At 68.7% G+C, this 55,494-nt stretch carries 57 protein-coding genes (1 of these 57 only partly in view); 25 read left to right on the top strand and 32 right to left on the bottom strand.

What is annotated here, in order from left to right; all coding sequences use genetic code 11:
- A protein-coding gene (locus G3I17_RS36925; protein WP_164603614.1) for an NPCBM/NEW2 domain-containing protein crosses the window boundary here: on the top strand, positions 1-708 show its 3' portion. It extends 30 nt beyond the left edge of the window; the window shows 708 of its 738 coding nt (coding positions 31-738); its start codon lies beyond the left edge, outside the window; its stop codon occupies positions 706-708.
- Between the two features lie 71 nt (positions 709-779).
- On the opposite strand, the gene G3I17_RS36920 is transcribed toward G3I17_RS36925, so the two are convergent.
- Positions 780-2,744, bottom strand: a complete 1,965-nt coding sequence (locus G3I17_RS36920) for a VWA domain-containing protein (RefSeq protein ID WP_164603612.1) — start codon at positions 2,742-2,744, stop codon at positions 780-782.
- A 1-nt stretch (position 2,745) separates the two neighbouring features.
- Positions 2,746-4,143: an ATP-binding protein gene (locus tag G3I17_RS41395; RefSeq protein ID WP_164603610.1), complete on the bottom strand. Its 1,398-nt coding sequence runs from the start codon at positions 4,141-4,143 to the stop codon at positions 2,746-2,748.
- 178 nt (positions 4,144-4,321) lie between these two features.
- On the opposite strand from G3I17_RS41395, the gene G3I17_RS36910 reads away from it, so the two are divergent.
- The gene (locus tag G3I17_RS36910) at positions 4,322-5,035 is read left to right on the top strand and encodes a hypothetical protein (protein WP_164603607.1); all 714 of its coding nucleotides are present in this window, start codon (positions 4,322-4,324) and stop codon (positions 5,033-5,035) included.
- A 22-nt stretch (positions 5,036-5,057) separates the two neighbouring features.
- Here the strand turns inward: G3I17_RS36910 and G3I17_RS36905 are convergent, their stop codons facing one another.
- Genes G3I17_RS36905 through G3I17_RS36895 form a run of 3 tightly spaced genes read right to left on the bottom strand, consistent with a single transcriptional unit; the run spans position 5,058 to position 7,584 of the window.
- Entirely contained in the window at positions 5,058-5,783 is a 726-nt protein-coding gene (locus G3I17_RS36905) for a Clp protease N-terminal domain-containing protein (RefSeq protein ID WP_164603605.1), read from the bottom strand.
- Positions 5,784-5,831: 48 nt separating this feature from the next.
- The gene (locus G3I17_RS36900) at positions 5,832-7,010 is read right to left on the bottom strand and encodes a serine/threonine protein kinase (RefSeq protein ID WP_164603603.1); all 1,179 of its coding nucleotides are present in this window, start codon (positions 7,008-7,010) and stop codon (positions 5,832-5,834) included.
- A 10-nt stretch (positions 7,011-7,020) separates the two neighbouring features.
- Positions 7,021-7,584: a hypothetical protein gene (locus tag G3I17_RS36895; RefSeq protein ID WP_164603596.1), complete on the bottom strand. Its 564-nt coding sequence runs from the start codon at positions 7,582-7,584 to the stop codon at positions 7,021-7,023.
- Positions 7,585-7,673: 89 nt separating this feature from the next.
- Between G3I17_RS36895 and G3I17_RS36890 the strand changes: the two genes are divergently transcribed.
- The 4 genes from G3I17_RS36890 (at position 7,674) to mug (ending at position 9,729) form a co-directional block, all read left to right on the top strand.
- Complete coding sequence (locus tag G3I17_RS36890) at positions 7,674-8,000, top strand: hypothetical protein (RefSeq protein ID WP_164603594.1); 327 nt, start codon at positions 7,674-7,676, stop codon at positions 7,998-8,000.
- A gap of 58 nt (positions 8,001-8,058) precedes the next feature.
- The gene (locus G3I17_RS36885) at positions 8,059-8,343 is read left to right on the top strand and encodes a hypothetical protein (RefSeq protein ID WP_164603592.1); all 285 of its coding nucleotides are present in this window, start codon (positions 8,059-8,061) and stop codon (positions 8,341-8,343) included.
- 1 nt (position 8,344) lies between these two features.
- Entirely contained in the window at positions 8,345-9,043 is a 699-nt protein-coding gene (locus tag G3I17_RS36880) for a hypothetical protein (RefSeq protein ID WP_164603590.1), read from the top strand.
- Positions 9,044-9,222: 179 nt separating this feature from the next.
- Positions 9,223-9,729, top strand: coding sequence for a G/U mismatch-specific DNA glycosylase (gene mug / locus G3I17_RS36875; protein WP_203591280.1), 507 nt, complete (start codon positions 9,223-9,225; stop codon positions 9,727-9,729).
- Positions 9,730-9,735: 6 nt separating this feature from the next.
- Here mug and G3I17_RS36870 read toward each other — a convergent pair whose 3' ends face one another.
- A complete protein-coding gene (locus G3I17_RS36870; RefSeq protein WP_164603586.1) occupies positions 9,736-10,674 on the bottom strand; it encodes an alpha/beta hydrolase in 939 nt (312 codons plus the stop codon).
- Positions 10,675-10,788: 114 nt separating this feature from the next.
- On the opposite strand from G3I17_RS36870, the gene G3I17_RS36865 reads away from it, so the two are divergent.
- From G3I17_RS36865 to G3I17_RS36855, 3 genes are all read left to right on the top strand, one after another.
- Positions 10,789-11,361, top strand: coding sequence for a TetR/AcrR family transcriptional regulator (locus G3I17_RS36865; protein WP_164603584.1), 573 nt, complete (start codon positions 10,789-10,791; stop codon positions 11,359-11,361).
- 25 nt (positions 11,362-11,386) lie between these two features.
- Positions 11,387-14,695, top strand: a complete 3,309-nt coding sequence (locus G3I17_RS36860) for a hypothetical protein (protein WP_164603581.1) — start codon at positions 11,387-11,389, stop codon at positions 14,693-14,695.
- A gap of 61 nt (positions 14,696-14,756) precedes the next feature.
- Positions 14,757-15,287 carry a hypothetical protein gene (locus tag G3I17_RS36855; protein ID WP_164603579.1) on the top strand — a complete coding sequence of 177 codons (531 nt, stop codon included), beginning with the start codon at positions 14,757-14,759 and terminating at the stop codon, positions 15,285-15,287.
- Here the strand turns inward: G3I17_RS36855 and ligD are convergent.
- From ligD to G3I17_RS36830, 5 genes are read right to left on the bottom strand one after another with little or no spacing between them, the layout of a single operon-like run.
- Positions 15,284-16,258 (bottom strand): non-homologous end-joining DNA ligase, encoded by a 975-nt coding sequence (gene ligD / locus G3I17_RS36850; RefSeq protein ID WP_164603577.1) that lies wholly within the window; start codon positions 16,256-16,258, stop codon positions 15,284-15,286. The genes G3I17_RS36855 and ligD overlap by 4 nt on opposite strands.
- Positions 16,259-16,283: 25 nt before the next feature.
- Positions 16,284-17,405: a tRNA dihydrouridine synthase DusB gene (gene dusB, locus G3I17_RS36845; RefSeq protein WP_164603575.1), complete on the bottom strand. Its 1,122-nt coding sequence runs from the start codon at positions 17,403-17,405 to the stop codon at positions 16,284-16,286.
- A gap of 2 nt (positions 17,406-17,407) precedes the next feature.
- A complete protein-coding gene (locus tag G3I17_RS36840) occupies positions 17,408-18,133 on the bottom strand; it encodes a hypothetical protein (protein ID WP_203591274.1) in 726 nt (241 codons plus the stop codon).
- A gap of 2 nt (positions 18,134-18,135) precedes the next feature.
- Positions 18,136-19,521, bottom strand: coding sequence for a glycine--tRNA ligase (locus G3I17_RS36835; RefSeq protein ID WP_164603573.1), 1,386 nt, complete (start codon positions 19,519-19,521; stop codon positions 18,136-18,138).
- Positions 19,522-19,567: 46 nt separating this feature from the next.
- Positions 19,568-19,864, bottom strand: coding sequence for an antibiotic biosynthesis monooxygenase (locus G3I17_RS36830; protein ID WP_164603571.1), 297 nt, complete (start codon positions 19,862-19,864; stop codon positions 19,568-19,570).
- A 111-nt stretch (positions 19,865-19,975) separates the two neighbouring features.
- On the opposite strand from G3I17_RS36830, the gene G3I17_RS36825 reads away from it, so the two are divergent.
- Positions 19,976-20,287 carry a DUF6703 family protein gene (locus G3I17_RS36825; RefSeq protein ID WP_164603569.1) on the top strand — a complete coding sequence of 104 codons (312 nt, stop codon included), beginning with the start codon at positions 19,976-19,978 and terminating at the stop codon, positions 20,285-20,287.
- A gap of 53 nt (positions 20,288-20,340) precedes the next feature.
- Here the strand turns inward: G3I17_RS36825 and manD are convergent, their stop codons facing one another.
- The 4 genes from manD to G3I17_RS36805 form a co-directional block, all read right to left on the bottom strand.
- On the bottom strand, positions 20,341-21,546 hold the full coding sequence (gene manD / locus G3I17_RS36820; protein WP_164603661.1) for a D-mannonate dehydratase ManD: 1,206 nt from the start codon (positions 21,544-21,546) through the stop codon (positions 20,341-20,343).
- 33 nt (positions 21,547-21,579) lie between these two features.
- A complete protein-coding gene (locus tag G3I17_RS36815) occupies positions 21,580-22,179 on the bottom strand; it encodes a DUF305 domain-containing protein (protein WP_164603567.1) in 600 nt (199 codons plus the stop codon).
- A gap of 151 nt (positions 22,180-22,330) precedes the next feature.
- Positions 22,331-23,605, bottom strand: a complete 1,275-nt coding sequence (locus G3I17_RS36810; RefSeq protein WP_164603565.1) for a DUF1996 domain-containing protein — start codon at positions 23,603-23,605, stop codon at positions 22,331-22,333.
- 8 nt (positions 23,606-23,613) lie between these two features.
- Positions 23,614-25,386, bottom strand: a complete 1,773-nt coding sequence (locus G3I17_RS36805; protein ID WP_164603563.1) for a discoidin domain-containing protein — start codon at positions 25,384-25,386, stop codon at positions 23,614-23,616.
- Between the two features lie 222 nt (positions 25,387-25,608).
- Here G3I17_RS36805 and G3I17_RS36800 point away from each other — a divergent pair, with 222 nt between their 5' ends.
- A complete protein-coding gene (locus G3I17_RS36800) occupies positions 25,609-26,604 on the top strand; it encodes a LacI family DNA-binding transcriptional regulator (protein WP_343238544.1) in 996 nt (331 codons plus the stop codon).
- Between the two features lie 18 nt (positions 26,605-26,622).
- Here G3I17_RS36800 and G3I17_RS36795 read toward each other — a convergent pair whose 3' ends face one another.
- From G3I17_RS36795 to G3I17_RS36760, 8 genes are all read right to left on the bottom strand, one after another.
- The gene (locus tag G3I17_RS36795) at positions 26,623-27,996 is read right to left on the bottom strand and encodes a nucleotide pyrophosphatase/phosphodiesterase family protein (RefSeq protein ID WP_164603559.1); all 1,374 of its coding nucleotides are present in this window, start codon (positions 27,994-27,996) and stop codon (positions 26,623-26,625) included.
- Complete coding sequence (eboE, locus tag G3I17_RS36790) at positions 27,993-29,141, bottom strand: metabolite traffic protein EboE (protein ID WP_164603556.1); 1,149 nt, start codon at positions 29,139-29,141, stop codon at positions 27,993-27,995. The genes G3I17_RS36795 and eboE overlap by 4 nt, the downstream gene beginning before the upstream one ends.
- The gene (locus tag G3I17_RS36785; protein ID WP_164603547.1) at positions 29,138-29,989 is read right to left on the bottom strand and encodes a TatD family hydrolase; all 852 of its coding nucleotides are present in this window, start codon (positions 29,987-29,989) and stop codon (positions 29,138-29,140) included. Before G3I17_RS36785 ends, eboE begins: the two co-directional genes overlap by 4 nt.
- Before the next feature lie 14 nt (positions 29,990-30,003).
- Entirely contained in the window at positions 30,004-30,573 is a 570-nt protein-coding gene (locus G3I17_RS36780; protein ID WP_164603545.1) for an EboA domain-containing protein, read from the bottom strand.
- On the bottom strand, positions 30,570-31,394 hold the full coding sequence (locus G3I17_RS36775; RefSeq protein WP_164603543.1) for a sugar phosphate isomerase/epimerase family protein: 825 nt from the start codon (positions 31,392-31,394) through the stop codon (positions 30,570-30,572). The genes G3I17_RS36780 and G3I17_RS36775 overlap by 4 nt, the downstream gene beginning before the upstream one ends.
- Positions 31,391-32,254 carry an SCO3242 family prenyltransferase gene (locus tag G3I17_RS36770; RefSeq protein WP_203591272.1) on the bottom strand — a complete coding sequence of 288 codons (864 nt, stop codon included), beginning with the start codon at positions 32,252-32,254 and terminating at the stop codon, positions 31,391-31,393. The genes G3I17_RS36775 and G3I17_RS36770 overlap by 4 nt, the downstream gene beginning before the upstream one ends.
- The gene (locus G3I17_RS36765; RefSeq protein WP_164603541.1) at positions 32,248-33,432 is read right to left on the bottom strand and encodes an inositol-3-phosphate synthase; all 1,185 of its coding nucleotides are present in this window, start codon (positions 33,430-33,432) and stop codon (positions 32,248-32,250) included. Before G3I17_RS36765 ends, G3I17_RS36770 begins: the two co-directional genes overlap by 7 nt.
- A gap of 140 nt (positions 33,433-33,572) precedes the next feature.
- Entirely contained in the window at positions 33,573-34,889 is a 1,317-nt protein-coding gene (locus tag G3I17_RS36760; protein ID WP_164603539.1) for a YibE/F family protein, read from the bottom strand.
- Positions 34,890-34,941: 52 nt separating this feature from the next.
- Here G3I17_RS36760 and G3I17_RS36755 point away from each other — a divergent pair, with 52 nt between their 5' ends.
- The 6 genes from G3I17_RS36755 to G3I17_RS36730 all read left to right on the top strand — a co-directional run bounded on the left by G3I17_RS36755 (position 34,942) and on the right by G3I17_RS36730 (position 39,779).
- Positions 34,942-35,928, top strand: a complete 987-nt coding sequence (locus G3I17_RS36755) for a metal ABC transporter substrate-binding protein (protein WP_239063286.1) — start codon at positions 34,942-34,944, stop codon at positions 35,926-35,928.
- Positions 35,929-35,954: 26 nt separating this feature from the next.
- The gene (locus G3I17_RS36750) at positions 35,955-36,719 is read left to right on the top strand and encodes a metal ABC transporter ATP-binding protein (protein ID WP_164603658.1); all 765 of its coding nucleotides are present in this window, start codon (positions 35,955-35,957) and stop codon (positions 36,717-36,719) included.
- Positions 36,716-37,720 carry a metal ABC transporter permease gene (locus tag G3I17_RS36745; protein ID WP_164603535.1) on the top strand — a complete coding sequence of 335 codons (1,005 nt, stop codon included), beginning with the start codon at positions 36,716-36,718 and terminating at the stop codon, positions 37,718-37,720. The genes G3I17_RS36750 and G3I17_RS36745 overlap by 4 nt, the downstream gene beginning before the upstream one ends.
- 75 nt (positions 37,721-37,795) lie before the next feature.
- Positions 37,796-38,185, top strand: a complete 390-nt coding sequence (locus G3I17_RS36740; RefSeq protein WP_343238545.1) for a Fur family transcriptional regulator — start codon at positions 37,796-37,798, stop codon at positions 38,183-38,185.
- Positions 38,186-38,232: 47 nt separating this feature from the next.
- Positions 38,233-38,721: a MerR family transcriptional regulator gene (locus G3I17_RS36735; protein ID WP_164603531.1), complete on the top strand. Its 489-nt coding sequence runs from the start codon at positions 38,233-38,235 to the stop codon at positions 38,719-38,721.
- A gap of 80 nt (positions 38,722-38,801) precedes the next feature.
- On the top strand, positions 38,802-39,779 hold the full coding sequence (locus G3I17_RS36730; RefSeq protein WP_164603529.1) for an aldo/keto reductase: 978 nt from the start codon (positions 38,802-38,804) through the stop codon (positions 39,777-39,779).
- A gap of 19 nt (positions 39,780-39,798) precedes the next feature.
- Here G3I17_RS36730 and G3I17_RS36725 read toward each other — a convergent pair whose 3' ends face one another.
- Positions 39,799-40,404: an MBL fold metallo-hydrolase gene (locus tag G3I17_RS36725; protein ID WP_164603527.1), complete on the bottom strand. Its 606-nt coding sequence runs from the start codon at positions 40,402-40,404 to the stop codon at positions 39,799-39,801.
- Positions 40,404-41,498 (bottom strand): S-(hydroxymethyl)mycothiol dehydrogenase, encoded by a 1,095-nt coding sequence (locus tag G3I17_RS36720; RefSeq protein ID WP_164603525.1) that lies wholly within the window; start codon positions 41,496-41,498, stop codon positions 40,404-40,406. The genes G3I17_RS36725 and G3I17_RS36720 overlap by 1 nt, the downstream gene beginning before the upstream one ends.
- A 117-nt stretch (positions 41,499-41,615) precedes the next feature.
- Here G3I17_RS36720 and G3I17_RS36715 point away from each other — a divergent pair, with 117 nt between their 5' ends.
- From G3I17_RS36715 to G3I17_RS36700, 4 genes are all read left to right on the top strand, one after another.
- A complete protein-coding gene (locus tag G3I17_RS36715; RefSeq protein WP_164603523.1) occupies positions 41,616-42,500 on the top strand; it encodes an ABC transporter ATP-binding protein in 885 nt (294 codons plus the stop codon).
- A complete protein-coding gene (locus G3I17_RS36710) occupies positions 42,500-43,330 on the top strand; it encodes an ABC transporter permease (RefSeq protein ID WP_164603521.1) in 831 nt (276 codons plus the stop codon). The genes G3I17_RS36715 and G3I17_RS36710 overlap by 1 nt, the downstream gene beginning before the upstream one ends.
- Positions 43,331-43,407: 77 nt before the next feature.
- A complete protein-coding gene (locus G3I17_RS36705; protein WP_203591270.1) occupies positions 43,408-44,628 on the top strand; it encodes a sensor histidine kinase in 1,221 nt (406 codons plus the stop codon).
- The gene (locus G3I17_RS36700; RefSeq protein WP_275402649.1) at positions 44,625-45,269 is read left to right on the top strand and encodes a response regulator transcription factor; all 645 of its coding nucleotides are present in this window, start codon (positions 44,625-44,627) and stop codon (positions 45,267-45,269) included. The genes G3I17_RS36705 and G3I17_RS36700 overlap by 4 nt, the downstream gene beginning before the upstream one ends.
- 79 nt (positions 45,270-45,348) lie before the next feature.
- Here the strand turns inward: G3I17_RS36700 and G3I17_RS36695 are convergent, their stop codons facing one another.
- The 4 genes from G3I17_RS36695 to G3I17_RS36680 are packed head-to-tail and all read right to left on the bottom strand — an operon-like array spanning position 45,349 to position 48,825.
- The gene (locus G3I17_RS36695; protein ID WP_164603517.1) at positions 45,349-46,197 is read right to left on the bottom strand and encodes an isoprenyl transferase; all 849 of its coding nucleotides are present in this window, start codon (positions 46,195-46,197) and stop codon (positions 45,349-45,351) included.
- A gap of 28 nt (positions 46,198-46,225) precedes the next feature.
- Positions 46,226-46,999: a DNA repair protein RecO gene (gene recO, locus G3I17_RS36690; RefSeq protein ID WP_164603515.1), complete on the bottom strand. Its 774-nt coding sequence runs from the start codon at positions 46,997-46,999 to the stop codon at positions 46,226-46,228.
- 12 nt (positions 47,000-47,011) lie between these two features.
- Positions 47,012-47,839, bottom strand: a complete 828-nt coding sequence (locus tag G3I17_RS36685; RefSeq protein ID WP_164603513.1) for an SDR family oxidoreductase — start codon at positions 47,837-47,839, stop codon at positions 47,012-47,014.
- On the bottom strand, positions 47,836-48,825 hold the full coding sequence (locus tag G3I17_RS36680; protein ID WP_343238543.1) for an aldo/keto reductase: 990 nt from the start codon (positions 48,823-48,825) through the stop codon (positions 47,836-47,838). Before G3I17_RS36680 ends, G3I17_RS36685 begins: the two co-directional genes overlap by 4 nt.
- 117 nt (positions 48,826-48,942) lie before the next feature.
- On the opposite strand from G3I17_RS36680, the gene G3I17_RS36675 reads away from it, so the two are divergent.
- From G3I17_RS36675 to G3I17_RS36660, 4 genes are read left to right on the top strand one after another with little or no spacing between them, the layout of a single operon-like run.
- On the top strand, positions 48,943-52,047 hold the full coding sequence (locus G3I17_RS36675; RefSeq protein WP_164603511.1) for an FtsX-like permease family protein: 3,105 nt from the start codon (positions 48,943-48,945) through the stop codon (positions 52,045-52,047).
- Entirely contained in the window at positions 52,044-52,883 is an 840-nt protein-coding gene (locus tag G3I17_RS36670; protein ID WP_164603509.1) for an ATP-binding cassette domain-containing protein, read from the top strand. The genes G3I17_RS36675 and G3I17_RS36670 overlap by 4 nt, the downstream gene beginning before the upstream one ends.
- A complete protein-coding gene (locus G3I17_RS36665; RefSeq protein ID WP_164603502.1) occupies positions 52,880-53,557 on the top strand; it encodes an ATP-binding cassette domain-containing protein in 678 nt (225 codons plus the stop codon). The genes G3I17_RS36670 and G3I17_RS36665 overlap by 4 nt, the downstream gene beginning before the upstream one ends.
- A 29-nt stretch (positions 53,558-53,586) precedes the next feature.
- Positions 53,587-54,150: a hypothetical protein gene (locus G3I17_RS36660; protein ID WP_203591269.1), complete on the top strand. Its 564-nt coding sequence runs from the start codon at positions 53,587-53,589 to the stop codon at positions 54,148-54,150.
- Here the strand turns inward: G3I17_RS36660 and G3I17_RS41900 are convergent, their stop codons facing one another.
- The 3 genes from G3I17_RS41900 to G3I17_RS36650 form a co-directional block, all read right to left on the bottom strand.
- Positions 54,151-54,282 carry a hypothetical protein gene (locus G3I17_RS41900; RefSeq protein WP_275402648.1) on the bottom strand — a complete coding sequence of 44 codons (132 nt, stop codon included), beginning with the start codon at positions 54,280-54,282 and terminating at the stop codon, positions 54,151-54,153. It abuts the gene before it with no gap.
- Positions 54,272-54,550 carry an SAV_915 family protein gene (locus G3I17_RS36655; protein WP_164603494.1) on the bottom strand — a complete coding sequence of 93 codons (279 nt, stop codon included), beginning with the start codon at positions 54,548-54,550 and terminating at the stop codon, positions 54,272-54,274. Before G3I17_RS36655 ends, G3I17_RS41900 begins: the two co-directional genes overlap by 11 nt.
- 156 nt (positions 54,551-54,706) lie before the next feature.
- Positions 54,707-55,494 (bottom strand): HNH endonuclease signature motif containing protein (locus G3I17_RS36650; protein ID WP_203591268.1); only part of this gene is annotated, 788 nt, incomplete at its 5' end.

Genomic DNA, 55,494 nt, shown 5'->3' with positions numbered 1-55,494 from the left:
CCTGCGCCACAGGAGGAGAAGGCTGCTCGCGGATGGCTTCGCCATCCTGCTCTGGTGGCGGGAGTAGGGCCGTTGGTGACGGTGATTGCCAGCGCACTGGTCACCATCATGCTCGGCCAGTCTGGCCAACTGCCGGAGTCGTTGAACCCGGCGCCGCCCACGATGACGGTGACAGCAACGAGCACGGCGTCCGTGACGACCACTGCCCTCGGGCCGACCATCACCGAGACGGTCGGTCCCAGCGGTGGTCCGTCGTCGAGTGGGCCGCCGCCGAGTGGGCCGCCGGCGGCGGGGCAAACAGCAAACATCAACGACATCGAGGCCGGAGGGAGCTTCTTCCAGCAGGAGGTGGCCGAAGTGAACGGCGTGACCTACGCGGACAGCGCGACGACCAGCGCCGGCCGCTGCTACGGCAAGAAGGCACAGCGCTATCAGCTGTCCAGACACTACAACCGCTTCGTGGCGACCATCGGCATCAGTGATCCGTCAGCTCCGGATCTCAAGGTGCAGTTCCGGATCTACCTCGACAACAAGGAGGTTCAGGCGCCGATCACCCTTGGCAAGGGCACCAGCCGCAAGGTCGACCTGCAGCTGAACAAAGCCTTGGAGATGCGCCTGGAGGTGATCCCGGTCGCCGGCAACAGCAACTGCGATCAGGTGAGCCGGGCTGTCTGGGGTGAACCTGTCGTCTACCTGATTCCGGCCTAGTCGTCTCAGTTGGCTGCCGACGCGAGACCTCGATCTCCAGAGGCCCACGCCGTACTGCTTGAGCTCCGCGATCAGAGCCGGCGGCGGGTTCTCAGGTAGTCGCCGACGACGGCTGCGCCTAGGCCGTCTGCGTCGGGGGCCAGTACTCGGCCGCCGCTGCGGCGGGCCAGCAGGTCGACGAACTGGTTCAGGCGGGGGTCGTCGCCGAGGCGGAAGATCGAGACCGTCGCGCCGAGCTTGGCCAGGCGGTCGACCTCGAAGATCGTTTTGCGTAGCGTCGCTGGTCGGGGTGGGTAGTCGAACTCGGCCGTGCCGTCCGGTTCGAGGTGTGCCGTCGGCTCGCCATCTGTCACCATCAACACCACCGGCTGGGCGTCTGGGTGACGCCGCAGGTGCCGGCCGGCGAGCAGGAGCGCGTGGTGCGCGTTGGTGCCCTGCTCCCAGGTGCCTTCCATCCCGATGAGCTGCGGGAGCTCCACCACCCCGGCGTACCGGCCGAAGGTGATCAGTTGGAGGGCGTCGTTGCGGTAGCGCGTCGAGATCAGCTGGTGTAAGGCGAGTGCCGTCCGCTTCATCGGCAGCCAGCGGCCCTCCTGCACCATCGACCACGACGTGTCGACCAGCAACGCGACGGCGGCCCGGGCTCGATGCTCGGTCTCGGCGATCTCGACATCGGCCACGTCCAGCCGGACCGAGCCATCACGGCCGGCACCGGCAGTCCGCAGTACTGCGTTCCGCACAGTGCGCGAGACGTCCCACGACTGGGTGTCGCCGAATTGCCAGGGCCTTGTCGACCCGCTCAGCTCGCCGGCCGCACCCGCCGACGCCGCATCCCGCTCGCCGGACTGGCCACGGGCAGTTCGCAGTACGTCGGAAAGCGCCGTCTGGCCGAGTTGCCGCAACGCCTTCGGGGACAGTTGCAACGTGCCGTCAGGCGTGCGCTCCAGCAGACCCTGGTTGCGCAGCTCCCGCTCGAGCTCCGACAACCGGCGCGCGTCGACCGTCGCCTCGTCGCCGAGCTGCCGGGTCAGCGCGTCGAGGTCGATGTCCTCCAGCCGCGCCCCCGGATACGACTGGGCCAACTGCTCGGCCAGCGCATCCAGCTCCGCGAGATCGGACATCGCCCGGGCGCCCTCGGCCAACCCGAGCGGATCGTCACCGCTCATCCGCTCGGAGCCGGACCAGTCCTCGCCCGGCCTGAGCGCCTGCAACTGAACATCGAGATTCGCCAGCTGCTGGGACAGCTGCGGATTGCCGAACGCCTGCTGCGAGAGCTGGGCGAGCTCGGCCCGCTGCTCCGGCGTCATCGAGTTGAGCATCCGCTGCGCGGCGGCCGCACGAGCAGCCAGTACGTCGATCAGCTCGTCGACATTGCGCGGATTCTCCGGGAAGAACTCGCCGTGCTTGGCCATGAACTCGCTGAAGAGCTGATCGATCTGCGGATGCCCCTGCGCGTGGGCGGCGAGCAGCGCGTTGAGATCGGACAGCATCTCGTTGATCCGCTCGACGTCCTCGGGCGTCGTGTTCTGCATCGCCTCCTTCATGCCCTCGAAGCGCGACCCGAGCAGCTCGCGACCAAGTAACTCGCGAATCTCCTCGTACTTCTGCCTGGCCTCACTCGACTGCCAGTCGTAGTTCGCCAACTCCCGGACCGCCGACGCCGTCCCGGACGGAAGCGCATCGAGCTGCATCTCACGGAACCGAGCATCGTCGGACGGGTTGGGGAACAGGTCATGCCGCTCGGCCTCGAGCGCTTCGTCCAGCAACCGCTGCACGTCACGCAAGGTGCCGTCGAGGTTGTGCCGCTGCTGGATCTCGCGGCGCCGCTCCCACAACCTGCGGGTCAGATCATCGAGCCCTTGGGTGTTGCGAGTCCCACGCCGGAGCAACTCCTCCAGCGCGGACCTCGGGGACGAGCCGCCCATCACGTCGCGGCCGAGCTCGTCCAGCGCGTCCCGCAGATCCACCGGCGGGGCGAGCGGGTCAGGACCGTCGTGCCACGGCCCGTACGACCAGCCTTCCGGTAGTACGGACATATCAGACTCCGTAGACCGTGGTGTCGTCGTCCGCGTCCTTGGCCAATCGCTTGGATAAGTAGAGGGCTTCCAACGCGAGCTCCACCGCGGCGGCGATTCGGCCGGGTGAGTCGTCGGGGTTGACGCCTGCTCTTGCCGCTACGTCGTGAAGTACGGGCAGCTCGGGGAGAGCCGACAGTACGTCGCGGCCGGGGATCCGCTCGCCCGTGGTCACAAGGTGGCCTTGGGCAACGGCATCCGCGAGCGGGGTCAGGTCGAGCCCGGCGAACCGCTCGCGGGCGGTGTCCGCAACGGACCTGCGCAGGAGGTACTCGAGCAGCTCGGTCTCGCGCCCTTCCTCACCCGGCTCGAACTCCAGCTTTCCCCGCAGTACGGCGGGAACAGCCTCGAGGTCGATCGGGCGGGCGACGGCCGGCTCCTCGCCGGTGATCGCCGACCGGCGCAGCGCTGCCGCCGCAACCGTCTCGGCCGCAGCGACCGCGAAGCGCGCGGAGACACCCGAGCGCTGGTCGATCGCGGTCGACTCGCGCAGGTGCCGCACGAAGCGCGCGAGCACCTCCAGCAGCGGCTCGCCCACCTCGGCGGTGAGGTGGCTCTCCTGCCGGACGACGTCCACCTCGGCATCGATGTCGAGCGGGTAGTGGGTCCGGACCTCGGCGCCGAAGCGGTCCTTCAGCGGGGTGATGATCCGGCCCCGGTTGGTGTAGTCCTCGGGGTTGGCCGTTGCCACCAGCAACACATCGAGCGGGAGGCGCAGCGTGTACCCGCGGACCTGGATGTCGCGCTCCTCCATCACGTTGAGCAGCGCGACCTGGATCCGCTCGGCCAGGTCGGGCAGCTCGTTGATCGCGACGATGCCACGATGCGCGCGCGGGACGAGTCCGAAGTGGATCGTCTCGGGGTCACCCAGACTGCGGCCCTCGGCGACCTTGACCGGGTCGACGTCGCCGATCAGGTCACCCACCGAGGTGTCGGGGGTGGCGAGCTTCTCGGCGTACCGGAGGCTGCGGTGCAGCCAGGCGACCGGCAGGTCGTCGCCGAGCTCGGCCGCGCGGCGCTTGGACGCGGGCGTGATCGGGTCGAGCGGGTGCTCGGGCAGCTCGGCGCCTTCGATCACGGGGGTCCACTCGTCGAGCAGACCGATCAGGGTGCGGAGCAGCCGGGTCTTGCCTTGTCCTCGCTCACCGAGGAGTACTACGTCGTGCCCGGCGAGCAGGGCGCGTTCGAGCTGGGGAATCACCGTACGGGAGAAGCCGACGATGCCGGGCCAGGGGTTGCGCCCGGCGCGCAGTTCCTTGAGCAGGTTGTCGCGGATCTCGGCCTTGACCGGACGGGGGACGAATCCGGCGGCGCGCAGCTCGCCGGCCTTACGGGGAAGCTCAACAGGTGCACTGGTCACCCTGAAGACGTTAGCTCGCTCACCCCACAGACCACACGCCTTATCTCGTACTCCGGCTGATCCCGCAGCGAGCACTCTCGGTCACAGCGCGCTCCCAGGCCGCTAGGAGGAACCTCACAAGAACGCGGGGCACGCTCGGAAGTATTAGCCGTCCAACCCAGCAGGAGTGAGTGCCCTCATGAGCAGAAAACGTCAGTGGATCGCCGTCGGCGCGATGGTTGCGGCAGCCGGGCTGGTCGCCGGTTGCTCCACCTCGTCGACCTCGGCAACGGACCCTGCCCCGTCATCGTCGTCGACGGCGGAGCGTCCCGGACCCGGCGGCGGCACGGCCGGTGGTGAGGGAAGCAACGCCCGGTCGGCGGCGGCCGCGGGTGGAGCGATCGGCACGGTCGACAGCGTGACCACCTCGGGCTTCACCATGACGACCTCCGCAGCCCAGAAGGTGACCGTCACCGCGACGTCGTCGACGAAGTACCTGAACGGGACGAGCGCGACCTCCGCGAGCGCCATCACCAACGGGACAACCGTCCTCGCGCTCGGTACGACCAGTGGAACCACGATCACCGCCACGCAGGTCGTCGTGCAGTCGTCCGACGGCGGAGGAGCCGCGGCATCCACGGCCGCAGGGGTGGTGCCCTTCCAGCGTGGTGCGCAGAGCGCGGCGAAGCAGGACGGTCAGATCCCGGCGAACTACACCGAGGGCGAGGGGACCATCGTCAGCGGAACGACGGCGGACAAGGCGACCGAAGCCGCACTGGCCGCCTACCCGGGCGGCGTCGTCGACCGGGTGGTGCAGTTGAGCAGCGGCGAGTACGAGGTTCACTACATCGGCGTCAACTGGCCGCACCACATCTTCGTCGACCAGACCTTCAAGGTCGCCGGCGCCAATTAGCCGAGGGGGGTCACCCGGCCATCTACCTGGCCTTGGTCAGCTCCTCGAGGACAGCCTGGATCGACGTCTTGGCAGCGGATTCGTCCAGCCCGAGACTGGTCAGGACCTCGGTCGCGACGCTAGCCGAGTCGCGGTAGAAGGCGAGTAGCAGGTGCTCGGTACCGACGTAGTTGTGGCCCAGGACGAGCGCTTCGGCGACCGCGCCCTGCAGCACATGCGCCGCCTTGCGCGTGTACGGCGGGTTCTCGGCCGACAGCGCCGCCTCGACGTCCTTCGAAGCACCCTTCGCCGGGCTCAGCGGAGCGACGGCCGCGGCGACCGCTTCCTCGGTGATGCCATGAGCGACGAGGACTCGGGTAGCGAGGGCCTCCGGCTGGCTGAAGATCGCCAGCAGCAGGTGTTCGGTGCCGAGGAACGGGTGGTTCAGGCCGCGCGCGACCTCCTTCGCGGCGGCCAGCACCGCCTTGGTGCGCGGGGTGTACCGCTCGAGAACCGCCGCGGCCGTCCAGGAGTCGGCGAAGCGTTTGTGCGCGGCCTGCTTGCTCACGCCGAGCACGGCGCTGATCTCGACCCACGACTTGCCGGCGCCGCGGGCGCGGTCGACGAAGTACCCGAGGGCGGCGTCGCTGGTGCTGGTCAGTTCGCTGATCGTGCTCGCGGCGGTGCCGAGCTGATCGAGGACGTCGTCGGTGCCGGCGTCTTCGCGGATCGTGTCGATGAGTTGCTGAAGATCGGGTCCAGGAGTCATGTCGTCAACGCTAGGTTGACGATCAGTGAATGTCAACCGCGGGTTGACTTAGCACTGGTGCCGGACGAAGTCGGTCAGCGCCCAGCCGGTCCGGCCGTCCGGGAGCTTGACGTGCACCCAGGAATCGCCGTCGCGCTGGGCGATCGGGGTCACCTCGTCGCCTCGGTAGACCTTCGCGATCACCGTCTTGCTGCGCGGCGCATCCCGCACCGTCGCGTCCTGCGCGCAGACCGTCAGCTTGCCCACCGGCTCCTCATGGCCTTGGGCGAGCACGGTCGCGCCGACCCCACCGGCCGCCACGACCGGCACTGCGATCGCGGCCCACAACGCAACCCGCCGACGGCGTACCCGGCTGACCTTGGCCGGCGCATCCGTGAGGGCAGCCTGGAGAGCCTCACCGAACGCCAATGCACTCGGATACCGCTCCGCCGGTCCCTTGGCCATCGCTCGACGCACCACCTCATCGAAGGCAGCCGGTACGCCGTACAGGCTCGGCATCGGCGGGGGCAGGATCGCGACCGCGTACGCGAGCTCGGGCAAGGTCCTGCGGTTGAAGGGGCGCTCGCCGGTGAGCAGGGTGAAGAGCGTCCCGCCGAGCGCGTAGACGTCGGACGCGGCCGAGGTCGGGTCGCCACGCCATTGCTCAGGCGCCATGTAGGCAACGGTTCCGGCGATCGCCCCGAGCGACGGGCCGGAGGGCGAGCCGCTCTGCAGCCAGCCCACGCCGCCACTGAGGTCCATACCGGTGCTCGTCTCCAGGCTGACCAACTGCCGGGCGACGCCGAAGTCCGCGACCATCGGCCGGTCGCCGTCGAGGATGATGTTGGCCGGCTTCAGGTCCCGATGGATGACGCCCGCGCGATGCAGCGCGTCGACCGCCTCGGCCACCTGCGTCATCACTTCGACCGCTCGATCGGACGACAGCGGACCGTCGTCGTCCAGCAGGCGCTGGAGATCCGGGCCGCTGAGCCTGTCCATCACCAGCCAGGCCCGGTCGCCTTCCCCGCCCACCTCGTGGACCCGGACCACCCCGGGGTGGACGACGGCAGCGGCCAGTCGCGCCTCCCGGCCAAGCCGGTCACGGTACTGCGGGTCGACCAGCTCGGGATGCACCAGTTTGACCGCGACGGCCTGCCCGTCGGCCAGTCGGCTCGCCTCGTACACCACCCCTGTCGCACCCGCACCCAGCGGCTCCGCCAGGCGGTAGCCAGGGACTTCGACGATCACGGCTCGCACACTAACCCGCACTCTCCGGATCCGGAAGGGATTCTGCTGCCATCCTGATCAGGGGTTCCAGGTGTGCCAGCTCGGCGAGCACGAGCTGGCGGAAAGCCAGCAGATCGGCGGGTTCGTCACCAACTTTGCGCAGTGGCGCAAGCAGTTGTTTGACGGCCCGCCCGAGCGGGTCATCGTCGGCCTCGTCGACCAGCGGGATCAGTTCGCGCGCCTCGGCCAGCGCCTGGCTCAGCAGCCGGAGCCGGATCGGCTGCTCGAGGAGCAGGGCGGCGATCCGCAGCATCCGCCGGCCGGCCTTCAGTGCGAACTCGCCGCTGATCGGCTGGGCGGTGGCATCGCGCCGGTCGCGGACCTTGTCGATCCACGGCTCGACGGTCTCGCCACGCCAGATCGGGCCGGACGAGAGCTCGGCGTCCGGCTCCGGGATGCCATGGCTGCGGCGCCGGCGCCAGGCGGTCACCAGCTGCCGGTTCAGGCCGAGCGCCTCGGCGATCTCGGCGATCCCGTAGAAGCCCTTGCGGTACGGATCCGCCTCCTCGCCGCTCGCTGGTCGGATGCTGTTCACCGGGTCAGCGTATCCACTGAGTACACCTATTGCCATCTCTGGCGACACGCCTTACCGTCATTTCAGATTACAACTCCTTGGAGGTTGAGATGACACGCAAGGCTCCCATCGCGCTGGCCGTCACTGCTCTGGCCGCAGCCGGCCTGGCGCTCGGTACCGGTGCGCCGACCGCCACCGCTGTCGAGGTCCCGCGGCACGCGATCAACATCTGCCAGAGCGCGACGATGTACGAGAACTACAACTTCTCGATCCCCGGCCCGGTCACCTACATCCGCACCCTCGGCTACGGCGACAAGATCGGCCACTCGCCGGGCAAGCACCCGGTCTACAACGGCTGGGCCTCGATCCAGGACTTCGGCCCGAACGACTGGGGCTTCATCCGGGTCGAGTGCATCGGCGGCTACGACAGCTGGTGAGTTCCACCCCCTCCCCTTTTTCTCTGAAACCCCGCCCCGCCTTAGAGGAGATACCGCAATGAATCGAGTACTTCGTACCGCTGCCGCCGGCGCCGCGCTGGTCGTCGTCGGGCTGGCCGTCAACACGTCCCAGGCGCAGGCCGCCAACGGGCATCTCGGCGTACGGGAGACCGTCTGCGCCGACGACCTGCAGTTCCGCACCCAGCCGGGTGGCGCCCGGGCCGGCACGCTGCACCGCGGCGAGACCTTCAAGATCGACCAGATCATCCCGGGCTGGGTACACGGGTTCGCCTACGGCACCATCAACCACAACGGCTGGGTCCAAGACGGCTGGTTCTGCTGACATGCGCGCCTCTGCCATCAAGCGAGCGCTCGTCGCTCTGGCCGTCGGTGGGCTGGCCGTCGTCGGGCTGAGCCAGCCCGCGCAGGCGATCAATCAGTACGTGACGATCGGCAACGTGCCGAAGCCCGCGGCCGCCTGCAACAACCACGGGGTGATGCCGGCCGGCGGCTGGCTGGCCAACAAGTCGTGCGGCTACGTGATGGGAACGGCGATCGCCGGTACCCGCTTCGACGTCAGCACCACGACCCCGAACAACTTCCACTTCGGCCGCTGGCGCGCGGGCGACGGCTCGAGCTTCTGCGCCTACCTCGTCCCGGGCGCGCTCAACACCTCACACTCGACGCCGATCGCGGACAGTTGCAGCAGTGCGACGAGCGACCGCCTGGTCCACCGCCGCACCTTCGGCCGCGACTTCGACGTCGCACCCCACACCGGCAACGGCGCGATCGTCGTACGGATCAACCCGTCGGCCTGCACCGGCTACTACAACTACTTCACCGACAGCACCTACACCACCGGCGCCCTCCGCGACCCGGCCGGTTTCGCCCTCCCCACCACGGGCGGCTATCGCTACACCACCGCCGACAACGGAGCCTCGATGATCCGGGTGGACGCCCTGGGCGAAACCATCTGGCTCTTCGTCTCCCGCGCCTGCATCAACGCCCAACTCCCCGCCAACCTCAACAACCAGAACGACTAGCTCCACCCGCGGACGCCCCACCCAGCGCCCGCACGGCTCGCCCACCGCCCCACCGCCCCGGGGTCGGTGGGCGCCGCCACCTTGTGCACCACGTGAGCGTTGCGGACCGCTCAAAACACTCAGGTCGCGCACAAAGTGCTGCCTTGGGTGTCGGGGGTTAGGGTGCGGGGGTGCAGGAGTTGGGGGATGTGGTCGGGGCGGGGTTGCGGGTGTTGTTTTGTGGGATTAATCCGGGGCTGCTTTCGGCGCAGACCGGGTATCACTTCGCCCGGCCGGGGAACAGGTTCTGGCCGGCCCTTCATCAGGCCGGGTTCACGCCTCGGTTGTTTCGGCCGGATGAGCAGCGGGACCTGCTGGGGTTGGGGCTGGGGATCACGAATGTGGTGGACAAGCCGTCGGCCCGGGCTGATGAGTTGAGCAAGGCCGAGTTGGTTGCCGGTGGGGAGAACCTGGTCAAGAAGGTGCTCGAGTACCAGCCTCGCTGGCTTGCCGTCGTCGGGGTTACGGCGTACCGGGATGCTTTTGGCGAGCGGAAGGCCGCCATGGGTGAGCAGGAGCGGCGGATCGGTGAGACTCGCGTCTGGATTCTGCCTAACCCGAGTGGCTTGAACGCGCACTACACGCTGCCCAAGCTCGCGGCCGCCTACGCCGAGCTGGAGAAGGTCAGCTCAGGCGTCGGCGGCTAGCGACCTTCAGGCGAGAGCCTTGCGGAGGGTCGTGACGGCGAGGGTGATCGCGGCCTCGGCTGCGTTCGTGACGCGGAGGGCGTCGACCATCACGAAGTCGTGGATGACTCCGCCGAAGCGAACCGCCGTGACGTCGACGCCGGCCTCGCGGAGCTTGGCGGCATACGCCTCACCCTCGTCGCGCAGCACGTCGGCTTCGGCGTTGATCACGAGCGCGGTCGGCAGGCCCCGGAGCTGCTCGACGCCGGCCCGCAGCGGCGACGCGGTGATCTCGTTCCGCTGCGACTCGTCCTTGGTGTATGCGTCCCAGAACCACTTCATCCCCTCGCGCTGCAGGAAGTAGCCCTCGGCGAACTCGTGGTACGACGCGGTGTCGAAGGACGCGTCGGTGACCGGGTAGAACAACACCTGCTGGTTGAAGCTGACGTCGCCGCGCTCCTTGGCGAGCAGCGTCACCGCGGCCGCCATGTTGCCGCCGACCGAGTCGCCCACGATCGCCAGCCGGCTCGGGTCCAGCTCGTGGTCCTTGCCGGAAGCAACGATCCAGCGGGCCGCGGCGTAGTTCTGCTCCAAAGCGATCGGGTACTGCGCCTCAGGCGACAGGTCGTACTCCGGGAAGACCACGGCCGCGCCCGCGCCGACCGCCAGCTCGCGGACCAGCCGGTCATGGGTGTGCGCGTTGCCGAAGACCCAGCCGGCGCCGTGGATGTAGAGGATCACGGGCAGCGGGCCGGTACTGCCGGCCGGGCGGACGATCCGGACCTTCACGGTGCTGTCACCGTTCGGCACGGTCAGCCACTCGTCGTCGACCGGAAGCTTCGGGTAGTCGGTGGTCTGCACGTCGTCGACGGCCTTGCGACCTTCGTCCGGCGGCAGCTGGAACAGGAACGGGGGGACGCTCGTCGCGTCGGCGAAAGCTTGGGCGGCAGGCTCCAGAACGGTCATCGAAGTACTCCTCCACTGAGATCCAGGATGCGGAGAACGCACGTTCTCCGCCGATATCCAGTACTGTAGGAGAACGATGGTTCTCAGCGCAAGGCCCAGTCCGAGGAAGGCGATATGACGATCGACACAGCGACCGCGCAGCAGCAGGTGCTCGCGGCGGCGGACGCTCTCTTCTACGAACGCGGCGTGCAGTCGGTCGGGATGGACGCGATCCGGACCGCGTCCGGCGTCTCGCTGAAGCGGCTCTACCAGCTCTTCCCGTCCAAGGACCACCTGATCGAGGCCTACCTGCACAAGCGCGACCTGCAGTGGAAGACGATGCTGGCCGAGCACGTCGAGGCCGAGACCGATCCGCGCGAGCGCCTCCTCGCCGTCTTCGACTTCCTGCACGACTGGTTCCTGGAGAAGAGCTTCCGCGGCTGCGCCTTCATCAACTCCTTCGGCGAGCTCGGCACCGTCTCACCCCCGGTCGCCGAGATGGCGCGCAAGCACAAGGCGGGCTTCCGTGACGCGCTCACCGAGCTGGCCGCGGCGGCCGGCGCTCCTGATCCGCAGCGGCTGTCCGACTACTTGATCCTGCTCAGCGAAGGCGCGATCACCACCTCGGTGTTCTCCGAATCGGCTGCCCCGGCGACCCGCGCCCGCGAAGCGGCACAACTCCTGATGGCGGCCAATCTGCCCTCCTGACTCTGCGATTCGGCAGGATGTCGGCATGCGAGCCACCGAACTGCTGAGCGCCCTCGGCGAACTCCCGTACGGCGAACGCGTCCAGCTGATCGCCGAGCACGCGCGCCGACTCCGTGGTACCGCCGAGCTGGCCGCGCTGATCGCCGAGCTCGACATCGGCGAGACCTTCGCCCGAACCGTCGGCCTCGAACTCGCCCAGATCGCCGGCGACGTCGAGCACATCACCAAGCTCCTCACCGACCCACAGCTCCAGGGGCGTGCACTGACCGCCGTCGGCTGCGGCGTACCGGTCTCTGACGACGCGTTACAGGCCCTGTACTCCGATGCGCCTGCAGCCCTACGCGCCCGAATCCTCACCGTCATCCGCCGCACCCGGCGACAGGCGCTGGCCGTCCAGTTGATCGACGAGCAACGCGACCGCTGGGGCGACCACGCCGCCGCCGGCCTACTGAGCAGCGCCGACACAGCCACGGTCAACCGGCTACTGCCCGATCTGGGCTACACGCTCACGTCAGGCGAATGGGCCCGCCTGGCCGCGCGGCATCCCGAGGCAGTACTGGACCACGCCTCTCGAACGATGCCGGAAGGCATCTACCGAACCGAGTGGTGGGACAGCGTCGGCTACGGGGTGGTCGAGGCGATCGACCAGTACCCGGAGCGTGTTGTCGAGCTGATCCGGGTAGCGGCTCCGCAGTACGACCTCCCGCAGCCCGTCGTCAAAGTCATCGGGAAGCTCGCCGATCTCGATCCGGCCGGCCTCCTGCAACTCCTGACCGCGCCAGACCGGGCCTCGGCGCTGCAGCGCGCTTTCACTCCTGCGCTCCGGCGGAGGTTGTACCGGCTCGCCGACGACGACCTGGTCGCCATCGGCCGCAACCTCTGGCCGAACGTCGCCGGCCTGCTGAGCGACCTCCCACCCGCTCGGCGATCGACCGTCTTCGAAGGGGTGACCGCCACGATCGAGCTCGGCCGGACGGCGCTGTCCGACAAGCTGCTGGCCGTCCTCCCCCGGCGGCTCCGGCACGAGTACGCCCGTCGCATGATCGAGCTCTTCCAGGACCGCGATCCACGGCAGCAGTGGGAGTACAGCGCCTATCTGCCTTTCGCCGAAGCCTTCGCCAGGCTCGAGCCGGAGGTCAACCAGCCCGAGGCGGGGGCACGCGCTGTCGTCTACCGTGCCGTCATCACCAGCGCAGGCCATTCGCGCGAACCGGCATCGATCGAGCAGGCGTTGTCCTGGGCCACCAGGGTCCGCAACGATCAGGATCCGGTCCGGGAAGCGGTACTGGACGCGGCCGCCTCGTTGCCACCGTCGCAGCTGACCGACCTCCACGTCGACGCACTGCAGACCCTGCTGACGGATGCCCTCGAAGCCCGCGATCTTTCCTGGCTCAGCGGCGAGGCGCTCAACAGCCTCGCCGAGACCGCCATCCGGCAAGGTGCTCTGGGCAACCACTTGGCGTTGCTCGGCTGGGGCGTCGCAGCGCAGGCCCGGCTGGCCGAGTACCAGGGCGAGGTTGAGCTGTACGGGTTGGTCGACGGACTGCCGCGCGGCCGCGAGGTGGCCGTCTACGAGGCACTTCGGCCGCATGTCGAGGCGGCCGCCGCCCGCAAGGAGTTCGAGCTCGCCTTCGCGGTCGCCGAGGCCTTCGGGCGGCGGGGCTGGACGAACACGCAGCTGCACGACGTACTCGAGCAAGCGGTTTGGTCCAAGGACAAGTCCGTAGTTGAGCGGGCCACCCAGCTCTGGCTGCAACCGACCGCAACGCGGGCCGAGCGGACCGGCCGGATCATCGACTACAAGGTCGGGATGGCCCGGTGGGACTCCGTCTGGGCTGCCGTCACCGAGGGCCGCACCGACCTCGTCGACCGCGTCTTCGCCAAGCCGGACAAGGCCCGCCGCTTCGATCGCAACCGCCCGGCCTGGCGGGTCTCCACGACCGCACTGCGCCGCTGGCTCCCCCACCAGCACAGCCGGTACGCCGAACTGGTGGCAGCCGCCGCCAACGACACCCGCATCCCCGAGTGGACTCGCGCGAAGGCCGTCTCGACCCTGGGCCGCATCCCCGGCGCCGGCCAGAGAGCTGTCGAGCCGTTCCTGAGCAACGACTCGGTGCTCTTGCAAGAGGCGGCCCTTGCTGCTGTGGTGTGGACCGATCAGCCAGAGCTGGCGTTGCCGGTACTGCTGGCTCATGCGGGTGACGACCGCGCCCGAGTCGCCCTGTCCGCAGCTAGCCGGGCAGCTCGCTTCGTCAGGCCGAGCCTCCTGGTTGAGACGTTCCGGCCGGTGCTCGTGGGTGAGGGCGTGAAGGTGACGTCTCGCAAGGAGGCTGCTCGGCTGCTCGGCGTACTTCGTGCCCCCGGCGCCAGCGAAGTACTGGCGGAGGCCTGGGCGGATGCGCATCGGGATGTGCGGGCGGCGATCACCAGTGTGGCGTCGCAGCACCTCCTGCACGAGCCGGCCAGTTGGGCGCTGCTGCAGGAGGCGGTACACGATTCGCCTGCCACTGCGGCGATGCTGATCCAGCGGCCGCCGTTGAGTATGGCCACGCAGTACAGGTCGCGGTACGCGGACCTACTGATCGCGGCGACCAATCGGCCGGAGACACCGACCGTGGGCGCAGCTCTGCGATCGCTGGCGGGGTGGGCGCCCTACAACCCCGCGGTGGCGCCGGTGTGCGCGGGCTTCATCACAGACCTGGCCAATCGAAGCCATAACTGGAGCGACGCGGCCACTGCGCTGGCAGACATCGTCGCTGCCGGCCAGGCTCGGGATGAGCTGATCTCGGTCGTCCGGCTGCTGATCCGCCTGGAGAGCAAGCCCGGCGTACCGAATGCGGAATCCGACCGCGACCATCCCGCCCGTCAGCGGCTCACGCTGGTGATGGCGAAGGTGGGCGGGGCGGTGGACTGGAGCACCAAGCAACCGCTTCTCGACGCGGCCGCTGAACTGGTGGCACCCGAATACCTGGCGCTTCGCGTGCACCCGTTGATCTGGGCACTCGACTGGACGGAGCCGATGGCGGGCCTCACCGCTGTCGCGGACCTCATCGCCGACCGCCCCCTGGTGATCGCAGTCGCCGCCGAGCAACTCCGCTTCCGGCTGCACTCCCCGGCCCATCGGACCGCCACCAAAACCCTCACCCCAGCAACCGAACTGGCCGCCACCGGCCGCGCGGTAGACGGCCACCTCGCCCTGGCAATGGTGGCAGCCGCATCCGACAACACAGCCTGGTCCCCCGCTTGGCGCGACTTGCTGATCAGCCTCCGCAATCACCCGATACCCGACGTCCGCTACGCCGCGCTGGACCTGACAACAGCCAACGAGTACTAGGCGTCGATGTCAGTTGGTGCAACGACCGAGCGCGCCGGGCGGAGATCTGTCATCCTTCGGCATGCGCATCGATCCACTCACCATCAAGCCGTGGCTCGCGGGGCTCGCGGCCGGGCTGTTCTTCGGCGTGTTCTTCGCCGCGATCAGCGTGATCACTTTCCGGGACGAGCTGGATTCCTGGCTCTGGATGATCATCCCCGGGCTCGTCGCCGCGGTGGGAGTAGCACTGGCCGCCGGACTCGGCCTCCTGAGCACGCAGCGCCGACTCCGGCCTGCAGTGGAGGGCCTTTCGCCCGAGGCGGCCAGAGTTGCACTCAAGGCCGCTCGGCGTGGGCCGGTGCCGACCCAGCCCGAAATCCGGGCGGCGGCGCTCGGGATCGCGGAGCGGCAGCTGGCCGGGTTTCTCCGGGTCCGGATCTGGCTCCTGATCGCCGGCGCCTGCGCCATCGTCTCGCAGGTGTTCCTGGCCCTGGACGATGACGGTTTTGACTGGTGGCGTCTTCTGGCCGCGGCCGCGTTCGCGCTGGCCTTCGCCATGCAGTTCTACCAGCCCAAGCTGACTCGGCGGCGGATCGCACAGCTCCGCGGCTAGCTGTCCTCCGCGGCTTTGCGGGCGGCTGCCTTGCGGCGCTTGCCTTCGTGCATCGCGACTACGCGGGCGATCGGGATCTCATGGCCTTCGGCGATCAGGTCGGCCGGGAGGGCTTGCGGGGCTGGGAGTTGGTCGGCCCACGGCACTGCGGCGGCGAGTAGCGCGGGCGCGGTACGGATCGTGAAATCGCGCGGGGAGACCTGTTCGACGTCCGCCCAGCCGACCGGGTACGAGACCGGCGTACCGGGGCGGATGCGCGGGCTGTACGCCGCGACGACGGTGGCGCCGCCGGCTCGGGTGGAGTCGACGAAAACCTTTCCGTGGCGTTCTTCCTTGACGTACGCCGTCGTAGCGAGAGCCGGGTCGATGCGCGCTGCTCGTGCCGCGATCGCGCGCGTCGCGGCGGCGGCGTCTTCGATCGTGGCGGTGTCATCGATCGGCACGTAGACGTGCACGCCCTTGGCGCCGCTCGTCTTCACCGCGCCGTCGAGCCCGAGGTCGGCCAGCGCCTGCCGGACGAGCAAGGCAGCCTGTACGGCGAGCGCGAACGTCTCGTCTCCCTCGGGCGGATCCAGATCCAGTACGAGCTGGGTGACCCGGTCCGGGCGATCGAGCCTCATCAACGTCGGGTGGTACTCAACCGCTCGCTGGTTCGCGAACCACAGCAACGTCCGCCGGTCGTCGCAGACGGCGTACGAAACCTCCCGCTTGGACGCCTCCGCCCAGACCGGCACCGTCCGGACCCATTCCGGCGTGTACTTCGGCACGTTCTTCTGCATGAACGACGGCTGCCCCGGCCGGATCCGGACCACCGACAACGGCCGCTCCCGCAACCCCACCAGCATCTGCTCGTGGACCGCATCGAGATAGTCCACCAGCTCCCGCTTGGTCGCCTCGGCCCCATCGAACAGCGGCTGATCAAGATTGGTCAGCGGTACTCCGTCACGCACCTCATCCGGCTTGCTCGCCATGACAGGAGCGTACGACGTCGAACGGTCAGCCGCCGGAGACCCCGATTTCAGCGTCGGCCATATCCGTGTTGAGGCCGTCGGTGTCGTCGAGCCAGCCGTAGGGCAGTACGACGTGGTCGCGCGGACTGCCTTGGCGGCCTCGGGGTGAGCCGAGCTCCTGGACCGGGAAGGGGGCGCTCGGGTCGAGCTGGGAAAGCAGCTCGTCCAGGCGGGCCAGAGACTCGACCATACCGAGGGCGGCGCGGAGTTCGCCGCCGGCTGGGAAGCCTTTCAGGTACCACGGGACGTGTTTGCGGAAGTCGCGCAGGCCCCGCGACTCCCCCATCAGGCCGGCCAGCAGCTCGCCGTGGCGGCGCATCACCGTGGCGACCTCGCCGAGCGTCGGCAGGTTGAGGGCTTCGCCGCCGGTGAAGGCGACGGCCAGGTCGCGGAACAGCCACGGGCGGCCGAGGCAGCCGCGGCCGACGATGACGCCGGCGCAACCGGTCTCGGCGACCATCCGGAGCGCGTCCGAGGCCTCCCAGATGTCACCGTTGCCGAGGACCGGGATGTTCACGTGCTCGACGAGCTCGGCGATCTTGGTCCAGTCCGCCTGACCGGAGTACGCCTGCGCCGCAGTACGGCCGTGCAGTCCGATCGCGGCCGCACCCGACTCCTCGGCGATCCGGCCCGCGTCGAGGTAGGTCTGGTGCGTGCTGTCGATCCCGATCCGGGTCTTCATCGTGACGGGGATCCCGTATGGCGTCGCGGCCTTCACCGCGGCCTGCAGGATCGCGCCGAGCAGATTCCGCTTCCAGGGCAGGGCCGCGCCACCGCCCTTGCGCGTCACCTTCGGCACCGGGCAGCCGAAGTTGAGGTCGACGTGCGCCACCCCGTACTCCGAACAGAGCAACTCGACCGCGCGCCCGACGTACACCGGATCGACGCCGTACAACTGCACCGAGCGAACCGTCTCCCGCTCGTCGAAGGTGAGCATGTCCAGACTCTTCTGGTCCCCCTCGACGATCCCGCGCGACGTGATCATCTCGCACACGTACAGCCCGGCCCCCTGCTCGGCACACAACCGCCGGTACGCCGCATTGGTGATCCCCGCCATCGGCGCGAGCACCACCGGCGTATCGATCGTCAGGTTACCGAGCTTGAGCATGATCAGGCCTTCGCAACCAGGACTTGGCCGTTGCCGGAGACCTCGGCCTTGTAAGGCTGTACTGCGTTGGCGGTGGTCGTCACGTCACACGCAATACCCGCGGAGCTGTTCTTGACGATAGTGACGTCGTCCATCGTGCAGGTGACCTTGGCGGCGCCGGGCACGGTCCGCAGGACAGCATCGACGACCTTCGGCTTCACGATCGCCACCGAGTCGGAGGTGAACTTGTACGACGCGGTGTACTGCTTGGCGTCGACTGTCAGCGTGCCCGTGTAGGGCTTGCCGGCGTAGGTGACCGTGCACTTCAGCGTGTGCTTGCCCGCAGTTTCCGCCTGGTCGATACCGGGGCAGTTCACCGTCGTCGTCGCCGCGCGGCCCGCGGTGATCTGGGCCTGCTTGGAGATCGCGAAGCGGATCCGCTGCGCCAGCGGGGCGTCCGAGGCCGGCTCACCCTTGACCGAAGGCGTAGGCCACGGCTTCGACGGCTGGGGCAGCGGGGTCAGCGTCTGCGTCGAGGCAGTCGGGATCGGCGCGGTCGACCCGGGCGCCGACGGCCCGGTGGAGCCTGAAGACGTCGGGTTGGACGCCGACGGCTTGTCGGAAGCGTCCGGCGCGGTGTCCGAGCAGCCCGCGACCAGGAACACCAGCAGCGCACTCAGCCCGAAGACGGCCACGCCGAACTTCGTCCGTCCGGGCGTCAAGATCCCCCGCAGCGTCAGGGCAGGCATCGTCAGCAGCCCACCAGACGCTGGGCGAGGTAGCCCGTCACCTCGGTCAGGGCGACGCGCTCCTGCTTCATCGAGTCGCGCTCGCGGATCGTCACCGCCTGGTCCTCGATGGTGTCGAAGTCGACGGTGATGCAGTACGGCGTACCGATCTCGTCCTGGCGGCGGTAGCGGCGGCCGATCGCCCCGGCGTCGTCGAAGTCGACGTTCCAGTTCTTGCGCAGCTCGCCGGCCAGGTCCTTCGCCTTCGGGGACAGGTCGGCGTTGCGCGACAGCGGCAGCACGGCGGCCTTGACCGGCGCGAGGCGCGGGTCGAAGCGCAGTACGGTCCGCTTGTCGACACCGCCCTTGGCGTTCGGCGCCTCGTCCTCGGTGTAGGCGTCGAGCAGGAACGCGAGCACGTTACGGGTCAGGCCGGCGGCCGGCTCGATCACGTACGGCGTCCAGCGCTCGCCCTTCTCCTGGTCGAAGTAGGACAGGTCGACGCCGGAGTGCTTGGAGTGCGTGGACAGGTCGAAGTCGGTCCGGTTCGCGATCCCCTCGAGCTCGTCGAACTCCTTGCCGCCGAAGTGGAACTTGTACTCGATGTCGACGGTGCGCTTGGAGTAGTGGCTCAGCTTCTCCTTCGGGTGCTCGTACAGCCGCATGTTGTCCGGGTTCAGCCCGAGACCCGTGTACCAGTCCCAGCGCGCCTTCAGCCAGTACTCGTGCCACTCCTCGTCCGCGCCCGGCGGGACGAAGAACTCCATCTCCATCTGCTCGAACTCCCGGGTCCGGAAGATGAAGTTGCCCGGGGTGATCTCGTTGCGGAAGCTCTTGCCCACCTGGGCGATGCCGAACGGCGGCTTCTTCCGCGCGGTGCCCATCACGTTCGCGAAGTTGATGAAGATGCCCTGCGCCGTCTCCGGCCGCAGGTAGTGCAGGCCTTCCTCGGACTCGACCGGGCCGAGGTAGGTCTTCAGCAGGCCGTTGAACATCCGCGGCTCGGTGAAGGTGCCCTTGTTACCGCAGTTCGGGCAGGCGATCTCGTCGAGCTTGACCTCGTCGGCGTCCTTGTTCTTGCGCCGGGCGAAGTCCTCGCGCAGGTGGTCGTCGCGGTAGCGCTTGTGGCAGGACTGGCACTCGGTCAGCGGGTCGACGAACTCCTGCAGGTGGCCCGAGGCCTCCCAGACCCTGGTCGGCAGGATGACCGAGGAGTCCAGCCCGACGATGTCGTCGCGGCTCGTCACCATCGAGCGCCACCACTGCGCCCGCACGTTGTTCTTCAGCTCGACGCCGAGCGGTCCGTAGTCCCAGGCCGACTTGGTCCCACCGTAGATCTCGCCGCACGGGTAAACGAAGCCCCTCCGCTTACTGAGGCTGACGACGGCATCGACGGTATCCACGGGCACGTTTCGACTCCAGAGTGGTGGTACGGGAAGGGACCAGGCTATCGGGTCAGCGGTGCGGGGCGAACTCGCTGAGGTCGTCGTACGCGCTCGGTTCGTCGAGCGCCTCCGACAGCAGCGGTACGGCCGCCAGCTTGACCTCGTACGGCGACAGTGCGCGACGGTAGCTGCCGATGTTCACCCACTCCATACTCAGCGCGAGCAACTCGGGATCGTCGGCGTTGCGCCCGGTCCGGGCCGCGACGAAGCCCTTCTGGCGCGACAGCACCTCAACGGCGGTCTCCAGCCGGCCGATAAACCCCGGCTGCGCAGCCTCTTCGACCCGGAACCTGATCACCACGAACACCCGCCACAGCCTACGGCGTCACCCCTGGTCACCGGCCGCTGACCCCGCCCAGACGGCCATCCTGGGGCCCGCTTGGCTAGACCTGCTCCGACAGCCTGGAACAATGGCCGGATGAGCAGCACACCCAGCAGTCAGCCGGTCAGCCCGCTCCGGGCACGGATCACCAAGGCCAGCTACCCGATCATCGCCAGGCTGCACGCCATGCCAAAGCTGGTACTGCCCGGTATCACCCTGGTACTCGCCCTGGTCGGAGTGTTCGCCCCGATCGGCGTCGGCGTCCCGTCGCTCATCCTGCTGGCGCTACTGCTCGCCTGGCTCGGCTTCCTGTCCTGGCCGGTGGTCACCACCGGCGCCCGCTGGATGCGCATCTTCTCGGTCCTGGTCATCCTGCTCTTCGCGGTCTCCCGGATCGCCAACCACTGAGTCGATCAGCCGCTGGCGCCAGTTCACGAACCGATCTGGTCAGGTCGTAAGCGTCACCAGTCGTGGACGGTGCCGTCTGCGAGGCGGTTGACCGGTAGGTAGGCCGGGGCGTACGGGTGGGCGGCGGCGAGTTCCTCGTCGAGCTCCACCCCCAGGCCTGGCGCTTCGCCGGGATGCAGGTGGCCGTCGGTAAAGGTGTACGCGTGCCGGAACACCTCGTCGGTAGCAGCCGTGTAGCCGGCGTACTCCTGGATCCCGAAGTTGTGGATCGCCAGGTCGAGGTGGATCGCGGCGGCCATCCCGACCGGCGAGATGTCCTCCGGCCCATGGATGGCGCTCTTGATCTGCTGCTGGGCCGCGAAGTCGAACAGCTTCCTGATCGGCGAGACGCCGCCGAAGTGCGTGACGGCGGCGCGGACGTAGTCGATGAGCTGCTCGTTCACGAGCGTCCGGAAGTCGTGGATGCTGTTGAAGACCTCACCGATGGCCAGCGGCGTGGTGGTGTGGCTGCGGACCAGGCGTAAACCCTCCTGGTTCTCGGCAGGCGTGCAGTCCTCGAGCCAGAACAGGTCGTAGGGCTCCAGATCCTTGCCCAGCCGGGCTGCCTGCAGCGGCGTGAGCCGGTGGTGGGCGTCGTGCAGCAGCGGTAGCTCCGGGCCGAACTCGTTGCGGACCGCCTCAAAGACGGAAGGCATGTGGCGCAGGTACGCGCCGGTGTCCCAGTCCTCGACGAGCGGCCGCACCCGCCCGTCCGGCAAGGCGTCCGGCTCGCCACCCACTCCGTAGACCCGCTGCAGGCCAGGGATTCCGGTCTGGATCCGGATCGACTGGTAGCCCTGCTCGAGCCGCGCCCGGACCGAGTCGAACAGCTCCGGGGCGTCGCGCCCGCTGGCGTGGCCGTAGGTGCGCACCCGATCGCGGCTCGCGCCGCCGAGGAGTTGGTAGAGCGGCAGGTTCGCGACCTTGGCCTTGATGTCCCACAACGCCACATCCACTGCGGCGATCGCAGCCATCGTGACCGGCCCGCGCCGCCAGTAGGCGCCCCGGTAGAGCGACTGCCAGGTGTCCTCGATCCGGTGCGGATCGAGTCCGATGAGCAGCGGCGCGACGTGATCACGCAGGTACGAGACCACGGCGAGCTCGCGACCGTTGAGCGTCGCGTCCCCGAGGCCGGTCACGCCGTCGTCGGTGGTGATCTTCAGCGTGACGAAGTTGCGCCCCGGACTGGTGACGACGACAGAGGCGTCGACGATCTTCATGGCTGGCACGCCGGAGACGCTACCCCAGGTCGGTCAGAGCCCGGCGAGCTGTTGGAGCTGGGTGGTGCGGGTGGCGATGATCGACGCGGCGAGCTTCTTCGTCGCGGCGTCCTTGCCATCGGTGGTGATACTGCGGGCGAGCACGATCGACTGGTCGAGGTGCTCCTGGAGGTTCTTCTCGAACAGCGGGTCGAACCCCTGGTCTTTCGTTCCGCCCAGGGTGACGATCTCGGGCTCGGTCATCATGCCGGGCATGTCGTGACCCTCGTGCGGGTTCCGGACCGGCAGCCGGGAGCGGGCGCGCAGGGCGACGAACTGGGCCAGCTCGGTCTTGTGCCCGGCGGCCACCTCGGTCGCGAACTTCTTGACCGCGGGATCGGCCGCCTGCTTCTCGGCCAGCCCCAGCACCCGCAGGAGCTGCTCATCCATCGGGATCATCAGCTCGATCCAGGCCAGGTCGGTCGCGTTGAACGACGGGTCGATATCCCATTTGGTGACGCTCGCCGTCGGGGTCGGCGCGCTGGCCGGAGGCGCTGGTGGCGGCGACGACACCGAGGCGGACGAGCCGCAGCCGGTCAGCACGGCGAGCAGAACGGCAGTACAGGGCAGCGCGGCACGAGTTAGGGCCTTCATGAACGAACTCCTCGAAAAGCGGGGGCGGTGGAGAGCTCCTCGAAAGCGACACCACCAGCAAAGCAGAGATCGGTACGGTCCGAACAGCGGCCGGGCGGGTCCTGGGACGGGGACCCGCCCGGCTGTCGAGTGCCTAACTGAATGACACTCCTTAGGGGTGACCGTTGGCCCCGCACTTGATGATCGGGCGGATGCAGTCGTTGACGCGGCGCTCCATCTCGGCCACCGGCCAGGCGTTGAAGAAGTCACCGTGCATGGTGAAGCCAGCACCTGAGGCGAGCCGGAAGCCGGCCGTCGGGCCGTTCACCGGGTACCGCAGGACCTGGCGGAGCTTCGGCACCGGCACCGGGTGGCTGGCCGGGCAGTCGCCGTTGACCGGGTAGGCCATGTGGCTCTTGTGGTCGGGTGAATCCAGGTCGCGTCCGTTCCAGCACTGCGGGAAGTCCAGATAGGACTCGAGCATCGTGCCGGCCGGGCAGGTGATGAAGTCGTGCCCGGAACCGGCGTCACCGGCATGCAGGCAGGACCACCGCGAGATGGTGTTGTCGCTCGGCCCGGTCGCCTTCGCGTTACCGGCCACGATCCGCAGCCCGAACGGCAGCGGCTGGGTCCGTGCGATGACGTCGTCGCGCACGCCTTCACCCAGGTAGTAGAAGGTGGTCCCGGTCGGCTCGACCGGCTGGTTGTTCACGTACAGGGTGGGCACCCAGTACGACGACTTGTCCTCGGCCGGGTTGCACGAGGTCGGCGAGTTGACCAGGTCGTTGACCGTCGTGTTGGCGTTCGTCACGGTCGCACCGAAGAAGCTGTGCATATGCGAGGCGCCCGGCATGTTCGGGAACACGATCGGGTCGTCGGGCAACCGGTGCGTGTACGGGCAGTCGGCCAGGAACTCGGCCACCCGGACGATCGGGCCACCACCCGGCGTCCCGCCGTACACCTGGAACTCGAACAGCGAGGCACCCCATTGGGTGGCGCGCTGGGTGATCAGGATCCGCACGTACCGGCCGTTGCCGTTGACAACGAGACTCTGCTCGCCGCCCGTTCCGTTGGTCGTCGTCTGGATCGTCGCCCAGTCGTTGCCGTTGGCGGAGGTCTGGAGCTGGAAGCCGCGCGCGTACGCCGCCTCCCAGCGCAGGAGCACGCGGTTGACGGCCTGGGACGAACCCAGGTCGACCCGGAGCCACTGGTTGTCGGCGAAGCTGCTCGCCCAGCGGGTGCCGTTGTTGCCGTCGACCGCTGCGGCGGCCGGGAAAGCGGCGCTCTCCACCGAGGAGGCGAGCGTCGGTTTGCCCTGTGACAGCAAGGTTTCCGCTGCCTGAGCCGGGCGGCTCGCGATCACCAGATAGGCAGCCAGGACGGCTAGGAGGGTCAGGAACAAAGTACTGATTCTGAGCACACCGGAGACTTTCAGCTGAGTTTTCATCAGAGCTCCTAGTGGTAGACGCGCACGTAGTCGACGAGCATGCGAGCCGGGAACGGCGTCGCTGCGTTGGGCGGGCCGGGGAAGTCGCCGCCGACGGCCAGGTTGAGGATCAGGTAGAACGGGTGGTCGTAGATCCACGGTCCCCTGGTCGCCTCGAGCTGGGCCTTGTCGACGACGAACACCGTGGTGCCGTCGACCTGGTAGGTGATGCTCGTGCTGTTCCAGAGCATCGTCCAGGTGTGGAATGCGTTCGCGAAGTCGGCGCCACCCGGCAGGCCGTACGTCCCGCCGTACCCGCCCGCGCCGTTGTAGGCCGGGGCGTGCAGCGTCGAGTAGCCCTTGGTGGTCTCGCGGCCGAGGATCTCCATGATGTCGATCTCGCCGTTGTAGGGCCACGGGCGGCCGGTCAGGAAGTCCGAGCCCATCATCCAGAAGGCCGGCCACAGACCGTTGCCCTTCGGCACCTGGATCCGCGCCTCGATCTTGCCGTACGTCGTGTCGAACTTGGTGCCGGTGTTCATCCGGGCGGACGTGTACTGGCAGGTGCCGCTCCCGCTGACCGGGTCGATCGGGCAGGCCGAACCCGGCGTGACCTCGCGACGCGCCTCGAGCACGAGGTGACCGGCGCCGTCCATCTGCGTGTTGTTGTGGTTGGTGTAGACCTGCAGCTCGCCGTTCTGCCCGTTGCCCGGGTCGGCACGCCACTTGTTGGCGTCAGGCTTGGTGCCCGCGGCGCTGTTGAACTCGTCGGACCACACCAGTTGCGGCGGGTTCGCCGGGTCCGCAGGCGGAGTCGGCGGCGTGGTCGGCGCGCCACCGGTGCCATAGACCTGGAACTCCCACAGCGAGTACCCGTACGGCGTATTGCGCTGCGTGCCGTACATCCGGACGTAGCGGCCGGAGCCGGTGATGTTGAGCGTCTCCTTGAACCCCGGACCGGCTGCGGTGGTGTAGATCTGGGTCCAGTTGACGTTGTCGTTGGAAACCTGGATCTGGTACGCCTTCGCCGAGGCCGGATCCCACTGCAGAATCACCTTGTCGATCTGGGCGGTGGCACCGAGGTCGACGGAGATCCAGCCCGGGTCGACCCAGCCGGAGTCGGTCGTGGTCGCCCAGCGGCTGGCCGGGTCGAGGTCGAAGGCGCGAGCCGGGGTGCACTCCCAGCAGTTGCCATCGCTCTGCTGCGATGAGGCAGCGCCGGTCTTGCCGTAGGAGAGCAGCTTGCTGCCCGGGCCGGGGCCAGGGCCGCCTGACGTAGTACCGAAGACTTTGAACTCCCACAGTGAGTAGCCCCACTGGGTGGTGCGCTGGGTGCCGAGCACCCGGACGTACCGGCCGGAGCCGGAGACGGTCAGCGTCTGGTTGCCGCCGGTGCTCGTGGTGGTCGTGTAGACGGAGTTCCAGTTGGTGCCGTTGGCGGAGACCTGGATCTGGAAGGCCTTGGCGGCCGCCGTCTCCCAGCTCAACTGGACCTGGTTGACGGTGGCGGTCAGACCGAGGTCGACCTGGATCCACTGCGGGTCGACGGCATGAGCGCTCGACCAGCGGGTGCCTGGATCGCCGTCGACCGCTGACGCCGCCGTGAAGACGGTGTTCTCGGTGGACGACGCGGTGGCGGTCTTGCCCTGGGAAAGCAGGGTGTCGGCGGCGCCGGCGGGTGGGCTGACCACCAGGGCGAGGACGAAGCTGATGGCTACTGCGATGAGCGCCGCGATCTTGAAGCGCGCTCTGACTTTGGCTCTGACTTTGGCTTTGGGCAGGGGCGGGGAAAGGGACGGCATGGCATCTCCTGGGGCGGACGATGAACTGCGCTGTCGAGAATCGAGCGGGGGAACGTTCCCTAAGCCTGAGAAAACCGTGCTCAGGGAACGGTGTCAAGGCTTCGTGGTCACTCGGTGGCAACCTGTCCGTAACACAGCGGCATCCCTTGACAAGGTTCCGGAACCGCCGGGATGCTCAGTCGTGGGGAGCGCTCCCTGGCAGGCCGATCTGAGGGGGTACGCGTGCGACGACCGACCCTGCATGCCGTGGCGGCCCGGGCCGGGGTGTCGAAGTCGAGCGTCTCCCGGGTGATCAACGGCGAGCCGACGGTCGCGCCCGAGATCCGGCAGATCGTGATGGCCGCGGTGACCGAGCTCGGTTACGTGCCCAACGGCGCGGCCCGCAACCTGGTCACCCAGAAGACGAACACGATCGCGATCATCGTTTCCGACCCGCCGGCCGGGCTGGTCTCCGACGACCCGATGTTCGCGATGGTCGTCCGCGCTGCCTCGCGGGCGCTGGAGGCCGCCGGCAAGCAGGTCTCGCTCGTACTGGCCGGGTCCGACGAGAGCCGGTTGCGCGTCGAGCATTACCTCGCAGCCGGTCACGTGGATGGCGCGATGCTCGTGTCGATGGACGGCTCGGATCCGCTGCCCGCAGTACTGGCTCGAACCGGGTTGCCGGTCGTGTCGCACGGGCGCCTCGCGACACCGGGCCTGATGCCGTCCGTCGACAACGACAACGTCGGGGGTGCGACCAAGGCCGTGCAGCACCTGCTCGACCAGGGGCGGCAGCGGATCGCCACCATCTCCGGACCGTTGGACATGCAGGCTGCGCAGGAGCGGTTGAACGCGTACCGGCAATCGCTGCAAGACACCGACCGCCGGTCGATCGTTGCCCTGGGCGACTTCACCCGGATCTCCGGCGCCGATGCGATGCGCCAACTACTGCAAGATGATCCGCAACTCGACGCGGTCTTCGCCGCCAACGACCTGATGGCGATCGGCGCCCTGCGCACACTGCGCGAGGCCGGCCGCCGCGTCCCCGACGACGTCGCGGTAGTCGGCTTCGACGACATCGAGGCAGCCCTCTACACCGCTCCCCCGCTGACGACCGTCCGCAGCCCGATGGGCGAGCAGGCCGCGCGCACCGTACGCCTCCTACTCGACCTCCTCGCCCACGGCGCTGCCGACTCCGTCATCCTCCCCACCGACCTGATCCTCCGCGAATCAGCCTGACCCCGCTGGGGTGGGGTGCTAGGCGGGGTTGGGGTGGGCTGCTTTGAGGATTAGGTCTCGTACTGCCGTCGCCTCCACCTTTCCTTCGGGTGCCAACTGGGCGTCGGTGCTGAGGAGGACCGGGCCGTCTTCGGGATTGGACGGTAGGCGGCCGTGGGAGCCGCGGACTATGGACGGGTCCAGCGGGACGACCTGCATCGCGTAGCGCAGGCCGACCTTCTTCCGGAGCAGGTACGACGCTGCGCGTGGCTTCACGAAGCGGTCGGACGGGTCGAAGAACAGCTCGGCCGGGTCGTAGCCAGGCTTGCGGTGGATCTCCACTCCCCTGGCGAAGTCAGGTGCTCGCTCGTCGTCGAGCCAGTAGTAATAGGTGAACCAGGAGTCCGGCTCAGCAACTGCGACCAGCTCGCCGGCCCGCTCGTGATCCAGCCCGTACTTACGCTTGCCCTCGGCATCGAGTACTTCGGCGACGCCCGGCAGCCCGCCGAGAAGCTTGCTGACGGCATCGAGGTCGGCCGGGTCCTTCACGTAGACGTGGGCCAACTGATGGTCCGCGACCGCGAACGCCCTGGACGCCCACGGGTCGAGGTACTCCATCCCGTCCTGGGTGTGGACCTCCAGCAGCCCTTCGCTGCGCAGCATCCGGTTGATGTCCACCGGCCGCGAGACGTCGGTGATCCCGTACTCCGACAGCACGATCACCATCGCTCCCCTGGCCTCCGCATCGTCGAGCAACGGCGCCAGTACTGCGTCCAGCTCGATCGCGGCGCGAGTCGCCTCGACCGACGAAGCGCCGTACCGCTGCAGGTCGTAGTCGAGGTGTGGGATGTAGGTGAGCAGCAGGTCGGGGTTGTCCTGGGCAAGGATCTGCCTCGACGCGGCAACGATCCACTTGCTCGACTTGATCGATGCCGTCGGCCCCCAATAGTGGAAGAGCGGGAAGGCACCCAGCTGGTTGGTCAGACGGTCGTGCAGCTCGACCGGCCGGGTGTAGCAGTCGGGTGCCTTGCGGCCGTCGGCGTAGTAGATCGGCCTCGGCGTGACGAGCAGGTCGGTCTCCGCACCCATCGCGTACCACCAGCAGACGTTGGCGACCTTGTACTGCGGGTTCTTGCGCCGGGCAACGTCCCAGACCTTGTCGCCCTGGACGAGCTTGTTGTGCTGACGCCAGAGGAAGACTTCACCGAGGTCGCGGAAGTACCAGCCGTTGCCGACGACACCGTGTTCCGACGGCATCGTGCCGGTGAGGAAGGTCGCCTGGGCAGAGCAGGTGACGGCGGGCAGTACTGTCCCCAGCTCGCGGTTCAACGGCAACTGCCGCAGTCGTGGCATCTTGCGCAGCAGTCGTGGGGTCAGCCCGACGACGTCGATGACGATGACTTGTTTGCTCACTTGATTTCCTCCAGGCCGAGGCCGATCAGGCGGTCGCGGAGCCAACCGAGCTCTCCGGCGATGCCTTCGGCGAGTTCTTGCTGGGACTTGGGGGCGCTGGGAAGTACGGACCAGGTGTAGGTCTCGGACTCCAGATGGTGGGTCAGCGGATGGGAACCGCCGACAAGGTGTTGCAGGCTCTCCTCGAGTACGTCCGTCGTACTGGTCAGCGGAGGTCGTGGCTTGGCATGCACGGGGACGTGGAAGTGCACGCGCCAGGACGCGTGACCGGAGAGCTGGTCGATCAGGTCGAGGTCGTCGATCCCGGGTCCGCCGTACTCGCGGGTCTGGTGCAGGAACTTGGGCTCGGCGAACTCGGCCAGCAACTCGCGAGCTGCTGGGTCCTCCGGGGCGGGGACGTGCAGCGCCGCCGATACCTGGCTCTTGACGATTCCCACGCCGGCTCGTTGCAGGGTGGCGAAGGCCTCGGCGGGTTCCTCGAACTGGACCGCGAGATGGCAGGTGTCGAGACACAGACCGACCAGCGACTGGGCGGAGTACGGGGTGAGCCAGTCGGCTGCTTGCGGGATCATCTCGAGGATGCAGCCGGGTTCGGGCTCGATCGCGACGCGGATCGGGCGACCGGTGGCTTCCTGGGTCCGGGCGAGGCGGAACTCCAGGCGGTTGAAGGCGTCGCGGGCCGCGGCGTCACGGGTCCGGTCCCACGGCGTACGCCAGGCCAGGGGCAGGGTCGAGATCGACCCGTACGACGCGTCGGCGGGCAGCAACTCGTTGAGTACGTCGACCAGGTCGAGGGTGTACTGGAGTCGCGCGGGCTCGGTCCAGTCGGGCGAGTACACCTTCTTGCCGACGACGCGATCGTGGAATCCGGCGTACGGGAAACCGTTGAGCGTGACGACTTCGAGCGAGTTGCGGTCGAGGGCACTGCGCAGCCGGTTGAGCGCCACCGACGAGTTGGCCAGCCGGTCGGCGAGGGTGTTGGCGAGCCAGAGGCCGACGCCTAGAACGGGAACCCCCAGCTCCTTGCGAACGAGCGCGGAGCAGCCGTCGAGCTGGGCGATGACGCCTTCGAGGTCCTCTGCCGGATGGACGTTCGTACAGTAGGCGAGGTGGACGATCGAGCCGTCGGGGTGCCGGAACCTCATGGCCTGACACCTCGCAGGATCGAGTTGCCCTCGAACGTGTCCGCCGGGGCCGTGTCCCCGAGGTCGAGTCGTCCCGACTGGCCGTAGAAGGCGACCGGGTTGCGCCAGAGCACCTGGTCGACGTCGTCCTCGGTGAAGCCGGCGGCAAGCATCGCCTGGCCGGTCGCGTACGTGCGCAGCGGGTCGGACTTGCCCCAGTCCGCGGCCGAGTTGACGAGCACTCGCTCGGTACCGAACTGCTGCAGGATGACGACCATGCGGTCCGGATCCATCTTCGTGTCGGGGTAGATCGAGAAGCCCATCCAGCAGCCCGAGTCGGCGACCTCCTTGACCGTCACCTCGTTGAGGTGATCGACCACCACAGCGTGCGGAGCGAGACCGGACTCCTTGACGACGTCGAGCGTGCGGGTAGTACCGGCGCCTTTGTCGCGATGCGGGGTGTGGACGAGCACGGGCAGCTCGAACTGCTTGGCGAGCTCCAGCTGCGCGGCGAACACCTCGTCCTCCGCGGGCGTCATCGAGTCGTAGCCGACCTCACCGACCGCGACGACGCCGTCCTTGGCCAGGTAGCGCGGCAGGACGTCGAGGACTTCGCGGCAGCGCGGGTCGTTCGCCTCCTTCGGGTTGAGCGCGATCGTGCAGTGATGCTTGATCCCGTACTGCGCGGCGCGGAACGGCTCCCAGCCGATCAGCGCGTCGAAGTAGTCGACGAACGAGCCGACGCTGGTCCGCGGCTGACCCAGCCAGAACGCAGGCTCCACCAGGGCCTGCACTCCGTGGGCCGCCATCGCGGCGTAGTCGTCGGTGGTCCGCGACGTCATATGGATGTGCGGATCGAAGATGCGCATGGCGTGACACCTCTTTAGGGGGGACTGGTGAGGTACGCCTCCAAGTCGGCCGGGATCTCCCGGCCGGCTGCGCTCCGTTCGGTGGCGAAATCGGTCATCATCCGGATCAGTTCCTGATCCACCCGCTTCGGCAGGCCGTCGACCACGGCCAGCGGGATGTTCGCGAACACGCACTTCAGGACGGCCTGCCTGAAGGCGTGCTGGGGTAGGTGCTGCGTCGCGTACGGACCGAGCGCGGCCGCGACCAGGCGCTGGTCGTTGGTGCGGATCGCGTCCTCGACGATGGGGAGAGCCTGGTCCTGGAGTTCGTCCGCCACGTCCGCGAGGGAGAGTGCGTGCAGGACGGCGAGCTTCTCGGCAGCGTCGCCGTACCGGTAGACGTCCAGGATGTCGGTCGGCTCGGCGCCGACCAGGAGGAGTGCGCGGGTGGCCTGGTCGGTGGTCCAGCTCGGACTGAGGCGGTCACGGCCGACCTTGCGGGCCGCCGCGGGGAAGGTCACTGCCAGCGGTTGCCGGCGGGCCTCGGTCAGCCAGGTGCGGGCTGCAGTCGGCAGGAGCTCTTCGAGGATCGTGGCGGGCGTCACGCTGACGCCTTGCGGAGGAAGTCGAGGGACTCGCGCGCGACGGTGGGCGCCGCGTGGGAGTGGCGTGGGAGCTCTACGGCCACCAGGCCTTCGTACCGGATCTCGCGAAGGGCTTGGAAGACAGGTGGGAAGTCGACCTCGCCGGTGCCGAACTCGAGGTGTTCGTGGACGCCACGGCGCATGTCGTCGATCTGGACGTTCACCAGGTACTGCGCCGCGGCGGTGATGCAGGCGGGTGGCGACTGGGGCTCGTTGCAGACCAGGTGGCCGATGTCGAGGGTGAGGCCGAGGGTTTCGCTGCCGACCTCGGCCTGGAGCTTCAAGTAGCCGGCGAGGTCGTCGACGAGCATGCCGGGCTCAGGCTCGAGGCCGAGCTGGACGCCGCGGTCGGCGGCGTACACGACGAGTTGGTTGCAGCTGGCGACAAGACGCTGCCAGCCGACCTCTTGGGTGACATCTGGCGGGAGGGTGCCGGACCAGAACGAGACTGCGTCGGCGCCCAGGTCGGCGGCGACCTCGATGGCGCGTTCGAGCAGGGCCATCCGCCACTCGGCGCCCTTGGTGTGCAGGAGGGTGGGCTCGTGCTTGCGGTAGGGGTCGAGGACGTAGCGGCCGCCGGTCTCGATCACCACGGAAAGGTTGCGCTCGGCAAGCAGTTTGCCCACCTCGGCGGTACGCCGGCGGAGGTCCGGGCCGAACGGGTCGAGGTGGTTGTGATCGAGGGTCAGCGCGACCCCGTCGTACCCGAGGTCCGCGATCACCGCGAGCGCTTCGGGCAGCCGATGGTTGGCGAAGCCGTTGGTGCCGTAGCCGAATCTCATGTGGGCGACACCTTCCTGGCCAGGGCTTTTGCCAGCGGGAGGGCGGCCATCAAACCCGCGCCGACCACCGGCTTACCGCCGCGAGCGCACCAGGCCGCTTGCAGCGGGACGAGTCCGTGGATGCCGGCGCCGACGGCCTTCCTGAGGTTCTGGGCGCTGGGGTCTTTGGCGGCGACCAGCTGAGCCTGCCCGACCGACCGCGCGAAGAGGCCGGCGAACGCGGCGACCACATAGTTGTTGCCGGCGGTTGCCGTGGTGATTGCTGTGGTGGCCGCCAAGGCGGCCCTGGCTGCCGTCGGAGTGCTGCCGTGGACTTCGCCGCGGGAGATGTAGGTGGTGCCGAGGATGTGGGTGCCGATGGTCACGGCGGCGGGTAGCGCGGCGCGACGGTTGTCGCCGGCGCCAACCAGGACGTCGAGGGAGCGCGCGGCTGCCATCACGGCCGGGCCGGCTGGGGTGTTCTTGGCCGACAGGTCGTAGGTCCACGCGGTTGCCGCCAGCACTACCGACGTACGGAAGGAGGCGCGGCCGCCCGCGAGCGCTGAGAGGGCTAGGCCGGTCGCGGTGAGGGCTGAGGCGAGGGTGAACGCAGTACGAGGGGTTACTCGGCCGGAGGGGATGGGGCGTTCTGGGCGTTCGACCGCGTCCAGTGCTCGGTCGGACCAATCGTTGAGGGCCATGCCTGCCCAGTAGATGGCGATCGAGGAGGCCGCCAGGCCTGCGACGCGGGCAGGGCGGAGGTTGCCTGCCGCTACTGCGCCGGCCAGTACGTCGCCTGGGACGGTCAGGGCGGCGGGGGCTCTGACCAGCTCGGCCAGGTCTGCCAGGCGGGTGCGTCCGGCGGTGCCGAGTCTCAGCATGAGCGGGCCCAGCGGACCAGCTCGTCGTACTGGCGGGCTAGTGAGTGCTCCGTCGATTCGATCGGGTCTTTGAAGTAGAAGCCGAGGAACGGCATCGCGCCGACGTGTTCGCGATCGAGGGCCAGGGCGGAGAGGCGCGCGAGGTCTAGTACGAGCGGAGCGGCGAGGGCGGAGTCGCAGCCCTGCCAGGTGAACTGCAGCGTCATACGGACGCCGAGGAAACCCGAGAACAGCACGTGGTCCCAGGCGGTCTTCCAGTCGCCCATCGGGTCGACGTAGTCGATGTGGACCTCGCCCGCGACGTCGCCGAGCAGCTCGGTGAGGCCGCGTTCTTTGGAGATGCTCTTCGACTCGGCCGCGCGCGGGTCGGCGAGGGTGGCGCCGTCACCGCCGCCGAGCAGGTTCGTCCCGGACCAGGCGTGCACCGGGAGCGCCCGCGTCGAGAACATCGGCGCCAGGACGCTTTTCACCAGGGTCTCCCCCGTCTTCGCGTCCTGCCCGCCGTACGGCAGTCCCTTCTCCACCGCCCACTCCCGGACAGCAGCCGGCCTGATCGAGGTCGACGGCGTGAAGTCCACGTAGGCGGCCCCCGCCTCGAACGCCGCCAGCGCACCGAGCGAACTGGCCGGCAACACGTCCGTCCCCGCCATCGCCGCCCGCAACTCGGCCAGCCCGTCAACCTGTACGTCGTACGGCGCCTCGGTCGACGCCACGTTGATCGCCACCACCTGGCTCAGGTCATTGCGCAGCCGAAAGGCGCGAATGTCCTCAGCCATCCTCCGCACAAGCTCGCCGTCACCCCCCTCGTTACGTCCGAAGAAGTGACGAGGACGTCCCTCCGCTTCTTCGGCCGCAAGTGCCAAGGGGCGGGCGGGGAGGAGGGCGATGTTGCGGTCGGCTTCGGCTAGTTCGGCGGCGACCAGGCTTTCCAGGCCGGCCGGGAGGACGCCACCGGCGACCAACTGCTCGACCCGCTTCGCCAGTGGGGTTTCGACGACGTCGTGGCCGCCGAAGACCAAGTGGTCCAGGGGGACCAGGTCCGTGCCGGCGAAGGCGGGGAGTTCTGTCACCACCCCGGCGGGCGGGCTGCCGTGGCTGAGCGCTGCCGCTCCGGCGATAGTCGTCGTGGCGACCGATCCTCTTGCTCCGAACAGCCAGACACCAACGCGTCGACGCATCCGTGGCTCCTCACGAGTCCAGCCACGGAAAGTGATCTTGGTCGGCCAGTCCGTGACAGATCGGAACTCTAGATCGCCTCCCGACCGCTTGGGAAGATGCCGCCACCGACTTTGTTGTGTCAACCGCCAAATTCGCCGAACTAGGCGGAATCCGCGGATTCTCCCGCCGCGGCAACGCGTTCCGGTCCGCCGACCAGCTCGCGGGACCGATCGGCGACAGCCATTGCGGCCAGCGCCGTGGTCAACGGGACGGCCGCGATGATTCCGAGGCTTCCGACCAGTCCTCGGACGACTTCTACCGCCACGGTCTCCGTCGTGATCAGATAACCCGTCGAGACCCCACTGATCGCGAACATCATCAGGGTAGGCAACGCGGCCCCGGCGTACGCCAGTACCAGCGTGTTGACCACCGATGCCACATGCGCGCGCCCGATCCGCAGCCCGGCGCCGATCAGCTGGGACCGGCTCGCGGCCGGGTTCGCCGCCGACAACTCCCAGACCGCGCTCGCCTGGGTCACCGTGACGTCGTCGAGCACGCCGAGCGCCCCGATCACGATGCCCGCCACCAGCAACCCGGCCAGATCGACGCCCGGTACGTACGCCTTGATCACCGAGCCGTCGTTGCCCAGCCCGGAGAAGGCACTGACCTTGACGAAGGCCCACCCCAGGAACGCCGTCAACCCGAGCGCCGCGATCGTCCCGGCGAGCGCGACCGACGACTGCGCGTTGATGCCATGGGTCAGATAGAGCGCGACCACCATGATCACGGACCCGCCGACCACCGCCACCAGCAGCGGGTTCGACCCCTTGAGGATGGCCGGCAAGATGAACTGGGTCAGCGTCAGCGCCGTCACCCCCAGCGCGATCAACGCCGAGACGCCGCGCCAGCGAGACAACGCGATCACCGCGACGGCGAAGATCCCGCACAACAGGGCGAGCGGGATCGACCGGTCGTGGTCGACATACTGATACTTGTCCGCGAGCGGCGCCCCCACCTGTACGCCGAGCAGCAACCGGTCGCCCACCTTGATCGGTACGGCCGCGTTCTTGCCCTTGGGGACCTCGACGCGGACCTCCTTGCCCTTGTCCCCGTCGGGCGCGCCGCGGAGCTTCACCGTTGCCTCGTCGCAGTCGGCGGGCGTCTCCGGACAGGCCTTGAGCCCGACCACCGTGCCGCTGGCGCCGTGCTGCTCGGCCGCCGGGACCCTCAGATCACCCCCTGGCCAGAGCACGATCATGGCGATCACAGCGGCCGCGATCAGCGGGATCAGCACCGCGGCGACCACGATCCGGACGCGCCGGGCGACCACCGCGTCGGCGTCCACGACCGACGTGTCGATCACCTCCGAGCCGTGTCCATGACCGTGACCGTGCCCGTGACCGCGCGGAATTTCGAGCCGGCGCCCGCGGTTCGACTTGGTGTCGGCGCGCCGCCGTCCTACGGTCCGCTTGGCCATTCGTCAACTCCCTGTTTTGACAACCATCCCCACTTAAATGAAAATGATTGTCATGAGATCCAGTACGCGTGCTGTCGTCGCCGGGCTCGCCGCCCTGGCAGTGGTAACTCTGGCAGGCTGCGGCGACACCGCCGCGGGCGGCTCCGACGGCAAGCTCGACGTGGTCGCTTCGTTCTACCCGCTCGAGTTCATCGCCCGCTCGGTGGGGGGCGACGCCGTGAACGTGACCACCCTGACCGCTCCCGGCGTCGAGCCGCACGACCTTGAGCTGACGCCGAAACAGGTCGGCTCCATCGCGGGGGCCAAGCTGGTCGTCTACGAGCAGGGCCTGCAGCCGGCCGTCGACGAGGCCGTCGCGCAGAACGCCAAGGCCGCCGGTTTCGACATCGCGCCCGCGGCCAAGCTCGAGGCCACCGGCGCCGACTTCGAGGAGCACGAGGAGGGCGAGGCAGCCGCCACACCGAGCGGCACCGTCGAGCCCGCCTCCTACGTCGCTCCGGCGGCGCAGACCTCCGACGGGCTCGACCCGCACTTCTGGCTCGACCCGGTCCGGTACGCCGCCGTAGTACAGGCCGTCACGGACAAGCTCATCTCGACCGACCCCGACCACGCGGACGGGTACAAGCAGCGCGCGGCGACGCTGCTCGGCGAGGTCGGCAAGCTCGACACGGAGTACAAGACCGGGCTGGCCGACTGCAAACTGAAAACCTTCGTGACGAGTCACGAGGCGTTCGCCTACCTGGCGAAGCGGTACGGTCTGACGATGGTCGGCATCGCCGGGTTCACCCCCGACGCCGAGCCCACCCCGACGCGGATCAAGGAGGTCCAGGAAATCGTGCGCAGCCAGCAGGTGACCACGATCTTCTACGAGGAGCTCGTCAGCCCGAAGGTGGCCGAGTCGATCGCCCGCGACGTCCACGTCAAGACCGCGGTCCTGAGCCCGATCGAGGGCCTGTCGGACGCGAACTCCCAGGAGACCTACCTCTCGCTGATGCGCGAGAATCTGCAGGAGCTCCGGAAGGCGAACAGCTGCGCGTGACATCTCCTGACATTGCTCCGCCTTCTCTGACCCCACCCCACCACCCCGGTCAGGAACCGGCCGTCCAGGTCACCGATCTCTCGGTGGACCTGGGCGGTCGTCTCGTGCTGCGGGGCGTCGACCTGCAGATCCGCCCGGGCGAGGTCGTCGCCGTGCTCGGCACGAACGGCTCGGGCAAGTCCACTCTGATCCGCACGGTCGTCGGCCTGCTGCCGGCGGCGCGGGGCGAGGTCAAGATCTTCGGTACGCCGGTGCCGCGCTTCCGTCAGTGGAGCCGCATCGGTTACGTGCCGCAGCGGATCACCGCGGCCGGCGGCGTACCGGCGACCGTCGCCGAGGTGGTGTCGTCCGGGCTGCTGTCGAAGCGGCGGCTGTTCCGGCCGTTGAAGGCGGCCGACCGGGCTGCCATCGCCGAGGCGCTGGAGATCGTCGACATGGCCGACCGCCGCACGGACGCCGTCGCCGAACTGTCCGGCGGCCAGCAGCAGCGGGTGCTGATCGCCCGCGCGCTGGTCTCGGATCCCGAGCTGCTCATCCTGGACGAGCCGACCGCCGGGGTCGACCTGGCGAGCCAGGGCATCTTCGCCGACGCGATCCGCGAGCGGGTCGCCCGCGGGACGACGGTGGTGATGGTCAGCCACGACCTCGGCCCGATGGACGCGTTGATCGACCGCTCGGTCGTCCTGCGCCGCGGCCGGATCGTGTACGACGGCCCGCCGCACGCCTCGCAGACGCACGCCCATGTCCACCCGCACGGGTCCATCGAAGACGAGCCGGGGTGGCTGTCATGACGTTGTTCCAGCTCGAGTTCATGCAGCGCGCGCTGATCGCCGGGTTGCTCACCGGGCTGTCGGCCCCTGCGATCGGCACGTACCTGGTGCAGCGCCGCCTGTCCCTGATGGGCGACGGCATCGGGCACATCGCGATCACGGGTGTCGCCCTGGGTCTCCTGACCGGCACTGCGCCGGTGCTTACCGCAGTACTGGTCGCCATAGCCGGCGCCACCGCTATCGAGCTCGTCCGGGCACGCGGCAAGGCCAGTGGTGATGTGGCGCTCGCTCTGCTCTTCTACGGCGGCATAGCGGGCGGCGTGCTGCTCATAGGCCTGGCAGGCCAGGGCGCGGCGACACTGAACACGTACCTGTTCGGCTCCCTGACCACGGTCTCCCCCTCCGACCTGTACATCGTGGTCGGGCTGGCCGTGACCGTGCTGGTCGTGGCGATCGGGCTGGGCCCGCAACTGTTCGCGGTGTGCCAGGACGAGGAGTTCGCGCGCGTCACGGGCCTCCGGGTGCAACTGCTGAACCTGCTGATCGCAGTGATGGCCGCAGTGACCGTCACGGTCGCCATGCGGACCGTTGGGCTGCTCCTGGTCAGCGCGCTGATGGTGGTGCCGGTCGCAACGGCTCAACAGTTCACGCGCTCGTTCCGTAGCACCTTCGTCACTGCCTGTGGCATCGGTGTCGCCGCTTGCCTGGCGGGCATCATCACCTCCTACAACGCCAACGTCGCTCCCGGCGCCACGATCGTCGTCCTGGCCCTCGGCGGCTTCATCGTCGCCGCGGTCGCCGGCACGCTGGTACGGCGCCGCCGTGGCGTCCTCGCCCCGCTGGACGACGAGGAGCCCGAGGGCGGCCTACTGCTCCCGGAACCGCACGTCGTGAGCAGCGCACACCAGCACGCCCACGACCCGAAATGCGGCCACCCGAAGATCGACCACGGCGATCACGTCGACTACGTTCACGACGGACACCTGCACGCGGCACACGGGGACCACTGGGATGAGCACTAAGTTGTTGACTTCTGAGAGAATTGGCGGGTTACCGCGGAAAACGGCGGTGAAGGGATGACAGGAGGCATGGTGGCCATCGGTACACGCTCGACCCGTCAACGCGCGGCGGTTGCTTCCGCGCTCGACAATCTCGACGACTTCCGGACGGCCCAGGAGATCCACCAGGAACTCCGGGGCGCTGGTGAGGCAGTCGGCCTGACAACGGTCTACCGGACCCTGCAGGCACTCGCGGACTCACGCGAGGTCGACGTGCTCCGCACAGCAGACGGCGAAACGGCCTACCGGCGCTGCTCGAAGGGCCACCACCACCACCTCGTCTGCCGCAACTGCGGCCGCACCGTCGAGGTGGAAGGCCCCGCCGTCGAGCGCTGGGCCGACAAGGTCGCCGCCGAAAACGGCTACGCCGACATCAGCCACACCCTCGAAATCTTCGGCACCTGCGCCGACTGCCAAAAACCCGTCTGACCGTCGGGCTTGCGTTAGAGCGCGCTCTAAGCCGTACCGTCGAAGACATGAACACGACGGGTGTCCTCAGCTCCGCTGATCGGCGGCAGGCGTTGGCTGAGCGGCACGAGGCTCCGGATTCATTGCCGATGGATCCTGAGCTGCTGCAGTTGCTCGAACTGCCGGACGGGCTTCCCGAGGTGCTGACCATCGCGGAGGCCGCCGCGGCTACCGGGCTCACCGCCCACACCTTGCGGTACTACGAACGCGTCGGCCTGATCGTCGCCGGGCGCGACGAGGCGGGCCACCGGCAGTACGACCAGGAGGCTCTCGCCCGGGTCGTGTTCATCACCAGGCTGCGGCTGTCGGACATGTCGATCAGCACGATCAGCCATTACATGGATCTGGTGCTCCAAGGCGAGCAGACCGCTCCCGAGCGGCTCGCGTTGATGCAGGAGCACCGGGCCACCATCCAGCGCCGGCTGCGCGAACTGCAGGCGGCCCTCGCGGTCACCGACTACAAGATCATCACGTACGGCGGCGACTGCACTCCCTAACCCCCGTTCCGCCCTCTGACTGGCAACCACGCTTCGCGGCTGTCAGCGGGCGGAGCCATGCCTGAAACCAGGAGAAAATCATGATTCTCGGTACCAACGGACCTGACGTCAGCCGGCTCGGACTCGGCTGCATGGGGATGAGCTTCGGCTACGGCCCCGGCGACGACACCGAGTCGATCGCCACCATCCAGCACGCCCTCGACCTGGGCATCACCTTCCTCGACACCGCCGACTTGTACGCCGCCGGCGCGAACGAGGAGCTCGTCGGCAAGGCCATCGCCGGCCGCCGCGACGAGGTGGTGCTAGCCAGCAAGTTCGGCATCGTGATGGACCCGGCGACGTACAAGCTCATCCGGCTGGACAGCTCACCGGCGTACGTCCGATCGGCCATCGACGCCTCCCTGAGCCGCCTCGGGGTCGATCACCTCGACCTGTACTACCAGCACCGCGCCGACCCGGCGGTGCCGATCGAGGAGAGCGTCGGCGCCATGGCCGAGCTGGTCCAAGCGGGCAAGGTGAAGCATCTCGGCCTGTCCGAGGCGTCGGCCGACACGATCCGCCGGGCGCACGCGGTGCACCCGATCGCCGCGGTGCAGTCGGAGTACTCGCTGTTCAGCCGCGACATCGAGGCCGAGGTGCTCCCGGTCTGCCGCGAGCTCGGGATCGGCGTCGTGCCGTACAGCCCACTCGGCCGCGGCATGCTGACCGGCAAGATCGCCGGCCAGGAAGACCTCGCCGACGGCGACTTCCGCAAGACCCTCCCCCGCTTCGACGCCGACAACCTCGAAGCCAACCTCACTCTGGTCGAGCAGATCCGCGCGGTAGCAGCCCGCAACGACGCGACCCCCGGGCAGATCGCCCTCGCCTGGCTACTTGCCCAGGGCAACGACATCGCACCGATCCCCGGCACCAAGCGCCGCACCTACCTGGAGGAGAACGCCGGTGCCCTCGCCGTCACCCTCTCACCCGAAGACGTCGCCTCCCTCTCCAAACTCACCCCCGTCGGCACCCGCTACCCAGACATGACCTGGGTAGCAGGCGAAACCCCCACAGCCTGAGGCCGGGCGGTCCGGGGGGTCAGCTGATGTTCGTGACCTCGGCCGCGATCGTGGTGGTGTCGCCGTGGCCGGTGTGGACGATCGTGTCGCCGGGCAGGGTGAGGAGTTTGGTGCGGATCGAGTCGAGGATCGTCGGCTTGTCGGAGTACGAGCGGCCGGTCGCGCCCGGGCCGCCGTGGAAGAGGGTGTCGCCGGTGAAGACGGCGTTCAGGTCCTCGGCGTACAGGGACGTACTGCCGGGGCTGTGGCCGGGGGTGTGGATCGCGCGCAACGTCGTCCCCGCTACCTCGAAGGTCGTCCCGTCGGCGAGGTCGTGGTCCGGGGACACCTCGTACTGCGTGTCCCACAGCATCCGGTCGGCCGGGTTGAGCCAGACCGGTGCTTTGACGGCGTCCCGGAAGTCGCCGGCCGCGTTGATGTGGTCGTTGTGGCCGTGCGTGCAGACCAGCGCGACCACCCGGCGATCGCCGACCGCCTCGACGATCGCGGCGGCATCGTGGGCGGCGTCGATGACGAGCACCTCCTCGTCGTCGCCCACCAGCCAGACGTTGTTGTCGACGTCCCACGTACCGCCGTCGAGGCTGAACGTGCCGGACGTGATGACGCGCTCGATCCGGGCCGGCATCAGAACAGCACCACCGATCGCAGCACGTCGCCGTGGTGCATCTTGTCGAACGCAGCCTCGACCCCGTCCAGCGCGATCGTCTCCGACACGAACCGGTCCAGCGGCAACCGGCCCTGCAGATGCAGGTCGATCAGCAGCGGGAAGTCGCGCGACGGCAGGCAGTCGCCGTACCAGCTCGACTTGAGCGAGCCGCCGCGACCGAAGAAGTCGAGCAGCGGCATGTCGAGCGTCATCTCCGGCGTCGGTACGCCGACCAGTACCACCGTGCCGGCCAGGTCGCGCGCGTAGAACGCCTGCTTCCAGGTCTCCGGGCGGCCGACCGCGTCGATCACCACATCCGCACCGAACCCGCCGGTCAACTCCTGGACGGCCTCGACGACACCGTCGTGGTCCAGGCCCTTCGAGTTGATCGTGTGCGTCGCACCGAGCTCCAAAGCGACGTCGAGCTTGCGCTGGTCGATGTCGAGCGCGATCACCCGGGAAGCCCCGGCCAGCCGGGCGCCGACGACGGCCGCAGTACCGACGCCGCCGCACCCGATCACGGCGACGGTGTCACCACGGCCGACGTTGCCGGTATTCACCGCGGCACCGAGGCCGGCCATCACGCCGCAGCCGAGCAGGCCGGCCACCTCGGGCTTCACCGCCGGGTCGACCTTCGTGCACTGACCGGCCGCGACCAGAGTCTTCTCGGCGAACGCGCCGATACCCAGCGCGGGCGACAGCTCAGTACCGTCGGAAAGAGTCATCTTCTGCTTCGCGTTGTGCGTGTTGAAGCAGTACCAAGGACGCCCGCGCAGGCAGGCCCGGCAGTTGCCGCAGACGGCCCGCCAGTTCAGTACGACGAAGTCGCCGGGCGCCACGTCGGTGACACCCTCACCGACCGACTCGACCACTCCGGCGGCCTCATGGCCCAGCAGGAACGGGAACTCGTCGTTGATACCGCCCTCGCGATAGTGCAGGTCTGTGTGGCACACCCCGCAGGCCTGGACCTTGACGACCGCTTCGCCCGGACCCGGGTCGGGAATGGTGATTTCTTCGATGGTTACGGGTGCACCCTTGCGGAGGGCGACGACTCCACGCACGGTCTGACTCATGGGCCGACGCTATCCAAGGAGAGCGAGGGAGTACAGCTCGCTGTCCCCCGGTCGGGGGACAGTCGGTCCGTCGTCCGGTGCTCCTCCGTAGACCCGCTCGGAGGCGAAGGTTGAGTCATGACCGACACAGACATCGCAGTACGGGTCCGAGGACTCGTCAAGCGCTACCCGGACAAGGTCGCCGTCGCGGGCGTCGACCTGGACATCCACCGCGGTGAGGTGTTCGCCCTGCTCGGCCCGAACGGCGCCGGCAAGACCACGACCACGGAGGTGCTGGAGGGGTACCGCCGTGCGGACGAGGGTGAGATCAGTGTGCTCGGCACGGACCCGGCCAAGGCCGACCGCCAGTGGCGCAGCCGGATCGGGATCGTGCTGCAGACCTCGCGCGACGAGGCCGAGTCGACGGTGTCCGAGCTGGTGAACCACTACGCCGGCTACTACCCCGACCCGCGCGACCCCGACGAGGTGATCGCCGCAGTCGGCCTGGAGGACAAGCGCAAGACCCGGCCGCGCAAGCTGTCCGGCGGTCAGCGCCGCCGGCTCGACGTGGCGCTCGGCGTGATCGGCAACCCGGAACTGCTGTTCCTGGACGAGCCCACGACCGGGTTCGACCCCGAGGCGCGCCGGCAGTTCTGGACCCTGATCGAGAACCTGCGCACCGGCGGTACCACCATCCTGCTCACCACCCACTACCTGGACGAGGCCGAGCACCTGGCCGACCGGGTCGGGGTGATCGCCGACGGCCGGATGATCGAGATCGGTACGCCGGAGACGCTCGGCGGGCGGGGGGCCCGGACCGCGCGGGTCTCCTGGTCCGACGCGGACGGCCCGCACGAGCTCCGGACCGACCAGCCGACGGCCGAGGTGGCCGCGCTGATGGCCCGCTTCGGCGGCGAAGTACCGGAGCTCGAAGTACGGCGTCCGAGCCTGGAAGACATCTACCTGGACCTGATCGGCAAGGCCACCGCCGACGCTGAAGCGATCGAAGCTGGAGCACTCTGATGGCTACCACGCACAACTCCACCGCCAAGCCGCTGCCGTCGACGCTGTCAGTCGGCCTGGCCAGGACCAAGCTCGAGGTGCGCGAGTTCTTCCGGGAGCGCGAGGCGCTGATCTTCACCTTCTTCTTCCCGATCATCTTCCTGGCCATCTTCTCGGCCGTCTTCGGCGACACCGACTTCGGCAACGGGGTCAACGCCGCCACCTACTTCACGCCCGGGATGATCGCCTCCGGCATCTTCTTGAGCAGCTTCCAGTCGCTCGCGATCAGCATCGCGCTGGAGCGCGACGAAGGCCTGCTGAAGCGGCTGCGCGGTACGCCGATGCCGCCGCAGGCCTACTTCATCGGCAAGATCGGCCAGGTCCTGGTCACCTCGGTCGCGCAGGTCGCGCTGCTGCTGGCGATCTCCGGCCTGCTGCTCGGCGTCGACCTGCCGACCGAGCCGTCCAAGTGGCTCAACTTCGTCTGGATCTTCGTTCTCGGTACCGCGTCGGGGTCGGTGCTCGGGATCGCGTTCAGCGTCGTACCGAAGTCGGGCAAGGCGGCCTCCGCGGTCGTCACCCCGGTCGTCCTGCTACTGCAGTTCATGTCCGGTGTGTACTTCGTCTACAGCAGCCTGCCGTCGTGGATGCGCGGCTTCGCCTCGGTCTTCCCGCTGAAGTGGCTGGCCTCGGGCATGCGGTCGGTGTTCCTGCCGGACAACTTCGTGCAGACCGAGCCCGGCCAGGACTGGCACCTCGGCCTCGGCGCGATCGTGCTCGTCGTCTGGCTCGTCGTCGGCCTGATCGTCGCTCAGCGGGTGTTCCGCTGGACCAGGCGAGACGCGGGCTGATGTTCGGCACCCCCGCCAGCGCAGCCACCGGAGGCGCCTTGAGCGACCTCCGGTGGTTCTGGAGGAAGATGGTGCGCATGGAGCTCTCCCGCGGTCGGGTCGACGCGCCGGTCTGGGTGCGAACCCTGGTCGGCTGGCACGTGGTCTTCTACGGCCTGCTCGGCGTGACCGCGGTCGCCGCACTGTTCTCGTCCGAGCTGACCAGCCCGCGCCGGATCGTCTACCTGGCTCTGGTCGCGGTGCTGGCCCTGGCCTACCGGTTCCTCGCGATGCCGGCGATGGTCTCGCGCAGCCGGTGGCAGTCCCACCTGTACCGCGCGCTGATGATCATCTGCGTCAGCGGCGCCGTCGCGCTGTTCCCGCAGTCGGTCTTCATCCTGTTCATCGTCTCGCCGCAGATCTGGCTGCTGAGCGACCGGATGCTCGACGCGGTACCCCTCAGCTTCCTGCTGCTGTTCGCGGTCGGCACGGCCCAGCTCTGGGCGGCCGGCTGGTCGGTCGACGCCTTCTGGGACATCCTCCCGTGGATGGTGATCAGCCTGGCGGTCAGCCTGCTGCTCGGCATCTGGATCGACAAGGTGATCACCCAGAGCCAGCAGCGGGCCGAGCTGATCGAGCAGCTCGAGGCCGCGCGCGACGAGCTCGCCGAGGCACACCACACGGCCGGGGTGATGGCCGAGCGGGAGCGGATGGCACGCGAGATCCACGACACGCTCGCGCAGGGGATGACGAGCATCGTGATGCTCTCGCAGACGGCTGCGGTCGAGTTGTCGCGCGGAGCTGTCGAGCCCGCGGCCGGGCGGTTGGCGGCGATCGAGGACACGGCTCGCGAGAATCTTGCCGAGGCTCGGGCGCTGGTGGCCGCGTTCACGCCCGTGGCGTTGAGCGGGGCGACGCTGGCCGAAGTACTGCAGAGGCAGGGTGAGCGGTTCGCGGCCGAGACCGGGGTCGACGTACAGGTGTCGCTGGACATGGCTGACGACGAGGTCGCTGCCTTGCCGCAGGGGCAGCAGGTGGTGTTGTTGCGGGCGGCTCAGGAGTCGCTGGCGAACGTACGGAAACATGCTGGGGCCACTCGGGTGCGGATCAGGCTGGGCCTGTCGGCTGACGGGGTGGCGATCGAGATCAGCGATGACGGGTCGGGGTTCTCGCCTTCTGCTCCGTCCGGCGGGTACGGGCTCGCGGCGATGCGCGGGCGGGTCGAGGAGTCCGGTGGCACGGTGTCGGTCGACAGCGCGCCGGGGCGTGGTACGCGGGTGCAGGTACTCATCCCGGCGACGGGGCAGGAGGATCGATGATGGTTCGGGTGCTGGTGGTGGACGACCATCCGGTGGTCCGGTCGGGGCTGATCGGGATGCTCGCGGTGACCGAGGACATCGAGGTCGTCGGCGAGGCGGCCGACGGTGAGGAGGCGCTCGCGCTGGTCGAGTCGACCCGGCCGGACGTCGTCCTGATGGATCTGCGGATGCCGCGGCGGGACGGGGTTTCGGCGACGGGTGCGATCGTGTCCGGATACCCGGACACGAAGGTGCTCGTGCTGACGACGTACGACACGGACACGGACATCCTGCATGCGGTCGAGGCGGGTGCTGCCGGTTACCTGCTGAAGGACACGCCGCATGCCGAGCTGCTCGACGGGATCCGGGCCGCCTCACGCGGCGAGACGGTCCTCGCACCACCGGTCGCGGCCCGCTTGATGTCGCGGCTCCGTACGCCGGCCGCGCCAGCCGCCGTACAACCATCGCCGCGCGAACTGGAGGTGCTCGCGGCCGTCGCCCGAGGCCTGAGCAACGCGGAGATCGGCCGCGAACTGTTCATCGGCGAGGCAACGGTCAAGACCCACCTGCAACGCCTCTTCACCAAACTCGACGTCGACGACCGCACCCGCGCAGTCACCGTCGCGATCGAACGAGGCCTGCTTCCCTCCCCACGCCGCTGACCGGCGCAGGTATTCAGCGGCTGTAGTCGTTGCCGCGGCCCGCTTCGCTCGGGTGCAGGCGGAAGTTCACCGATGGACATTAGACCTGTCCGGGCTCACCCGTCGGCTCGACCTGGTTGGGGACGGCGCCGCCGTAGCGGCGGTCGCGCTGGGCATACAGCTCGATCGCGCGCCACAGATCGCGACGGTCGAAGTCGGGCCAGAGCGTGTCGAGGAAGACCATCTCGGCGTACGCGAGCTGCCAGACGAGGAAGTTGGACGTCCGCTGCTCCCCCGACGACCGGACGAACAGGTCGACCGGCGGGATCTCCGGGTTGTAGAGGTGCTTCGCGATCGTCTTCTCGGAGATCCGGTCCGGGTTGAGCTTGCCGGCGGCAACCTCCGCGGCGATCGACTTCATCGCGTCCGCGATCTCCGCCTGCCCGCCGTAGTTCACACAGAACTGCAGCGTGATCGTGTCGTTGTCCTTCGTCCGCTCCTGCGCGTTCTCCAGCTCGTCGATCACGCTCTTCCACAGCCGCGGCCGCCGCCCCGACCAGACCACCCGCACCCCCATCGCGTCCAGCTCATCCCGCCGCCGATGGATCACGTCCCGGTTGAATCCCATCAGGAACCGCACCTCATCAGGCGACCGCGCCCAGTTCTCCGTCGAGAACGCGTACGCCGAGATGTACTTGACCCCGATATCGATCCCACCCCGGATCGTGTCCAGCAACGACGCCTCGCCGGCCTTGTGCCCATCGGTCCTGGGCAGGTTCCGCGCCTTGGCCCAGCGCCCGTTCCCGTCCATCACGATCGCCACGTGATTGGGCACCAGCTCCTGGGGGATCGCCGGCGGCCGCGCTCCCGACGGATGCGGCTCCGGAGCAACCACCTCCGCCCGCCTGCGCTGCTCGACCCGACCCCGACGACGACCGATAGGAGACATGCCCAAATCCTCTCCTATGGCGAACCGGTCAGGAGGCGGAGGGGTGCTGGGTCAGGTTCAGCTGGGGGGATTCGGTGGTCAGGTCCAGGTGGCGGAGCGAGCGAAGGCGGTCGAGGTGGTAGGTGGCGAAGGCTGAGACGAGGGTGGCTGCTTCTCGCCGGGTTCGCGGGTCGGTGCTTTCCGCGGTGGGCCAGTCGCCGACCAGCAGCGCCGCCAGGAGGGTGACCGTGCTGGGTGCGGGCATGGTCGAGGCCGGAGGGCGGCAGGTGGTGCAGACCATGCCGCCGGCGGCCGGATTGAAGGCTCGGTGGGGGCCTGGTTCGCCGCATTTGGCGCAGTCGTCGAAGGACGGGGCGTAGCCCGAGATCGCCAGCGAGCGGAGCAGGAAGGAGTCGAGGACCAGGCCGGGGGCGCGTTCACCGGCGGACAGGACGCGGAGGGCGCCGGCCAGCAGGAGGTGCTGCTGGGTGGCGGGTTCCTTCTCCTCGACGACCAGGCGGTCGGCGGTCTCCAGGATGACCGTACCGGTCGTGTACCGGGCGTAGTCACCGACGATTCCCTGGCCGTACGCCGCGATCGATACCGCCTGGGTGACCACGTCGAGCGTCCGGCCGGTCGCCAGCTGCAGGTCGACGTGACTGAACGGCTCGAGCCGGGCGCCGAAGCGGGACGACGTCCGGCGGACCCCTTTGGCGACCGCGCGGATCTTGCCGTGGCCGCGGGTCAGGAGCGTGGCGATCCGATCGGCTTCGCCCAGTTTCTGGACCCGGAGCACGATCGCCTCGTCACGATAGAGCGGCATCCAGCCATTCTCTCAGGTCTTGGCCAAAAGCTCCGCGAACCCGGTCGGCGGGTGCCCGGTGACATCCTCCACCGCGCTGCTCACGCCGCTCAGCTCACCACTGGCGATCGCCGCGTACGACGTGACCCAGCCGGCCACCTCCCACGACGGCGCACCGAACCCCTCACGCGACCGATAGGCCTCGTCGAGCGTCTCCGCCTCGTACCGCACCGAGCGCCCCCACGCCTCGCTCATCAGCGCCGCCGCCTCGGTCAACGTGAACGCCGACGGCCCGGTCAGGTCGTACGTCGTCCCCGAGTGCTCCGCCGACACGAGCACCCGCGCGGCCACCTCGGCGACATCGTCGCGGGCGACCGCCGCAACCCGTCCGTCCCCGGCCGGCCCGCGCATCACCCCGTCCTCGCCGACGAAGCCGGGCATGAAGTCGAGGTACAGGTTGTCCCGCAGAAAGGTGAAGTCCACCCCCGTACCGCGCACGTGCTCCTCGGTGTGCCAGTGATCGCGCGCAAAGGTGAAGGTCGCCGACGGCGAGGCCCCGACGAACGACGTGTAGACGATCCGCTTGACGCCGGCCGCCACCGCCGCGTCGATCGTTGCCTTGTGCAAGGAAACCCGGTCCGCCGACTCCGTTGCACTCAGCAAAAACAATGTCGAGACCCCGTCGAGCGCGTTCAGCAGCGCCGAATGCTCCCCGTACGCCGCCTGCGCGACCTCCGCGCCAGGCAACTGGGGCGCCCGCGCCGGATCCCGCACGATCAACCGCTGCGGCACCCCTTCTGCCGCGAGCCGCCGGGCGACTCGCGAGCCGAGCTGACCAGTGGACCCGGTCAGTCCGATCACTTGCCCACCTGACTCATCCCGGTCGGCGCATACCGATCCCCTGCCACCGCGTCCGGCGGGAACGCCGCATCGAGCGCGGCCAACTCGTCAGCGGTCAGCGAAACGTCCACCGCACCAAGGTTCTCGGCCAGATACGTCCGCCGCTTGGTCCCCGGGATCGGCGCAATGTCATTGCCCTGAGCAAGCAACCAGGCGAGCGCGAGCTGACTCGGCAGGACGCCCTTCTCGGACGCCAGCGCCTGGACCTTGGCGACCAGGTCCAGGTTGCGCTGGAAGTTCTCGCCACTGAACCGCGGCAGCCCGCGCCGCATGTCGTCGGGCTCGAAGTCGTCCGGCGAGGTGAGCTGCCCGGTCAGGAACCCGCGCCCGAGCGGGCTGAACGGCACGAACCCGATCCCCAGCTCGCGCAGCGTCGGCAGCACACCGGTCTCCGGATCCCGCGTCCACAACGACCACTCACTCTGTACTGCGCTGATCGGGTGCACCGCGTGCGCGGCCCGCGCCGTCTCGCCCGACACCTCCGACAGGCCGAGGTACCGGACCTTGCCCGCCTCGACCGCCTGAGCCATCGCGCCCACGGTCTCCTCGATCGGCACCTGCGGGTCGCGCCGGTGCAGGTACCAGAGGTCGACGTGGTCGACGCCGAGCCGCCGCAGCGACGCGTCGATCGCGGCTGCCGCGTACTCCGGCCTGCCGTTCACCACCGACGGCGCCACCGCATCCGTCGCCGAGCGCTGGAAGCCGAACTTGGTCGCGAGCACCACCTCATCGCGACGGCCGGCCAGGGCGCGCCCGACGAGCTCCTCGTTCGCGCCGTCGCCGTACACGTCGGCGGTGTCGATGAAGGTGCAGCCGGCGTCGATCGCTGCGTGCACGGTGGCGATCGACTCTGTGTCATCGCTCTGCACGCCGTAGGACTGGGACATCCCCATGCAGCCGAGGCCGAGGCTGGAAACGGTCAGTTCTCCGAGCTGGGATTCACGCACACCAGGAAATCTATACCGCCGTAACGACTCTGTGTCATTTGGCCTCTGCCGATCTGTCTGGACCCCGATCTCCGTATCTTCGGCAAGAAGTAACCAATGTCCAGGGGTGGGCGACTGATGTTTTTACGGCAAGCGCTGCGGTACCGCTGGTCCCAGATGCTGGTGCTCGCGGGCGTCAGCGTGCTGATCGGCGCTTGCGCGACCTTCGCTCCGTGGTTCTCCCGCGCGGTCGAGCAGACGGTCACCACCGAGACGCTGACGAGCCAGTGGCTCCCGACCAGCTGGCAGCTGGACGGTTCCCCACCCGCGCTGGTCAGCGGACCGAGCGCGGCAGTAGCTCCCGAGAAGCTGGCCGAGCTGATGCCCGCCGATCTGCGGCCGCTGTTCGGCCGGCCGACGTACGGCATGACGGTCGCGATCCTGTGGGGGGTCGGCCAGCAGAAGCTGGTGACCGAGGGCAGGGTGGCCTGGCGTGACGGGTACTGCGAAAAGATCGTCCTGACCGCGGGTAGATGCGCGAGCGCCCCGAACGAGGTCATCACCTCCACCGAGGACGTGAAGAACTTCGGCCTGACCATCGGCACCGTGATCAAGACGGCATCCACCAGCTACGCCGGCGGCGGACTGGTCCGCGTCGTCGGGAACTACCGGGCCGACGACAACGACCCCTACTGGTACGGACGTGGACCCACCGGTCACTCGATGCCGCCCAGCGACAGCCGGCCCGGGATCTCCGACCAGCTGCTCACCGGGCGGGACACCCTGGAGAAGGGCTGGGGCGCCCATACGACCTCGGACACCACCCTGCTGCCGGGCAAGGCCGGTGTCGACGATCTGCCGCGGCTCCGGCAGGCCACCGAGGAATCCGGCAGCAAGGCCGCCGAGGTCGATGCGCGCAACGGGTCCTCGCTTGTCGACGTCGTCGACGGCCTCAAAGCCGAACGGCGCCAAGCCGTCACGATCATCCCGCTGGTGATGGTGCAGGTGGGCCTTTTCGGTGTCGTGGTGCTGGCCCTCGCGCTCGCGGCCGTCGTCGACCAGCGCAGACCGGAGCTGGCCATCTCCAGGCTGCGCGGCTCCGGCGCACGGCGGGCCGGCCGGGCGCTGGCCGCCGAGCTCTGTGTGCCCGTGCTGATCGGCACCCTCGTGGGTGCCCTGGCCGGCTTCGGATTGCTGCTCGTGGTCCGTGCAACCTGGCTGGCCGGAGGGGCCCCGATAGAGCTGCCGTGGACCGTACCTGCGGCAGTCGCTCTCGCAGCCCTGATCGGGCTCGGGGTGGTGGCCGCCGCGATCCGGACCGCGGTGCGGCAGCCGATCTCGACCCTGCTCCGGCGGATCGTGCCCCGTCGCCGCGGCTGGAGCGTCGGCCTGATCGACATCGTCATCATCGTCGTCGCCTCGGCCGGTCTGCTGGCCGCGCTGACCGGCGGCGGCCGCGGCCCGCTGCCGGTACTGACGCCGAGCCTGCTTGCTCTCGCGGTCGGTCTGACGTTCGCCCACCTGTTGCTTCCGGTGTCCGGCCTGATCAGCCGGCGAGCCCTGCGTAACGGCCGCCTCGGCCTCGCGCTCGGCGCCCTGCAGGTGGCTCGCCGCCCCGCGGTCACCAGGATCGTCGCGGTGGTGGCGGTGGCGACCGCGCTGGTCTCCTTCGCCGGTCAGGCCTCGTCCGTCGCCGGCCGCAATCGTGACCACCGGGCCGGGTACGAGGTCGGCGCCGACGGCGTGCTGGCGATAAAGGTCGGCAGTCTGGCGAAGTTCGACGCGGCCCTCGACGCGGTGGATCACGATCGCCGGTGGCTGACCCCGATCGTGCTGGCCTCCCCGGCCGGCACGGACGGTCTGCGCACGCTGATGATCGAGCCGGACAGTTTCCGGCGGGTGGCCTTCCACGGCGATCAGCTCACCGATGCCGACGGCTTCCGCACGCTTGAGGCCCCGGCCGAGCCGCCGGCCATCGCGTTCCGGGGTGACCAGCTGACGATGACGGTGACGCTCGGCGCGATGTCGCCGTACTACCCACCCACCGGCGATGGCGAGGAGCCTCCACCGACCCCACCGGCCAAGTCTGTCGTCCTGCGCGCCGCCGTGTTCAACGACCGCACCGGAATACGGAGCCTCGTCGACTTTCCGCCGCTCCCCCTGGAGTCCGGCAAGCCGATCGCGGTCAGCGCGAAGGTCGACTGCGCGCAGTCCTGCCGGTTGAACCGGCTGAGTGTGGTCCGCGAACTCGGCGACTCGGCTGGGCTCCGGGGTCAGATCACGATCAGCAAAGTGGCCACGAACAGCCAGCCGTCCGTACCGCTGGGCAAGGCAGCGGACTGGAACTCACCGCGGCTGTCGGGCGATGCCGCTGCCGTGGGCACCATCACGGTGACGGACGGGCCGCCGAACGGGCTGGTCCTCGACGTGACCAGTACGGGTGGCCCCCTGGACCTCCAGACCGCCAGGATCCCGGTCGCGATCCCGGCGCTGATCAGCCCGGATTTCGCGGCGAGCGAGTCCCAGACCGTCCCCGGCCTCGACGGGCTCGCTGTCCCGATCGAGAAGCTCGACCGGCTGCAGTCCCCTATCCCGCGCTACTCCGACGAAGTGGCGGTGGTCGACGTGACAACCGTCCGCCGGCTGGGCGGCGTGCTGGCGGACCGGACCGCCGTCTTCGAGCTCTGGCTGAATGCGGACGGCCTCGCCCGTGCTGACCAGATCATCGACGGACTCGGCAAGGCAGGGATCACCGCGACACTCCTCGACCGCAAATCCGACCGGGTGCACAGCTACGACCGCTCGGTCAGTGCGCTCGCGCTCCAGCTCACACCGGTGATCGGAGTCGCCGGCTGGGGGCTGGCGATCATCGTGCTGCTGCTCATGATCGTCACCTCGTGGCGTTCCCGGGCCCAGGACTACGCGAGCCTGCGGATCACCGGCGTACCGGCGTCGACGACCGGACGGGCTGCCAGATGGGAGCAGACCGGGCCGGTCGCGCTGGCGGCCCTGCTGGGCTCGGCCTGCGGTGTCGTCGGTGCCCATGTCGCGTTGCCGATGATCCCGCTCTTCGCGCCGACCTCACAACCGTCACCGGTACCCCTCGACCTCACCACCAACTGGTCCGTCGCACTGATCCTCACATTGATCAGTACGGCGCTGATGGTCGCCACCACGCTGCTGCTCGGCACTGGCGTCAACCGGCGAGCCGGTTACACCCGGATCCGGGAGGAACTGTCATGACCGGCCTCGCGATCAAGACGACCGGCCTGGTGCACATCTACCGCAGCCAGGGCCACGACGTCGCTGCCCTGTCCGGGATCGGGATCAGCGTCCGAGCCGGCGAACTGGTCGGCCTGCTCGGACCGTCCGGCGCCGGAAAGTCAACCCTGCTTCAGCTCTGCGGTGGGCTGCTGACCCCGAGCGCCGGGCGGTTGCAGATCGGCGACCACCACATCGCGACCATGACGGAATCCGAGCTCGACCGGATGCGGGCCGGCGACGTCGGCATCGTGTTGCAGGGCGCCGGCCGCAACCTCATCCCGTACCTGACACCTGAGGACAACGTCCGGTACGCGCAACGCGCCGCAGTACGGGGGCGGCCCCTACCGGCTCCCCGGGAGGTGCTCGAGCTCGTCGGCCTGAGCAAACAGGCGCAGACGCCGCTGGACCGGCTGACGCCCGGCCAGATCCAGCTCTGCGCGGTCGCGGTCGGAGTCGCCACCTTCCCAGGGTTGCTGCTGGCCGACGAACCGACCAGCCAGCTCGATCACCGGGCCCGCGACGAGGTACTGGCCGCGATCTCGACGATCAACAAGGCGACCGGGATGACCGTGCTGCTGATCACCCATGACCCCGAGGTGGCCGCGGTCCTGCCCCGGACGATCACGATCAAGGACGGCCGGATCGCGTCGGAGGGACGCTCGGGCGAGGAGTTCGCAGTGGTCGCGACCGACGGGTCGTTGCCGTTGCCCCCACATGTCGCCGAGCTGTTGCCGCCGGGCACGTTGCTGCGCGTCACCACCACCGAGGACGGCGACGTCCGGTTGACCCCGGTCGAGCAGGAGGACCAGGCATGATCACCGTCACCAACCTCACGGTCGCGTACGGCGAACTGGTCGCGGTGGCCGGCGTCTCGCTCCGGGTCCCGCCCGGTTACGTGCTGGCGGTCAGCGGGCCGTCCGGAGCCGGCAAGAGTTCGTTGCTCTGGGCAATCGCCGGGGCGGTGTCGGCGAAGTCGGGCACGGTCGAGGTCGACGGGCTGGAGATCGTCGACCGGCCGGGCGCGGCGGCGCATGGCGTCGTACTGATCCCGCAGGGCAACGGGCTCGCGCGAGTACTGACCGCCCGGGAGAACCTGTCGATGCCGCTGCTCGCCGAGCACAAGCTGCCCACCGACGACCAGGAGCGTTCGGAGGCGCTGGAGTCGATCGACGAGATCATCGAGAGAGCGCTCACCGATGTCGGGCTCGAGGAGAGCGGCGACCACCTGGTGGAGGAGCTGTCCGGCGGTGAGCAGCAACGCGTCGCCGTCGCCCGCGGGCTGGCCCAGCGCGGCAAGGTGGTCCTCGCCGACGAGTCGACCAGCGAGCTCGACAGCACCAACCGAGAGCGCGTTCTCGAGCTGCTCCGAGCCGAGGCCGACCGCGGCGCAGCCGTCATCATCGCCACCCACGACCCGAGCGTCGCCGCCGGCGCCGACGGACACGCCCTGATGGACGAAGGCCACCTCAGCTGGGAGCGCCGCTTGTAACTTTTGCCCTGCCGCCCGCCGGCCCTTCGGTGAAACTGACCCGCGTGGGCGGTGGCTGGGACACCTACATGTTCTTCGAGGAGTCCCGGTACGACGAAGGCGCGGTGCCCGGGTCGCAGTACCACACCATCGAGTACGGGCTGCGCAACGACGGCGTACTCGGCCGTTGGCGCGAGAGTGGCGGCAAGTGGAGCGCAGCCGGCTCGTATCCCGGTTTCGCCTCGGTGAAGACGATGGCGCTGATCAGCCAGACCCGGACCTACGACACCTTCCTCGCGAACACTCGCGGTGGAGCGCTCTACACGATCCGGATCCCGATCAGCAATCCGCTGAAGCCGATCGTCACGAAGGTCCGCGCCTCTACCTGGCAGGGCTTCGAGGCCCTGATCGCCGAACGCTGCGGACAGCACGGCACGCTGCTGCTCGGGATCGACAAGGACACGAAATCCGCCCACCTGTACGCCGTCGGCCGGGCGAACGGCACGGCGACCGTGATCAACAATCTCGGCGAGGTGCCGGGCACGTACAACAACCCGGTGAACTACCGCTGGACCGGCGTAGCCTTCGCCAACCCGCCGCTCAACGGTGACTGATCAGCCCAGCCAGTAGAGCAAGGCGGCCAGGACGGCCGTCACCAGGATGATCCTGACGATCGCGATGAATTCGGGATCGAACCGCTCCCGCCGTACCTTGTGCGGATGCGGGTCATAGGGCTCAACCGCCATGGTGACCCGCCATCTCCGGCGTACGGGGCTGGCTCTGGACCTGCTCCTGGGACTTGTCTTGGGCGACGTCCGGGCCGACCAGCACGGGGTCCAGCTGGATCACGCTGATCCCGAACTGCTCGAGCAACTCCCGCAGGGCGCTCTCGTGCAACCGCACCCACTCCTGCCGCGGACCGGTTGCTGCCCGCAACAAACCGGCCGAGCTGAACGCGATGCCCACCCGTACGCCGTCCGGCCGACGGCCCCACTGCAAAGCGGCGACGTCCACCGCCCCGACGGTACGGGTAGGCACGAATAACGGGACAGGATCACCAGTCGATGTACTCACACCACCGACGCTAGATCCCCCGGCGCTCGCAGTCCCGCGTCCTCACACGCTTCACACACTTTCCCGACAGTCCTCTCACACCGCTGGTTCGCCCGGTCACTGCCGGTCGGCTGGGCGGGTTCCGCGGTGGTCGACGATGAATTTGAAGCCGTGGCGGGTGGTCCATTCGAGGGCGTCGTCGTTTAGGCGGTGTACTTGCCAGCCGCCGTGGGTTTTGACCCGGTGGCTGAATCGCCTTAGCGGGATGAGGTTGTCGGTGTTTGTTTGTTTTGGTGGGCCGTTGGGTTTGAAGGGTTTGATGTGGTCGAGGTCGGTGGCGTGGCTGCTTTCGCCGGTGCCGTAGATGAATTGTTCTGCTGGGTAGCGGAGTTTGATTCGTTCGCGGATGCGCTGGGGGATCTCGTAGGAGTCGACGGCGAGCTTGTCTTTGAGGTCGATGACGGGCTTGAGGGTGATGTGGTGGTGGCCGATGAGTTCTTCCAGGCGGGTGACGAGTACTGGGCCGAATCCTTCGACGCGCGCGACGCCTTCACCGGCGAGGAGGGTTTCGTCGGTGATGTGGAGGTAGAGCGTCGTTCCGTTGTTTTGCCGTCGTGCGGTCTGTTTGAGGTTGGCGAGTTTCCCGATGAGTTCCCGACGTGCTGCGCTGTCGAAGTCGGGCGCCTTCACTGAGGAGGCGACGGAGTCATCGGATCCGGGAGTTTCGCTGAATGCGTCAGGCATGGCGGGACCTGCCTGCTCGTCGGCACCGTCGTCGTCGGCATCGGGCACGTCGTCCCATGGCCAGCGCCCTGGGTGCGGATCCACGGGTGTCTCTTCCGGGGCGGGAGCATCAGAGGTGGAAGGTGCCGCGGAAGCAGCGTCGGCTGACGGCGCGACGGTCG

This window comes from Streptomyces sp. SID13031 (assembly GCF_010548305.1).
Taxonomy (GTDB): Bacteria; Actinomycetota; Actinomycetes; order Propionibacteriales; family Kribbellaceae; genus Kribbella.
Note: the sequence above shows the minus strand (reverse complement) of the source record. Positions and strands in the feature narration are given on the sequence as shown.

Coding starts and splice junctions, on each gene's coding strand:
- G3I17_RS36785 (WP_164603547.1), bottom strand. CDS start 29,989: ATGCGCATCTTCGATCCGCACATCCATATGACGTCGCGGACCACCGAC.
- G3I17_RS36745 (WP_164603535.1), top strand. CDS start 36,716: ATGACGTTGTTCCAGCTCGAGTTCATGCAGCGCGCGCTGATCGCCGGG.
- G3I17_RS36730 (WP_164603529.1), top strand. CDS start 38,802: ATGATTCTCGGTACCAACGGACCTGACGTCAGCCGGCTCGGACTCGGC.
- manD (WP_164603661.1), bottom strand. CDS start 21,546: ATGAAGATCGTCGACGCCTCTGTCGTCGTCACCAGTCCGGGGCGCAAC.
- G3I17_RS36870 (WP_164603586.1), bottom strand. CDS start 10,674: ATGACCGTTCTGGAGCCTGCCGCCCAAGCTTTCGCCGACGCGACGAGC.
- G3I17_RS36840 (WP_203591274.1), bottom strand. CDS start 18,133: ATGCCTGCCCTGACGCTGCGGGGGATCTTGACGCCCGGACGGACGAAG.
- G3I17_RS36720 (WP_164603525.1), bottom strand. CDS start 41,498: ATGAGTCAGACCGTGCGTGGAGTCGTCGCCCTCCGCAAGGGTGCACCC.
- G3I17_RS36675 (WP_164603511.1), top strand. CDS start 48,943: ATGTTTTTACGGCAAGCGCTGCGGTACCGCTGGTCCCAGATGCTGGTG.
- G3I17_RS36710 (WP_164603521.1), top strand. CDS start 42,500: ATGGCTACCACGCACAACTCCACCGCCAAGCCGCTGCCGTCGACGCTG.
- G3I17_RS36705 (WP_203591270.1), top strand. CDS start 43,408: ATGGAGCTCTCCCGCGGTCGGGTCGACGCGCCGGTCTGGGTGCGAACC.
- G3I17_RS36665 (WP_164603502.1), top strand. CDS start 52,880: ATGATCACCGTCACCAACCTCACGGTCGCGTACGGCGAACTGGTCGCG.
- G3I17_RS36865 (WP_164603584.1), top strand. CDS start 10,789: ATGACGATCGACACAGCGACCGCGCAGCAGCAGGTGCTCGCGGCGGCG.
- G3I17_RS36920 (WP_164603612.1), bottom strand. CDS start 2,744: ATGTCCGTACTACCGGAAGGCTGGTCGTACGGGCCGTGGCACGACGGT.
- eboE (WP_164603556.1), bottom strand. CDS start 29,141: ATGAGGTTCCGGCACCCCGACGGCTCGATCGTCCACCTCGCCTACTGT.
- ligD (WP_164603577.1), bottom strand. CDS start 16,258: ATGGCGAGCAAGCCGGATGAGGTGCGTGACGGAGTACCGCTGACCAAT.
- dusB (WP_164603575.1), bottom strand. CDS start 17,405: ATGCTCAAGCTCGGTAACCTGACGATCGATACGCCGGTGGTGCTCGCG.
- G3I17_RS36860 (WP_164603581.1), top strand. CDS start 11,387: ATGCGAGCCACCGAACTGCTGAGCGCCCTCGGCGAACTCCCGTACGGC.
- G3I17_RS36700 (WP_275402649.1), top strand. CDS start 44,625: ATGATGGTTCGGGTGCTGGTGGTGGACGACCATCCGGTGGTCCGGTCG.
- G3I17_RS36890 (WP_164603594.1), top strand. CDS start 7,674: ATGACACGCAAGGCTCCCATCGCGCTGGCCGTCACTGCTCTGGCCGCA.
- G3I17_RS36815 (WP_164603567.1), bottom strand. CDS start 22,179: ATGAAGGCCCTAACTCGTGCCGCGCTGCCCTGTACTGCCGTTCTGCTC.
- G3I17_RS36825 (WP_164603569.1), top strand. CDS start 19,976: ATGAGCAGCACACCCAGCAGTCAGCCGGTCAGCCCGCTCCGGGCACGG.
- G3I17_RS36670 (WP_164603509.1), top strand. CDS start 52,044: ATGACCGGCCTCGCGATCAAGACGACCGGCCTGGTGCACATCTACCGC.
- G3I17_RS36695 (WP_164603517.1), bottom strand. CDS start 46,197: ATGTCTCCTATCGGTCGTCGTCGGGGTCGGGTCGAGCAGCGCAGGCGG.
- G3I17_RS36725 (WP_164603527.1), bottom strand. CDS start 40,404: ATGCCGGCCCGGATCGAGCGCGTCATCACGTCCGGCACGTTCAGCCTC.
- G3I17_RS41900 (WP_275402648.1), bottom strand. CDS start 54,282: ATGGCGGTTGAGCCCTATGACCCGCATCCGCACAAGGTACGGCGGGAG.
- G3I17_RS36805 (WP_164603563.1), bottom strand. CDS start 25,386: ATGCCGTCCCTTTCCCCGCCCCTGCCCAAAGCCAAAGTCAGAGCCAAA.
- G3I17_RS36765 (WP_164603541.1), bottom strand. CDS start 33,432: ATGCGTCGACGCGTTGGTGTCTGGCTGTTCGGAGCAAGAGGATCGGTC.
- G3I17_RS36905 (WP_164603605.1), bottom strand. CDS start 5,783: ATGACTCCTGGACCCGATCTTCAGCAACTCATCGACACGATCCGCGAA.
- G3I17_RS36810 (WP_164603565.1), bottom strand. CDS start 23,605: ATGAAAACTCAGCTGAAAGTCTCCGGTGTGCTCAGAATCAGTACTTTG.
- G3I17_RS36760 (WP_164603539.1), bottom strand. CDS start 34,889: ATGGCCAAGCGGACCGTAGGACGGCGGCGCGCCGACACCAAGTCGAAC.
- G3I17_RS36855 (WP_164603579.1), top strand. CDS start 14,757: ATGCGCATCGATCCACTCACCATCAAGCCGTGGCTCGCGGGGCTCGCG.
- G3I17_RS36880 (WP_164603590.1), top strand. CDS start 8,345: ATGCGCGCCTCTGCCATCAAGCGAGCGCTCGTCGCTCTGGCCGTCGGT.
- recO (WP_164603515.1), bottom strand. CDS start 46,999: ATGCCGCTCTATCGTGACGAGGCGATCGTGCTCCGGGTCCAGAAACTG.
- G3I17_RS36715 (WP_164603523.1), top strand. CDS start 41,616: ATGACCGACACAGACATCGCAGTACGGGTCCGAGGACTCGTCAAGCGC.
- G3I17_RS36755 (WP_239063286.1), top strand. CDS start 34,942: ATGAGATCCAGTACGCGTGCTGTCGTCGCCGGGCTCGCCGCCCTGGCA.
- G3I17_RS36775 (WP_164603543.1), bottom strand. CDS start 31,394: ATGAGATTCGGCTACGGCACCAACGGCTTCGCCAACCATCGGCTGCCC.
- G3I17_RS36910 (WP_164603607.1), top strand. CDS start 4,322: ATGAGCAGAAAACGTCAGTGGATCGCCGTCGGCGCGATGGTTGCGGCA.
- G3I17_RS36885 (WP_164603592.1), top strand. CDS start 8,059: ATGAATCGAGTACTTCGTACCGCTGCCGCCGGCGCCGCGCTGGTCGTC.
- G3I17_RS36770 (WP_203591272.1), bottom strand. CDS start 32,254: ATGCTGAGACTCGGCACCGCCGGACGCACCCGCCTGGCAGACCTGGCC.
- G3I17_RS36735 (WP_164603531.1), top strand. CDS start 38,233: ATGAACACGACGGGTGTCCTCAGCTCCGCTGATCGGCGGCAGGCGTTG.